Here is a 44,078-nt window from a genome sequence, read left to right as displayed (position 1 = left end):
GCAGCATACGAACACCGTCCGTTCTATACAATAGTTACCTATATTATACAACATTAACGCGGTGTCGTCTTAAACAAAATCAACATAAAAAAGCTGTCGAGACTTTCTCGACAGCCTGACGGAGCAGCGAAAGTTCGCTGCTCCGTTTTAATTAGCTCTACATTTAGTTACCCTGATTATGACCTGAGTGATTAATATTCGTTGTCATCATCATCTTCGTCTGTATCCACGATTGCGCCAGATGATGCATGGATTTCAAGCTCAACGGTTCCTTCGTTGGTGAGTACCTTTACCTCGTAGATGAACTGTCCATCTTCCTTATCCAATTTAGAAGACAAAAGGGTACTCCCGGGCACGTGCTTAAGCGCAATTTGTCCAGCCTGCTTTTCAGTCAGGGTGATGTGATTTGGCTTGTTAAGGGAGGACTCGTCATTCGAGTCATGATCAAGCTCAGAATGGGAACGGATGGTTTTCCCAGTATAAGCATCTATATCTATATCCCAATCTTTATCCCCTTGCTGGAGATCCACTTCATAGTAGACTTTTCCGTTCTTGCGCTCCAGTTCGACGTCTTCAACTTGCGCATTATTCCCCACAGCCTTCTTGGCAATACTGGCAGCGGCTGTCGCTCCAATAAGCTCCGTAGGTTTAGCGGCCCACACGGCATTCGCTGAGACACCCGTAACTGTAACTCCAAGCAGAACCGTAGCTGCCATAATTCCTAATGTATAGTTTTTTTTCATTACATCATTCCTCCTTGTGCTATAAGCTTGAATACAGCTTATCTCTTGAACATGAGAGGAACATAATAGAATCATGAGAAAACAATGAGAAAACTTGAGCTGTGATGATCATCAAGTCGTCATTATTCGTCTTGCCCCTGTTTTTCTTTTTCCCAAGTTATAGAATCGATAGAGCCTGATACCGCATTGACCTGCACCACTGCTTCACGCCCATCTTTTACCTCAACCTCAACAAGATAATAGAGGCCTTTGTCGTTGCGGTGAAGCTCAATATCATCAGATGTTCCGTTCACTGCTTTTGCAGCAAGCTTAGCTGCTTCTTTCTCTGTAATGACGAGAGAAACGGGATCAGGTTTATCAGCTGGATTCGATTTGTCTCTGGTTGGTGAGGAACCTGGCTTGTGATCTTGGGGTTCCTGCTTCGAATCTGTATAAGCCTCTGTCCGCTTAATGGAGTCGATGACACCGTCATAGGCATTGGCTTTTATTTCGTACTTCCCTTTGGCACGTTCCAGCCTGATCAGATAAAAATTACCCAAGCGTTGGGATTCGAGCACCTCGCCGGGATACTGATGCAATACGGATTGGATGACGGCTTTTTCTTCCAATGGCGAAGCTGCCAACGACCGCGCCCAGGGCCACTGTAAAAGGCAAATTGTGATCAATATAGCTGCCACCGTACCCCCAATCATCCACACATAGATGGCTTTCATCGTTATTCCCTCCTTTGTCTTATTATTTTGGAACGGTAGGGAGGATGATCGTTGCAGTTGTTCCGCTTCCCTCTACGCTTTCTAGCCCAATTTGTGCGTGAATAGCTTGAGCAATCCCTTTAGCCAATGATAAGCCTAGCCCGGCTCCACCTTCCTCACGGCTTCTGGCTTCATCCACACGATAGAAGCGGTCGAATACTTTAGATAACTTTTCTTCCGGGATTCCAATTCCTTGATCTGTGATTCTTATGCAGGGTTGAGCTGTACCGCCCACGGTATCAATCATCAGGTGTATCGGCTCGTCACTGTATTTGCGGGCATTATCCAGAAAGATAAATAGGAGTTGTTTCAGCTTATTTTCATCGGTATAGCCAATGCAGTCTGCCTGTACATCCAGTTGAATTTGTCGGGCGAAAGCATTTTCAAATGTAGCTTTCAGTTCTGTTGCTACTTTGGTCAGGCGTACGCGCTCTAACACGACATTCCATTGTTCCTCGTTTCTGGCCAACTGAAGAAGCTGCTCTGCCATGTCCTTCATTCGGATCGCCTCAGACTGGATGGCTTCTACGGATTCAGCGAAAATGTTGGGATGCTGTAGACCCCGCCGTTTGAGCAGGCTGGCATAACTTTCAATAATGGTGAGCGGTGTCTTCAATTCATGGGACGCATTAGAGACGAATTGTTCTTGCCGGACGAAATTCCGCTCCAGCAGTTCAATCATGTCATTAAATGTTTCTCCCATTTCGACCAGTTCGTCGCGTGATGATGAATTGAGCGGAAGACGTTTAAATTTCCCGCTACGCTGAATCTCTTTCATCGTGCTAATCATAGATGTAATTGGACGTGTGATCAGTCTGCCGAGCAGCCTTCCCGATACCACGACAGGAATAAGCGCAATCCCGGTGACAGCAACAAGTACGATTCTGAGTACCTGTAGCGTCTGCATCGTCGGTTGCAGACTTTCGGTCACCTGAAGATTGACAACCTCACCATTGGTCCAAATCATGGGGACCGACACAAGAATGTAATGGTTGCTCTCATAGGTAATCATGCGAACCTGCCGTGTTTCATCAAAAACGCCCTTCATCAAGCTGAGAGACTGCTCGGAAGAAGAGGTGATAGGGGGAAGAAAATCGCCTTCCGGCCTCATCAGCCGAAGCATGCCATCCAGTGGCACATAGGCACGGAGAAGATCCTCTGCGACTACCGATACTGGAGCGCGTTGAATGCCGCGAATCATGTTCTCTGCGGCGGCCTCTACCTGTTCTTTTCGACTGTCTATCGTAAGTTGGCTAAATAGGAAATAGACCGAAAAATTAATGGCCACAAGTAAGACCGCGAATAATAACGAGGTATACGTATGGATTTTGTTTTGTAACTTCATAAGGATTCCTTCAGTACATAACCAATTCCGCGTACAGTATGGATCAGCTCAGGGAGCTGGCGCGTGGGATCAATTTTATTGCGTACGTAGCGAATATACACATCGACCACATTGGTATCGCCAATATAATCCATGCCCCATACATTCTCCAGTAATTGTTCACGGCTAAGTACCTGCCGCTGATGTCGGAGTAAATGAACGAGCAAGTCAAACTCTCGCGGTGTAAGCTCAATGTTGTGGTTTCCTCGAAGAACTTCACGGGTACCTTCATGGAGACGTAAATCCCCGGCACTAAGCCATTTATCTGCCCCTTGTGGAGCCATGTCTTTCGTTGTCCCCGCCCTGAGCGCGGCCCTTACACGTGCAAGCAGCTCTTCGATCACAAACGGTTTGGTAACATAGTCATTGGCTCCCAAATCGAGTCCCTCGACCTTATCTGCAATGGAACTTTTAGCTGTCAGTAAAATGACAGGAACGTTCGCATCATGCTTACGAATCCTCCGAAGTAGCTCGAGGCCATTGAGACCAGGAACCATAATATCCAGCAATACGAGATCCCAATTGCCTTTGCAATACGTCTCCAGCCCGTCAATTCCGTTTTTTTCTTTACATACTTGATAGCCTTCAAATTCAAGTTCGATCTCTAGAAGCCGGGCAATCTTCTCTTCGTCTTCTACGATCAAAATGGATTGTTTCATTGTCATGCCCTCCTGTAGGCGAATAGCCGATACGGAAGTATTTTAGCATATACGGACAGGTAAGACACTTCAAAGCAGCAGGGCCGTGAGGAAAAGGGATTTTCATTATATGTTATATTTCTTAACATTATAAAGGAATAAAATGTAATAATAGCGCTTTATATATGCTTTTTTATCTTTGATGCACAATAAACAAGTCATTGTTTTGGTCAGTAGGAACATTGTTTATGGAAGGAAAGTTGCAGTAACATAAGTTAAAACTATTCATAAGAAACGAAATACATCATTTCAAGTCACAGGAGGGTCATATGGAAAACGAACAAGAGAAGCGTCATCCGAAAACATTTGAGCCTTTTGCATTTATTCTGATTGTGGCTACAAGCATTCTGGGAGCGATTATCGGGATGCAGATCGTAACCAGCCTGGGGGTGACCCCGAATACGGCCATTATTGGAGCGTTAGTCGCGATGCTGATTGCACGTATTCCAATCAACTGGTTTTTACGCTATAAATCCGTTCATCGTCAAAATCTGGTACAAACTGCAATATCCTCTGCTACTTTCGGAGCGGCCAACAGTCTGCTGATTCCAATTGGAATCCCTTATCTCATGGGAACGCCTGATTTGGTTGTACCGATGCTGCTGGGAGCGGCGTTAGCTATGTTCGCAGATGCAACGATACTTTATAAAATTTTTGATTCCAAGCTGTTTCCTGCCTCGGGTACCTGGGCTCCGGGCGTTGCAACGGCAGAATCCATTAAAGCTGGAGATAAAGGCGGTAAACGTGCCGGTTTGCTAGGTATCGGTGCACTTATCGGGGTAGTAGGCTCCTATCTGAGCATTCCGATGTCTGCGTTTGGGGTTGCGTTTATCGGCAATATCTGGGCGCTCGGTATGTTTGGGGTCGGTTTATTGATTCGCCAGTATTCCATGCCACTGTTTCAGATTGACGTTAATGCGCTCTACATTGCTCATGGCGTGATGATCGGGGCAGGCATTGTGGCGTTAGTTCAGGCTGCTATACTCGTGTTCGGAGTTTCCGGTAAGAAAAAGGGCGGCACCGCTACACGTTCGGAAAAAGCTTCGGATGCAGAATACACCCGCCCGATTGCAGAGGCACGTCGTACGCTTGGACTTGGGTTTATCGCTTATCTGGTCATTTCGCTGCTGATTGCCATCATCGGTGGATTGGTTACGCACATGTCGGTAGGTATGTTGATCGGCTTTATTGTATTTGCGGCCTTTGCCGCGTTTGTGCATGAAATTATCGTCGGCATTGCGGCTATGCATTCCGGTTGGTTTCCTGCCTTTGCGGTCGCTTTTATCACTCTGCTTGGCGGAATGATGATCGGTTTTCCACCTGTGGCACTGGCATTGCTGGCCGGGTTTAGCGCAGCTACGGGTCCTGCCTTTGCTGACATGGGCTTTGATTTGAAAACAGGCTATATCTTGCGCGGCAATGGCAAGGATAAAGAGCTGGAAAGGGAAGGAAGAAAGCAGCAGTATATAACGGCTCTGATCGCTTTTGCGGTTGCACTGGTGACTGTGGCTCTGGCTTACCCGAGTTATTTTGCGCAAAATCTGGTGCCGCCGATTGATAAGGTATATGTGTCCACAATTCAGGCGGGGGCTACACCGGGTGTTGCAAATCAGCTTTTGCTATGGGCGATTCCAGGGGCGATTCTTCAGCTCATTGGTGGCTCTAAACGCCAATTGGGGGTCATGTTCGCAACGGGGCTGCTGATTGCGACAGCAAACGCTTGCTGGGCCGTGCTGGTCGGCATAGCGATCCGTTTTCTCGTAACTCGTTTTGCGAAACAGGAGGCCGTGGCTTCCATGACCATTCTGGCTGCTGGTTTTATCGCAGGGGATGCACTCTACAACTTCTTTAACTCGGTATTTAAATTAAAAAAGTGAGATGATGCGGATGGACGCTTTGAAGCTGGATGGAAGAATTGTTGAATATGCTGTTTATGGTGGTGCTGTCTTGGGTGGTGGAGGCGGAGGCTGGGTTGAGGAAGGGCTGCGGATCGGAAAGCTGGCCCTGGAAGCAGGACGGCCGCTGCTGGTGCCCATCGACAACTTTGCAGACGACGATCTCTTTGTCACTGTGGCTGTCGTTGGTGCTCCAGCTGCGCCAGATAAATATGTAAAGCCGGTTCATTATGTAAAAGCCCTGGAAATGGTGTCTTCCATGACAGCAAAGGGTGTTCGGGCTTTGCACACGAATGAAAATGGCGGTGAAACAACCATTAATGGCTGGTTCCAGTCGGCCTTGACCGGTATCCCGGTTGTGGATTTTGCATGTAACGGGCGGGCGCACCCCACAGGAACGATGGGCTCAATGAACTTGACCGAGCTACCGGATTACGTCAGCTATCAGGCTGCGGTAGGCGGGCGCGGAGAGCACTATATGGAGGTAGGCATTACAGGCTCTTTAGATCATGCCGCTTCGTTGGTTCGTAAAGCCTCGGTGGAAACTGGAGGATTGGTAGCGGTCGCGCGGAATCCGGTGACAGCTGCTTATGCCAAAGCCAATGGCGCCCCGGGAGCCATTTCCCGGGCAATCGCTGTCGGAGAAGCGATGCTGGCACATCAGGGCGAAGCTGCGATTGCTGCTGTGACCGCCGAACTGGGCGGCAAGGTTATTGCTGCAGGTGAAGTAACGGAGTGTCGGCTCGAAACATCAGGAGGATTTGACGCCGGGGTGGTTCACATAACGGATAGCGGTCGAACCTACGAAATGACTTTTTGGAATGAGTACATGTCCCTGGAGCTTGACGGTGAACGGTTAGCGACATTTCCAGACCTGATCATGACGTTGGATATGGACACAGGCAGACCTGTTATCACTGCTGCCGTAGCCAAAGGACAACATCTGGCAGTCATTGCAGTACCGAAGGAACAGCTCCTGTTGAGTACGACTATGTTTAACAGCAAATTGTTGCAGCCGATTGAGGAAATTATCCATAAACCCATACTGTCCTATTTATGAAATTAACGGGAGGAACACAACCATGGCACTTCAACAAACATTGACTGTATTCGAAGCGCTGGATAGCGCCTATGTGAACGGAGAGCGAGTAAAACAGCTTTTTGCTGGATACGAGAATATTGAAGTAACGGTTAAAAGAGTGACCGGAGTGAAGGGAAGCACTGATTTTATACAAGTGCTTATTCCCGGTACAGAAGGTAAAAGCTCGGGAGGTACGGCACCGACATTCGGTATTGTAGGACGCCTGGGCGGGATCGGTGCACGTCCGACCCGGATTGGGCTCGTATCTGATGCGGATGGAGCTATTGCGGCGGTGGCGTCTGCGCTGAAGCTGGCAGATATGCAGAATAAAGGTGACAAGTTGAAGGGAGATGTGATTGTGACCACGCATATTTGCCCGGATGCACCTACGCGTCCGCACGAGCCAGTTGATTTTATGGACTCACCTGTGGACATTCTGGATATGAATCGTCATGAGATTGTTCCCGAGATGGAAGCGATTTTGTCTATCGACACAACCAAAGGCAACCGTGTCATTAATCATAAAGGTATTGCAATCTCACCTACGGTGAAGGAAGGCTATATTTTACGGGTGAGTGAGGATTTGCTGCGCCTAATGGAACAGACTACGGCACAATTGCCTGTTACTTTTCCGATTACCACGCAGGACATCACGCCATACGGTAATGATTTGTATCATATTAATTCGATTTTGCAGCCTGCTATTGCAACGGATGCACCTGTAGTCGGTGTGGCTATTACGGCGCAGGCAGCTGTACCGGGTTGCGGTACCGGAGCGAGTCATGAGATTGATATTGCCACTGCCGTGAGATTTTCGATTGAGACTGCCAAGGAATTTACGAATGGGACGTGTAGTTTTTATGATTCGCAGGAATTTGCCAAAATCACTGAATTATACGGCTCCATGAAAATACTTCAAACAGCAGGCAGTGCTCAAAGCCACGGCTGATGCACAAAGGGCAGGCCGCGGGCTTGCCCTTTGTCGTCAGGAGCGTAAAATAAAATGAAGCGAAAGCAGGGATTCAAGATGCATAAGCTTGGGATGATTACGATTGGGCAAGCCCCCCGGTCAGATGTGGCCCCTATCGTAGAAAGGGCATTGGAAGGGCGGGCAGAGCTGGTGCAGGCAGGTGCGCTGGATGGGCTCTCATTGGAATATATACAAGAGCATCTATCTCCGTCACCGGGAGAATATGTATTAACCTCGCGCTTGACGACCGGGGAGTCGGTGGTCATTTCACGCGAAAAAATCCAGCCGCTGCTCCAGGACAAAATCACACGTTTGGAGGAGCAGGGCATACGTACTATTTTGCTACTCTGTACCGGTGTGTTTCCTGGATTGCACACCCGAAGCGCTTTTTTAATTGAGCCGGATCATGTGCTTCCCCCTGTACTAAAAGCCATGTCCAGTGGAAGAAGACTGGGTCTGATTGGACCGCTCGAAGAACAGAAGGACAACCTCAAGCTTAAATTCAGTCCTTATGGATTGAATCCCGAGTTTGCGGCAGCCTCGCCTTACAGTGGCAGTGAGGAGGAATTTTGCCGAGCTGCCGGACAGTTCAAGAATCAAGCCGATCTGATCGTGCTGGATTGTATGGGCTATACGGATGCGCATAGAGAGCTGGCGGCGCGTTACGCAGGGGTGCCCGTTATATTGTCCAATGCCTTGATCGGCAAGCTGGTATCGGAAATGGTGTAAGGAGCCAACAATTGGAGGTAAAAAATATGAGTCAACAACGTATTGAAATCAGTAAAAATGTATTGCAAAAATGTTTGGGACTTACCGCCGGGGAGACACTTCTGGTTGTAACCGACGATGATAAAAAGGAATTGGGTGAGTCCATATACGAAGCTGGCAAGGCACTTGGGGCAGAAGCGGCTATTTTGACGATGAAGGTACGCTCCAAATCGGGTGAGGAGCCTCCGGCCCCTGTTGCTGAAGCCATGCTTCGCTCCAACGTTGTTGTATGTGTCACCCGGTATTCGCTGACACATACAAGTGCCCGCAAGCAAGCCGCAGCGGCTGGAGCACGTCTGGCGACTATGCCTGGCATGACAGACGATATGTTCATGAACGGAGCAATTGCTGCTGATTATCCGAAGGTCAAGGCGCTGACCGAAGAGGTGACCGCATTGCTGACGGCTGCCAAGCAGGTACGGATTGAAAAGGATGGATACAGCCTGAACTTTACCATAGAAGGTCGCAACGGCGTTCCCAGCACCGGGATGTATTTGAACCCCGGCGAGTCCGGCAACCTGCCTTCCGGTGAAGCGTATATTGCTCCGCTGGAAGGAACGGCACAAGGCCAGATCGTGGTGGACGGTTCTGTGGCAGGAATCGGTGCCTTAAAAGAGCCTCTGCTGCTGACGGTGCAAAATGGCAGATTGATCGCCGCAGAAGGGGGAGCCGGACAGTCCCTGCTGGATATGCTCGGCGAAGGTGACGGCAGAATGCTGGCCGAATTCGGTATTGGAACAAATGATAAAGCCCGCATTACGGGCGTTGTGTTAGAGGACGAGAAAGTATACGGCACGATCCATGTCGCTTTTGGCAGCAATAATACCTTCGGGGGAACTATCGTTGCGGGTGTACATATTGACGGAGTCGTACAAAAACCGAATGTATATCTGGATGATCGTCTGATTATGAAGGCTGGCCAGTTGCTAGAGAGATAAAGGGAGGAAATCATCATGCTCGGAATTATCAGAGTGCTTACCATGCAGGACAAAGAAGCTATCGGCCTTCACGGCCGGGTCATTGAGCAACGCTACGGGCTGCCTGTCACCAGTGTATGTATCCCTGATCAGCCGAAAGGAATCTACGATGATATCACAGACCGGGAAGCAGTGCCTAAAATTGTGCTCGCGGCTCAACAACTCGTTGAACAAGGCTGTACGTCTATCGGTATTAGCTGCGCGGCTGATCCGGCGTTAGAGGAAACTCGCCGGGCTGTATCTGTACCCGTATACGGGGCGGGGTCCTGTGCGGCACTCTTGGCTCTGACATCGGCCAGCCGTGTCGGTGTGTTGACCATTTTGGAGAAGGCTCCTCCGCTGATTCGCCACATTTTGGGTGATTCCTATATCGGTACAGAGCGTCCCAAGGGTGTACAGACGACACTGGACTTGAACACTCCACAAGGTAAAGAGGCGGCTATGGCAGCGGCGCTGCAGCTTCAGGAGAAGGGTGCTGAGGTGATCGTACTTGCCTGCACAGGTTTTGTAACGATGAACTTTGCGCCGGAGCTGGAACGTACACTGGGTATTCGTGCCATTGATCCGATTGTGGCGCTTGGTGCAGCCGCTTCGGTAGGCTGGCAGCCGCATCATGATGAGGCGCAGACAGGATAGTTCTTAAACTTCATCATAAATAGTTCATTATCGAAATAAACCGTCTTTTCTAGAAAAAGGCGGTTTATTTGTGTTCCATTGAGCTTCTAAAAATAGGAATGAGCTGGTGTGGATAGATTTGACCAAGCGGTAAAAGGTTTTGTTTTGTACACTTTTTTGGTACACTATCCTGAAAATTAGATGAAGTAAGGATTTTGCAAAATAAATAGCAGGGTGGTCTGTCTTTATGAAAATACCGGGTGTAACAGTTCAAGAGCTCATGGCAATACCCGTGTTGAAGGCGGCAAAGGTATTAAGCGGAGAACAAGGACTAAGCCGGATTGTCCGGTTTATTGACATTATGGAAGTCCCTGATCTGAAAGGCTGGGTCCGGGAAGGTGTATTGTTGATGACAACAGCTTATTCTATCCGTCATGAGCCTGAGGTACTGTGTCAAATTATTCAATTACTGCATCAGGGCGGGGCTGCGGCGCTTGTGATCAAGCCGACCCGCTTTCTCACGGAAATTCCCCGCAGTGCGCTTGAAGAAAGCAATGCCTGTGGCCTTCCTGTGATTGAGATTCCAGCCGATATTCCCTATACGGATATTACGCAACGTGTCATGGATATGGTGTTGAACCGACAGGCAGAACTGCTGAGACGCTCGGAAGAAATCTATCGAACGTTAACGACGATGGTACTGGAGAACAGTGGCATACAGGCTGTAAGCGATAATATAGCAGAGCTTTTTAAAGCTCCGGTTGCTTTGATTGACAATGGAGGTCAAGCCATTGTTACTTCACCACAAGAATGGGATTGGGCGAAGGCACAAGATGCTCGTCATTTTCCTATTAATGTGGATAAACGTACAGTCGCCAAGCTAGTCATTGCCCGCAATGAGCTGGATGATATGGAGCAGGTTGGTATTGAGCAGGCACGTCTGGTGATGGCGTTGGAATTAATGCGTGAAAAGGCGGTAGAAGATACGGAAAGCCGACTACGGGGGAACTTCATAGATGAGCTAATGACACCACCGTTGCCGTTGCGGCATGAGGTTGAGCGGAGAGGGCGTCAATTGGGATTCAACCCGGAATATGATTGGGAGGTCGCTGTACTGGAAAGTGCTGCGGCTCCGCAAGAAGAGATTCTTTCCGGGTTACTGAGTATGGAATCGACCCGACGGCGTGTGGTGTCTCATATTGAGTTCCGTTCGAATCGGGCGATATTATTTCTGCCGACTCTTCAGCCGAGTGATCATCAGAACGGACCTGGCTCTGATCAGGAAATGTCCTGGAGTGATACGCTGAAAAACTGGTCAACTGAAAAAGCCTGGGGTACCGCCGATTATTATTTAGGCATCGGAAGTGCCAAAAAGTTATGGGAGCTGCTGCAAAGCTACAATGAAGCGCGTCGTGCCATTACTGTAGCTCAGCGGCTGTATCCTGATAAACGTGTATGCAAATACAGCGATATAGAGATGCACTATATGCTTGGAGAAGCGATGGACAAAGAGGAATTTTCAAATTTGTTCGAACGTAAGCTGGGGAGACTTCAGCAATATGATCGGTCACATGGCAGTGACTTACTCAAAACGTTATTTTATTATTTGGAAAACAGAGGCAGTCTGGTAGATACAGCCAATTATCTTTTTATACATCGTAATTCAGTAAAATACAGACTGGAACGGATACGCGACATGACGGATTTTGATCTTAACAATCCACGTGAGCAGTTTATATGTCATACATGTCTGATTCATTATTATTTGCGGGAACATAGGTAGCTGGAACGGTTTTTTATGCAGGGAGGGCAGGACATGGATAAAAAAATACTGATAGCGGACGATGAGGCGAGCATTCGGAATGCGCTGGCTTATGCGTTAAAGCGAGAGGGTTTTTTGGTGGAAACCGCTGTTGATGGGGAGGACGCATTGGAAAAAGTACGTTTGTTCCACCCGGATGTGCTCATACTGGATGTGATGATGCCCAAACTGGGCGGATATGAGGTGTGCCGCCGTTTGGAAAGTCGGAAGGGCATCGGTATTTTACTGCTGACGGCCAAAAACGATATCGTTGATAAGGTACTCGGGCTGGAGCTGGGTGCGGACGATTTTATGAGCAAACCGTTTGACCTGAGGGAGCTGCTCGCTCGTATTAAAGCATTGGTACGGAGACTGGAGCGAGAAGGAGCGCCTGCGCCAGAAGGAACAGAAGTGGTACTCGGCCCATTACGGGTACGTCCGTCCAGCCGAACGGCTGAACTTGGAGCCATAGCGCTGGATCTGACTCCCAAGGAGTTTGATGTGCTGGCGCTGTTGGTGTCTCATGCCGGAAGGGTGTATACACGGGACGAGCTGCTGGAGCAAGTATGGAGCTTCGATTATGTGGGCGGAACACGCACGGTGGATATTCATATCCAGCGCTTGCGCAAGAAGCTTGAGCCGCATCAGGCGATATTGCAGACCGTGTATGGTATCGGCTATAAGGCAGAGAAAATGACGTGAACGAACATCATTCACTCCATCAGCAAGGAAGCTTGCGGTCCACCGACCAACAGAAGCGCAAACGCAAACGTACAGGCTTGAGCCTGCGTTGGAAATTTCCGCTGGTACTGGCGGCATTGCTGCTGTTTACTGTCAGTGTGCTGAGCTGGCTCGTGCTTACTGGCATTCGTGCTAACCAGACAGACCAAATGGAACTCAGCTTAAAGCGTCAGGCCGAAATTGTAGAAATGCGCGTAATACAGTCTTACCTGTTGGGAGTGCGCCAATCACCGGAAGACTTTATGAGGAAGCAGGCACCTCAACTCGCAGTGGAACTGGGCATATCCAGTAATATGCGCGTTATTTTATATGATGGTCAGGGGCATGAGGTTGGCAATTCTCTACCGCTGGCTTTTAGAACAGATGTCAGCCAGGCGCTCTCCTATGCGATCCAAGGCAAAATTGCGTATATTACGGAAGGAAGCGCAATCACTTATTTGGCTCCGCTTCAAGGCCCGAACGGCTTGCTGGGAGTGGTACAGCTTCACAGCTCAACAGCAGCGCAGCAGCAGTTCTACCGGGCCATTGCCCACTTGTTTCTATGGACGGGGGGTGCGGTGCTGGTATTGAGCTTTATTTTGGGCTTAGGCTATGTCAGCCGCCAGACGAGGGACATCGGACGACTGACTCGCGCTTCCGAACAGATATCGGCAGGGTATTATCCGGAAGCCAGACTGCTGCGGCGGCAGGATGAACTGGGAAGATTGGATGAAGGAATGCTCCAGATGAGTCATGTGATCCGGGAGAGCATTACCGCGCTGGAAAACGAAAAGCTCCGGCTGGAAGAAGCGGTTCAGCGTTTGAGAGAGCTAGAGCAGCAGCAAAAATCTTTTATTGGAAATATCAGCCATGAACTAAAGACCCCGTTAACCTCTATTCAAGCTTATGCTGATTTACTGGATATGTATGGGGATGATCCTGAACTGGTGCGTGAAGCGAGAGAAAGCATCAGTAAGGAAACAAAACGGTTGTACGAGCTTGTCGAGGACTCGCTGCGGCTATCTGTGCTGGATAAATATGATTTTGAATTGCATACGGAGGCTGTGGAACTACATTCGTTACTGGAAGATGCAGGAAGCCGTATTCGAGGAAAAGCGGCAGCGCGTAGACTGAATTTTTCGATAGATACCGTTCCTGCCAAGGTGTGGGGAGACCCTAAGCATCTGATGCATATTGTACTGAATTTGCTCGATAATGCAGTGAAGTACAATCGGGACGGTGGATGGATTACATTATCGAATCGGGTGGAACGGGACACCGTGATTGTGTATATACGCAATTCCGGTCCATGGATTCCTAGGGAGAAATGGGACATGATTTTTGAGCCGTTTGCTACCTTAAGTCGTGATCGATCTCGTCAGGACAGCGGTAAGGGACTCGGTCTTCCTCTGGCGCGCAGACTGGCGGAGCGCATGGGGGGAGAGTTGCAGCTTACAGCTTCAGATCATAGTGGGTTGGAAAATGGCAACGGCCATACGAATGTAAGTGGTAATGAATTTTCGCTTAGACTCCCCCTCTTGGTTCACGATGGCTCCCTGTAAACGGACGATTGTTAGCACAGGGCTAGAATGGTGTCTTGTTTACAACTTGGAAACAATTCGATGTATTCATGAGATGTTCGGGCATTAAACTGGGGGTATCGTTAACAAGGAGGCCGTTGTACATGATAAAGAAAAACATAGACAGCTATGGGCAAAAGAACGGCTCCCCTCGTCGCGAAGATTCCCGCACAAGAGTTTTTAGACAGAAAGCCACGGGGGTGCTCATGACCGGCTTGATGACCGGGGGATTGCTCAGCGGTTGCGGCATGAAGAGCGCAGCAGAGACAAATCCGGCATTCGGTATGAAACCGGGCCAACAGCTTACTGTGATTGACACGGATGCAGCCCAGAAGCAAGTAACGGACGAGCTGGTGGTATCGTCTATCGACAGGCTGGGGGATGTCTACGCGAGGTCTTGGCTGAGCGACGAAGAGCTGATTGTGGAGCGTAAAACCCAGCTATGGATTCATAATGTAAAGACAGACAAGGAGCGGATTTTAACACCAGGTCGTAAGGCTCCACAGTTACTTGCTGCGGTATCACCGGATCAGCGCCATGTCTTTTTTACTGAGGGCAGCACCAGCAGCAAATATGATATTCAGGGCTATATTCTGGAACTAAGCAGTGGTAAGGTTACATCGGTTGGCAAGCTGGATATGACTAACGAAGTGAGCTGGAGCGATGAGAATCATCTCATTACAGGCACACCGGACGGTAAAATCCAGCTGATTGGTCTGGACGGCAAAGCTGAAGAATTGAGTTTTCAAGATCCGAATCGCTCTGAATTGATGTCTCATGTCGAAAAATTGGGTAACGCCATATTTTATACAGGCAGTGATAAACAAGGGTATCCGGTGCTGAAGCGGTTCACCCTCAATCATCCTGAGGCTGTTACCATTGCAGAGGGTGCCATGTCCTTTGCCGTGTCGCCTGACGGTAAGTCTATTGCCATTGAAAAGCGGAAATGGAATACATCCGAACCAGCCCGTATGATCATTTTGGATGAACGGGGCAAAGAGAAAGGAATCGTCGGTCAAGGTACTTTAATGAGTCGTGGAAGCTGGTCCAGTGACGGGTCCAAGCTTGCTTTTTCCATTTATGATGAGGATCAGCAAGGCATGAGAGGACTGTATGTGTTTGACCAGTCCACGGGTAAAACCACTCCGGTTACGACTGATATCCAATCCTATGACAGCCCAACGGTATGGAGCCCATCAGCCCGGTTTTTATCCATGTACCAGAACATCTCGGAAGGTGGAAAACAGCTGAATCAAAGCTACATCGTCGAATTTAAGAGAAAGTAAGTTCTTGTGTGCCTCCATACGCAGCGCTTCTGGGATTGGACGCGGATGCTGGCTTTGCACCACGGCCCGATCCTCTTCCAGCACCCTGCCATTGTATCTGGAAAAAAATGTGGCTCATGCCCGATACAAACCGTTCTGCTTTTCATGTATGACCCGTGGGTCATTTATTATATTAGTATAATACATCCCTGATCCAAACTGAAACAGGCGTCCTGAAATTGGCAAGAAACGAAGGTCGCTTAAGGTTCTAATTAAGTAGCAAAAAAAGGCGCATATCCTTTTTTCGGAATGCACCTTTTTCAAATTTAGGCGAGCTATTTGATTTTATATTACTATACAAACTTGCGATGATGTTTCTTACCGTCATAAGAGAATAAGGCGAGCTTACCCTCAATCATTGTTTCCAAATGAACGGTGCGCCCCCAAAGCTGATATACATACGGAAGCGTGCGCTCCATATATTTTAAATCCAGCTCGATGCCTTCATACTGGTGCTTGAGCTTCAACTCGCCTGTATGCAGATAATCTCCATCCTCGACGACGATATAAGGGGAGCCTCCATTCACACGTGAAAACACAAGCTGATCCCTTATGTTTTCCCAGGATTTATCGGTAATTTTCCAATCCGGTCCCCGTTTCTCAAACACGTACAGATCCAAATCCTCTGTTAGTTGCTTGGTCATGTAATTGCGTATAAAAGAGGTATCTGAGTCAAACTCTCGTACCTCAAACATTTTAGCTCGACCCTCGCCTGGTTTGCGTCCTTGTCGCTCTTGCTCCTCACGGGTTGGGTTATCCCATCGCTTTTCAATATCTTCAAAAATTTTCAGCCCCAAATAGTACGGGTTCAAGCTTTGCTTGGAAGGCTGTACGACAGAAGCGTTCAGCATCGCAAATTCAACGGTTTCATCCCCGGTTAAATCCAGTTCCCTTACAATCCGCTGGTGCCAATAGGAGGCCCAGCCTTCATTCATGATTTTGGTCTCCATTTGGGGCCAGAAATACAGCATTTCGTCCCGCAGCATCGTCATAATATCCCGCTGCCAGTCCTCCAGCACCTCCGAGAATTCCTGAATAAACCAGACGATATCTTTTTCTGGTTCCGGTGGGAACTGGCGTACCTTGATGTCCTCCGTCTCGCCCGGATCATGCTGCTTCACTGTGTCCAGTGACCACAGATCATCGTAAGGTCCGGCGGGGCGCTGGCGTTTTCCAGGTTCTTTCTGCTCCCGAATTTTGAGCTCCATGTAGCGTTGTTTATCCAGATGCCTTGGTTTGATGATCTGTGGATCCACATGCTCTTGTATCGCCAGTACAGAGTCAATGAAGGATTCCACAGCCTTTGAGCCGTATTCCATTTCATAGCTGCTGATTCGATCTGCTGTGGCCGACATACTCTCCACCATATTGCGATTGGAAGCTGAGAAGCGGGCGTTGTGTTTGAAAAAATCACAGTGTGCCAGTACATGGGCGACAATCAGTTTATTTTGCACCAAAGAATTTCCTTCCAGCAGGAAGGCATAGCAGGGATTGGAGTTAATGACCAGCTCATAGATTTTGCTCAATCCAAAATCGTACTGCATTTTCATCTTGTGAAACGTTTTTCCAAAACTCCAGTGGCTGAAGCGCGTGGGCATACCATAGGCTCCGAACGTGTATACAATATCCGCCGGACAAATCTCATACCGCATCGGGTAGTAGTCGAGCCCGAATCCATCTGCAATCTCCATAATTTCTGATATCGCATATTCTAGCTCCTTCTGGTCGGTGCTCATCCCACCGTTCCCCCTTCCCGTTTGCGAAAAAAGGTACGTAAGGCTTGGTATACCTCACCTTTCTCCTTGATGACGTAGTACATAAACTGATCCTTTTTAATATTCTTATAGGCTGACATCAGCGTACTGCTGCGATTATATTGATTCACTTCTCCATAGCCGAACATATTGCTACGCTTCATAAGTTCCTCAATTAGTTTCACACACCGCTCGTTGTCTGAGGTTAGGTTATCGCCATCGGAGAAATGGAAGGGATAAATATTGTAATTGGAAGGAGGATATCGTTTGTCGATAATTTCCAGTGCTTTCAAATAGGCGGAAGAGCAGATCGTACCGCCACTTTCTCCGCGAGTAAAAAATTCTTCCTCCGTCACCTCTTTGGCTTCGGTATGGTGCGCAAGAAAGACAATTTCAACCTTTTCATATTGGCGGCGCAAAAAGCGGGTCATCCAGAAAAAGAAGCTGCGGGCGCAATATTTTTCAAAAGATCCCATGCTGCCTGAGGTGTCCATCATAGCTATGATTACCGCATTGGATTGGGGAATGGTCTTCTCTTCCCATGTTTTGTAGCGAAGATCGTCCGGACTAATATGATGAATGCCCGGATTACCCTCGCGGGCGTTGCGGCGCAGATTTTCGAGAATGGTTCGCTTCTTGTCAATGTTCGCTTGCATGCCTTTTTTGCGTATATCATTGAACACGATAGATTCAACTTCAATTTGTTCCTTATCTTTTTGCTGCAAATGCGGCAATTCCATTTCCTCGAACAGCATATCTTCCAGTTCTTCTATGCTGACTTCCGTTTCCATAATATCGTGTCCCGGCTGGTCGCCGGCTTTCTCACCTTTACCTGGCTTCTGGGAAGCAGGATCACGTCCGATGACATCTCCCACCTGACTATCGCCATCCCCTTGGCCTACATGTTTTTGCTTTTGATAGTTATAAATGAAGCGATATTCATCCAGACTGCGAATTGGCACTTTTATAATCTGTTGACCGTCCGACATAATAATATTTTCTTCCGTAATCAGATCGGGTAGATTTTGCTTAATGACATCTTTGACCTTCTGCTGATGACGTTGCTGGTCCTGGTACCCTTTGCGATGCAGCGACCAATCTTCGCGGGATACGACGAATGAATATGGCTGGCGTGGTTCCGGCATTATTAGGCACCCCCCAAGTGGATACACGGCACAGTTTGGCCTTGTTGGTTATTAAGTATATTCACGGGGATGTACGATATGTGATGGAACTCGATTTAAATTCTTCTCTGTTACTTTTATAATGAAAGTAAAAAATGTAAAAAAAGAATGGAGAACCTTGAGTTAATATTGATGTGATTGTGCTTGATGTTATGCTCCCTGATAGTGATGGGTTTGAGGTGTGTCGTCACATGCGTCAATATACGGATGCTCCGATTTTTCGAGAAAGTGACTTTGAGGAAGAAAAGTTGTCCCCCTCGTTAGTAAGGGCGACAGGTGGATCATAAGAAAGGCTAGACACCCTCCTATATTTTAGGAGGGTGATTTATTTCTATCCCAACCATAAAAGTCGAACTACAGCCATACTCACAATACCGACAACGACGGTAGCCAGTAGGTTTTTGCTCCACAAGGCGGTGACCAACGTAGGAAGGACAGCTATAAGCACTTGCCCATTAAGAGTGACCGAGGTTTCGGTACGGACGAGCAGATTTTCCATCACGAGTGCCGTGAATATGCAAATGGGGATATAGGAAAGCCATTGTAGCACTGGCTTGGGCAGCGCTAGCTTTTGCAGCACGACGAAGGGAATGATTCTTGGGATCGCCGTGACAATCATGCCACCGATAATCATATACAGGACATTGGGATTAATGTTCATTTGTCAGTTAACACTCCGATCGTTGCGGTGATCATGGTCGCTACAATGACGGCGATATGTGATGGCACCCACCAGGACAAAAGATACATCAGGACAGCCATACATAGCACAAGCAGCAGACGATGCTTGAGTTTGGAGGTCTGTACACTTTGCAGCTGGGAAATGAGTAGGGCAAGAAACATTGCTGGCAAGGCAAAGTCTAAACCAAAAGCCTCCGGCCTGGAAATCCAGTTCCCGAGAATCCCTCCCGTCACGCAGGAAGCAATCCAGACGAGATACGCCGTTATATTAAGCCCGTTCATCCAGCGGTCACTGACCTGCCCGCCTTTAGCCAATTTATCCGACGCTACCCCAAAGGATTCGTCTGTCAAAAGAACGCCGATGCCTATGTTTTTCCACAGTGAATATTTAGAAAAGTAAGGAGCCAGCGAAGCACTCAACAGCAGATGACGGGCATTCACAATGAATGTCGTTAAAATAATGACAGATGGAGGACTGGCTGCAGCCAGCATCGAGCACATAATAAACTGGGAGGCTCCTGCGTATACAAGCGCCGACATCAGGGCAATTTCCATTGTGCTAACCCCTGATGAAGCTCCCACAATACCTGCCGCAAACCCGATGCATACATAACCAAGCAATGTAGGAATACAATCTTTAACCCCTTGTAAAAAGCTGAGCGAAACGGGCTCTGTTCCGCTCAACTCCGATGCTATGGACATTTCAACCTTACCCCCAGTGTAATAATTTTATAATAGTATATAACGGAATCTTCGAAGTATCAATATATTATACGTTTGTATGTTATGTTGAATAATCTCTATAGCGAACACGAAGTCTTTAGTTTTTTATAGCCAAAGAACTGCTGAACAATAACCACTCCAGGATATTTGTTTCCGGTATGAATCTGACACTGTCTGATGACGAAAAATATTATTTTTGCGAAATGCTGAGCGAAGTGTATAATTTTGTTTCAAAGTAAGGATGAAACAGTATAAAGCGCTTTCGCATGAGTATGAAAGCAGAGAGAATGATAAATAGTGATCTGTTCAGACTGGCAAAAACCTCCGGTCGCTCGGGGGTTTTTGCTGTTTATAAGAATATTTCGGATGTATACAGATGTTTGGCACAGAACTTGCAATATTAATATAAATGAGAGAGACGAAGGGGGGAGACAGATAAATCAGTGTAATGTTATTTTCTTTCTGCTCTTTAACATTATCTGCATGGAAAATATTTTTGCGTTATTTGCTGTAGGCATTATTGGATACGCGCTCGGTGTTTTGGATGCCGGTCAGGGAGTCAGCCTTGGTCAGAATTTTGTGGGATATACAGCTTGAATCCATGGTATTGAGTTGCAGAGGAAATTGTAAACGCTTTATTTTTGGTATCGTAGTACATGCAAAATTTCAAAAAAGGATGTGAAAGAATGTGAAGAGGAAGTTAAGTGTGCTACTTATTTGTTTTATGGTAATGGGTCTACCTTTAACTCCTGCCTTTGCTGCGGATCCTGGTTATTATGATGAAACATACCGTAATCAAATTCATTTTTCTCCCGAGGCTAACTGGATGAATGACCCGAATGGAATGGTTTATTATAAGGGTGAATATCATTTGTTCTACCAGTACCATCCGTACGGAACGGCATGGGGACCGATGCATTGGGGGCATGCGGTGAGCAAAGATCTTATCCATTGGAAACATTTACCGATTGCGTTATATCCGGATGAAAACGGTCAGATTTTCTCGGGAAGTGCAGTGATCGATTGGAACAATACAGCAGGGTTCGGAAAAGAAGCGATGGTTGCGATCTTTACTCATTCAGGGGATAACGGCCAGGTTCAAAGTGTTGCGTACAGCTTAGATAGAGGCAGAACCTGGACTAAGTATGAAGGAAATCCAGTAATGCCAGATCCCCCGATATCGGATTGGCGAGACCCTAAAGTATTCTGGCATGAAGACTCCAAACAATGGGTGATGTCTTTGGCCGCAGCGAATAAAGTAATGTTTTATACTTCGCCCAATTTAAAAAAGTGGACCTATGCAAGTGAATTTGGTGAAGATAACGGAATACAGGCCAACAGTCTGGATACCACTTCGTACGCTATGTCCTCACAGAAAGGCGGTTCATTCTCCTATGAGGGAGATATTACCCTTAATAAAAAGAATGGCCGGGAAGGCTCAGGAGGTCTGGTTTTTCGTGCTGACAAGAATGCGAAAAACGGTTATGTCGTCAGCCTGGACGCCAAAAATGATGTCGTTACTTTAAATAAGAATGTCGATGGATCGAATACAGAAATTGCAAGCAAGTCTTTAACCCTGGGAACCTCATCAACTTACAACGTGCAGGTGGACGTATACGGTCATGACATTCAGGTATTTGTAGATGATCAGTCTGTAATTAAAGAAACTGATACTGAATTTGATTATGGTTATTACGGTCTGACCGCCTGGAATTCAACAGCTTCCTTCCGAAATGTAAATTTCAAGAACACCTCTAACTTTGCAACCAACCTATCTAATTGGACGGCTGTAACCGGCCGGTGGGAAGATACCATGGAGGGGAAAAGCGGTAGCGGTACATCTCCAGATGATGCTTTTATCATAAGTGGTAAGACCGGGGATAACTTTATATATAATGCGATTATTGATTTGTCAGAGGGAGGAGATGAAACAGGATCACTTATTTTCCGAGCGGATGCTGATGCGGAAAATGGATATATGGCGAGTATCGATGCTTTAAACGATAAAGTGAAAATTGTGAAAATGGAAGACGGGAATAGAACGGTTCTGGCTGAAACCACAGTAACGCTGGATACTTATCAAAGCCATGATTTAAAAGTGAGCACATTTGGAACAAATATAAAGATGTATCTGGACGGAAATCTCATTCATGATATCGATGATGCAACCTTCCTGTCCGGCCATTTTGGATTACATCTTTTGCACTCTTCTGCGATATTTCAGGATGTTCAACTGGGTAGAAATATCATGACCGATGAGAAAGAAATCACCAATCATGATTTTGAAACAGGCGATTTAACCGGATGGACTGTGACCCAGGGTGATACTTTTTCGGATGATCATGTATCCAGTGAAGCGACTTATTGGGGTGGATCCTTCGGACATGAGGGGAATTATCATTTGTGGGGATATTCCAAGCTTCACGAGGGAGATGAAGCAACGGGTGAACTGCATTCCTCCTATTTTAAATTAAGCGGATCCGGTGAAATCAATCTGTTACTAGGAGCAGGCGATGATGGCGACAATACCTATGTATCATTGGTCAGAGCAGCCGACGATCAAGAATTGATCCGCCAGGCCAATATAAAATTTAATGAAGAAAAATATTCAAAATACGTATGGGACGCGTCCAAATATATTGGTGAAGTGTTATATATCAAGGTAGTAGACCATGCCAAAGATGGTTACGGTCATATAAATGTTGATGATGTTAATGTTTATAATGAAGGGACCATATCGGATAAAGTTGACCAGGTTGCAAAAGAGCCGGAGAAAACAGATATGAAACAAAGCGGTCTCCTCACAGATTGGTCCGCTGTTTCTGGACAGTGGATTCCTTCCACAAACGGCAGCATCGGAGGAATATGGGAATGTCCTACGTTAGTCGAATTGCCGGTTGATGGCGACCCTTCAAAAAGAAAGTGGGTCTTACAGGTAAGTATAAATGATGGTGCTCCGGCAGGCGGGTCAGGCATGCAGTATTTTGTAGGCAACTTTGACGGAAAAACGTTTAAAAATGAAAATACTTCCGATAAAGTATTATGGACTGACTATGGAGCTGATTTTTATGCTGCTGTGGATTGGAGTGGAGTAGAAGGGAAGAATGGTGAGAAATATTGGCTCGGCTGGATGAGTAATTGGCAGTATGCCAACGATACACCAACCTCAACGTGGAGAAGTTCAACAACACTGCCGCGGAAGATGGAACTCACTCAAACCGCAAAGGGTCTACGTTTAAAACAAACCCCTATTTCCCTAAAAAGCATTCGCGACAGAGGGGATCGTATTTCGTATACCAATAAAATCATATCGGGTAACAGTCGTCTTCTTTCTAATTTATCAGAAGATACATTTGAAATGATCGCTTTGTTTGATGTATCGGATACTAAGGCAACAGAATTGGGCTTCAAAATCCGTAAAGGGAGTGAGGAATATACTACTGTCGGTTATGATGTCTACAACGAGCAATTATTCGTTGACCGGACTCATTCAGGAGGTTTCGATTACGGAAGTAATGTAGTTGGCAAGCATGAGGGACCATTACATGCTAAAAACGGCACGGTTAAATTGCAAGTTATTGTTGACAGATCAGCTGTAGAGGTGTTCGGTAATGATGGTACGACAGTGATTACCGATCAGATATTCGCGGATTCTGCAAGCAAAGGACTTGAGATCTATAGTAAGGGCGGAAATGTTAAGCTGAAATCTTTGGACCTATATCCTCTAAAGAGTGTATGGAAAGAAAAAAGTTCTTCTTTTAAATCAAACTTATCAGGTTGGACCACCGTTAACGGGAAGTGGGCAGACACCATTCATGGCAAACAGGGACAGAGTAAGGGAGATGCTTTTATAGTATCAAAAGTGACCGGCAGGAATTTTGTGTATGAAGCCAATATAAACGTGCCGGATACAGATTCGCACCCCGGTGATTCCGAAAAAGATTCGATAGACAATTCCATTGGAGCGGGTTCGTTGGTTTTTCGTTCTGACTTAACAGCAAAGAATTCGTATGCAGCAAATGTTGATATAAAAAATAATGTTGTAAAATTCATTAAATTTGTTGATGGGACCGGATATGAAATTGCGACATATAACAATGATGGAAAACTGGATTTACAGCCCAATACAGATTATCATCTCAAAGTAGAAGCGCAAGGCAATATCACTAAGGTTTATTTGAACAATAAATTAGTTATCGACACAAAAGATCAAACTTATAAAGAAGGATACTTTGGTCTCAATGTATGGGATACAACGGCTTTTTTTAATGAAGTTAAAGTGAAACTAAAACATAAAGATGAATGATTAAGGTTGGTTAAATAATGACATTTGTATCTCTATGGATTTAGTTTGTGTCGCCGCACAGCGACACAAACTTTTTTAAAATCACGCACTGCTGTTAAAGGCTGACTGTTTACGCTTCAATCCTTGATTCACTCTGCTCTACGAAACGCTTAACTTCTTCCAACGACGGTAAGGCTGCAATCGCTCCAACTTTGGTGCACACGATGGCGCCGACTTGATTGGCAAGTGTTACAAATTCCTGCTGCTGCTTGGCGTTGGAGGTAAATGCCTTAGGCTGACTCAGCTGGCTGATTTGATACAGCATTGCTCCGACGAAGGCATCTCCGGCACCAGTAGAGTCGATCGATTTGACAGCAATACTGCCGATTAACGAACGGGAGGCACCGCTTGAGATGAGGGTTCCTTCTTTCCCCAAGGTAACTGCCACCGTCTTGGCTCCCAACTTATGCAAAAGATCCAATGAAGCATTGCGGTCAGCCAGCCCTGTAATGATGTTTAATTCCTCTTCGCTTACTTTTACCAAATCCGCATTGTGTATTCCTCTTCTGGACAGTGTGATAAATTCCTCCTGCCTGTCTTTCCAGAGGTCCCCCCGGTAATTGGGATCAAAGGAGGTGAATTGCCCATTGGCCTTCGCTTCGTCCAATAAAGACAAATACGCTTCCCGAAAAGGATCGGCGAGCAAGGCCGTTGCCGAGCCAAAATGCAGAATGGCAGCCTGCCGGGTCCATTCTCTATCAATGTCCTGCAGAGACAGCTGACGGTCAGCTCCGCGGTTGAACACAAAATCCCGTTCGCCGTTAGCGGCAAGGGAAACAAAGGCCAGTGTAGTCGGCGTTGCCGGATCGAAAAGGAGCATGGACGTATCCACATGCTGCTCATCCAGAGTTTGCTTCAGGTACATACCAAAGGGATCGGCTCCGACTTTCCCCAAGAATGACGCTTTTCCTCCGAGTTTGGCTACGGCTGCGCTTACATTTGCCGGAGCACCGCCGGCCTGCTTGGAGAAATGCTGACCCTTGGCAAGATTGACATCAATATCCGTGCAGAAAAAATCAATAAGCAGCTCGCCCACACAAAGAACGGTTCCGTCATTTTTCACATTGATTCACCTCTTGGTAGATTTAGTTTAGAACAGGCGTCGAGTCCCGGTATACGATATCCGTTGCAACATGGGTCACTCGGTACGGCATGGTATTGTCTTTGATTCTGGACAATAACATTTCGGCTGAAATAATACCCATCTGACTACTGTAAATATGCACGGTTGTAAGATGGGGCTCGACAATCCGGGATTCCGAAGCATCATCGAACCCGCAGACAGCAACATCCTCCGGGATTTTAATTCCCTTGTTCTTCAAAGATTTTATTACGCTGATGGCAATGAAATCATTGGCGCAAATAAAGACGGAGGGGCACTCCCTCAGGGCATCCAATTGCTGCTCCATCTCTATAAAGAAGTTGCGGTCCGGCGCTACAATGCTATGGGCAGGATTCAGGGGGATTCCGGCTTCTGCTAGGGCCTTATTGAATCCGGTCCAGCGTTCATTGAAGCTTTTGCAGTGATTGTAATCGCCTACAAAACCGAAGTTTTCATAGCCATGATCTATTAATTTCCGAGTAACACAGTATGTGCTGTGCTCATTTTCCATTAATATCAGATCCGCCTTCAATTCCGGATACATCATATCCGCAGCGCAATCAATAAAAATGGTTGGGATGCCAAGATCCGTGATCAGCTTGCTGTATTCCTTGTTGAACATTTCGATGCAAAAGATGCCAGCCACATTCGAAGGCTCGAAATTACCGGGTAGGGTCATCGTATTGATATCGTTCTCACGGACAAAAAAAATGGATAAAGTGTAGCCCTTATTGCTGATTTCCTTCTCCAGCCCGCTGATCAGCAGCGATCCAAAGTGTGAGCTATTGGGAAGATTACAGGTCAAAAGTGCGATATTACCTTGTTTTTCAGAGGCTGTTTCCATATAAGAAAATTGTTTATATTTAAGCTCCACCGCTTTTTTGATCACCTTGTCCCTGGTAACGGCAGGAATATTCTCCACTCCATTAAGCGCCTTGGATGCAGTGTTTCTGGAAATCCCTAAGGCATTAGCGATGTCTTGAATAGTAACCTTTGACTTTCTCGTCATATTGTTCCACCTTATTCTTCCGAATTAAGATTCTTCATGTTTCTAAATATATAGTATTTTCATACCTTTAACAATGAATTTATTCAAATGAACAAAAAAAGTTTACATTTATTTATTTGTATAGTGCATTTTTAAGGGATTAGTGTTGTAAATATTACATTTCTTTTGGTTCATGCATTTTAAATGAATTTAGTTGCCCAAGATATATTGACTTATTAAATGCCTATCTGTTAAATTGTAATAGTAAAAATGTTCAAATGTAAAAATGTAAGCCCATTCATTTTGGGGAATTGTAAATTGCTAGTTCTGTTGGAGGTGGGGATATTACCAGCGAGGCATTTGCAAAACATCTTGCAGAATTATGTCGGAGAGATGACATAACATGGCTTATAACTGTCTTTAATAACAAGCCGTGAACAGTAGGGGGGAAAAGAGTGGCAAACTCGATCGTTCAAAAAAGGGGAGTTAAGGCTTCAGAAGCAAAAAAAAGAAACCATTGGTTAAGTTATATAGTTCGAAATTATATATTGTATTTGTTTCTGGTTCCGTCCATAATTCTTACCGTCATTTTCAAGTATGTTCCCATGTACGGCTCAATCATTGCGTTTAAAGATTTCAGTCCAAGAAAAGGCATCATGGGCAGCGAATGGGTTGGATTTGAACACTTTCAGCGGTTCCTTTCATCACCAAATTTTTATGACATTTTAATGAATACGCTTAAGTTAAGCGCTTACGGTCTTATTCTCGGTTTCCCAGTGCCAATCATTCTGGCCTTAATGCTAAATCTGATCAGAGGTGCGAAACTCAAGAAGAATATACAGCTTATTGTATACGCACCTAACTTCATCTCGGTTGTTGTTGTTGCTGGTATGCTGTTTGTTTTTCTATCACCGACTGGAATAGTGAATGCTCTGATAACAACCTTCACCGGCAAGCCGATTTCTTTTATGACTGATCCCGCCTATTTCCGAACGGTATATATTTTGTCCGGTATATGGCAAACAGCGGGCTGGTCCTCTATCATTTATGTGGCCACCTTAGCCAATGTGGACCCGCAGCTGCATGACGCTGCAACAATTGATGGCGCTTCTTTGATGAAAAGAATCTTCCACATTGATCTGCCCGCTCTCAAACCCGTCATGGCCGTCCTGTTCATTCTCGCTGCAGGAGGCATCATGTCGATCGGTTATGAAAAGGCTTACCTGATGCAAACAGCTCTGAACACGCCAACCTCGGAAATCATCGCGACTTATGTGTACAAGGTGGGGTTGCAATCCGGCGATTATGCTTATTCTACGGCAATCGGGTTATTCAATTCCGTAATTAATGTGGTCCTGTTGATTTTCGTAAATGCCGTCGTCAAGAAGCTGAACGAAGGAGAAGGGCTGTATTAAAGAAGGAGGTATTCATGAATATTCTTTACACCGGGAAGGACCGGATCCTGTTCATTATCAATTATATTCTGCTTGGTTTGTTTGTTCTCGCTATTCTGTTACCGCTGGTTTATGTGGTGCTTGCGTCCTTTTTGACTCCAAATACCCTGATTACCAAAGGGCTGGCCATTACACCATCCGACTGGACAGTCACGGGATATGCCAAAATCCTAAACAACAGTGCCATGATCCGCGGTTTTTTTAATGCCATTTTTTATTCAGCAGCCTTTGCGTTCGCAACCGTATTTTTTTCCGTCTTCGCGGCTTACCCGCTTGCGATTGAAGGACTGGTTGGGAAACGGCCCATTATGATCTTTTTCCTGATTACGATGTTTTTCGGTGGCGGTCTGATTCCGACCTATCTGGTGATTAAGGATTTAGGCATGTTGAATACGGTGTGGGCCATTATTCTACCTGGCTCGATTAGTGTGTTCAATATTATTTTGGCAAAGACTTATTTCCAGGGACTTCCCAAAGAGCTGTTCCAGGCGGCGAGCATAGACGGAGCTTCCGAGCTCAGTATTTTCTTTAAAATCGTCCTGCCGCTTTCCAAGCCTATTATTTTTGTTCTAGCTTTATACGCTTTTGTCGGACAGTGGAATTCTTATTTCGACGCCATGATTTATCTGGATGATCCGAAGCTGTTTCCGCTTCAACTGGTACTGCGCTCCATTTTGATACAGAATCAGGTTCAGCCCGGCATGATTGCCGATGCAATGGCACAAGCAGAGCTTAAGAAATTGTCTGAAATGATTAAGTACTCTGCCATTGTCATATCAAGTTTGCCTTTGATTGTCATGTATCCATTCTTCCAGAAATATTTCGAAAAGGGTGTCATGGTAGGTTCGATCAAATAACAAACCGGGGGTATAGAGATGAAAAAAACATTACTAACTTTGTCTGTGTTGGTACTTTCTACTTCACTGCTTGCCGGATGTGGCGGTTCAGGCAATAATTCTGCGGCATCCGAAGATTACAAGCTGGAAAATGTTACTCTGCCGCTTAAAGAGAAAGTTACTTTGCATTTTATGACTCAAAGCTCGCCGCTGGCACCTTCTGATCCAAATGAAAAGTTGATTTATAAAAGACTGGAAGAAAAAACAGGGGTGCATATCGATTTTACCAACTTCACCTCCGATTCCTTCATTGAAAAAAGAAACTTGGCTGTTGCCAGTGGAGATCTTCCAGATGCCATACTGGATGCCGGCTATTCCGACTATGATTTGTTGAACCTCGGACAGGATGGAACCATTATCCCTCTGGAGGATTTGATTCAAAAATATATGCCGAATCTGCAGAAGGTATTGAAGGAAGCACCTGAGTACAGATCCATGATAACTGCACAGGACGGGCATATTTATGCTTTTCCTTGGATTGAAGAGCTGGGTTCTGAGAAGGAGAGCATTCATTCTGTAAACGACATGCCATGGATCAATGTGGAGTGGCTGAAAAAGCTGGGACTTAAAATGCCAAAAACCACCGAGGATTTAAAAAAAGTTCTGCTCGCATTTAAAAATGGCGACCCTAACGGAAATGGCCAAGCGGATGAAATCCCGCTGTCCTTTATACTCAATAACGGCAATGAGGACCTGAATTTTCTGTTCGGATCATTCGGACTTGGGGACAACGGCGATCATACGGTAGTGACCAATGAGGGGAAAGTGGTCTTCACTGCCGATCAGGATGGTTATAAAGAGGGGATTAAATATCTTAATGAGCTGTATAAGCTGAACCTGATCGACGAAGAGTCATTCGAGCAGGATTACAATACGTATCTGGCCAAAGGCCAGAATGAAAGATATGGCCTCTACTTCCAATGGGATAAGGCGAATATTTCAGGGGACAACGATAAATATGATTTGATGAATCCGCTCGCGGGACCAAGCGGTAAAGTCAATGTGACCCGGACAAACAATCTCGGCTTTGACCGGGGGAGAATGGTGATTACCAGCGCCAACAAAAATCTCGAGCTTACGGCAAAATGGATTGACCAGCTGTATGATCCCATCCAGTCCGTACAGGACAACTGGGGCACCTACGGCGACGAAACTCAGCAGAACATTTTTGAATACGATGAAGCGAGTCATATGCTGAAGCATCTTCCGCTTAAGGGAACTGCCCCTGTCGAGCTGCGGCAAAAAACGAATATCGGTGGTCCATTGGCAATTCTTGACGAGTATTACGGAACCGTGACGACCAAGCCCGACGATGCAGTGGGACGGCTTAAGCTCATGAAGGAGAGACTCGTTCCTTATATGAAGGCTGACCATAATTTCCCGAAAGTCTTCTTCTCGCTGGAGGATCAGAAGCAGATCTCCACATTGGAAACCGATTTGTTTGCTTACGTTAACCGCAAGCGGGCGGAATGGATCAAGACGGGTAAAGTGGAAGAAGAATGGGCCGAATATAAAGCCGAGCTGTCCAGACTGGGGCTAGATAAATGGCTGGAAATCAAACAAAAAGGTTATGACAGATATCTTAAAGATCAAGGCTGAAACATTTAACAAGAGGAGAGTGGAAACCATTAAAGGAATGAACCTAACGGACGACAGTAGCAGCAGAAAAGGATCACGAAACAGTTATTATAGGGAGACATACAGGCCTCAATTCCATTATTCACCTGAGAAAAATTGGATGAACGATCCCAACGGCTTGGTTTACTATGAAGGAGAGTACCACCTGTTCTACCAGCATACGCCCCATGATACGCAGCCTGACTTTGGCAACATGCATTGGGGGCATGCGGTAAGCAAGGATCTAGTACATTGGACTGAGCTTCCACCGGCAATTCCACCTGGGGAGGACGGAGCGATTTTCTCGGGGAGTGCGGTGGTGGATAAGAACAATACCAGCGGATTTTTCGACGAGGAAGGATCAGGATTGGTTGCCATTTATACCAATGAGGGCAATAAGGCTCAGCCTGGAAAGCCGCAGGTGCAAAGTATTGCTTACAGCAAGGATAAGGGTCGAACCTGGACAAAATATGAAGGTAACCCGGTTTTATTTCCAACGGACACGCTAGACTTTCGTGATCCTAAGGTGATTTGGCATGATGAATCATCAATGTGGATCATGGTTCTTGCCGTAAGGAACCGTGTAGAATTTTACACATCTCCAAACCTTACAGAATGGTCTTTTGCAAGTGAATTCGGTTCCGACATCCCGCATATCCACCGAGGGATATTTGAATGTCCTGATATATTTCGAATCCAAGTGGATGAGGATCCTAGTATCACGAAGTGGATTCTGATGCTAAGCGTCGGGGATAGAAATGGTGTGAATCCAGACGATCCAGAACCACCGGCAGGCGGTTCGGGCATGATGTATTTCATAGGCAACTTTGACGGTAAGGCATTTACTCTGGATGAAACGTTGGAATCTTTCGATGCTATCAAATGGGTAGACTACGGATCAGACTTTTACGCGGCCGTGACCTGGAATGACATTCCGAACGAGGACGGACGAAAGATTTGGGTCGGCTGGATGAACAATTGGCGTTATGGTACCACGCTACCTTCAGAGGAATGGCGTGGCAAGACATCAATCCCCCGGGAGCTACGGCTTAGGACTTATCCGGAGGGACTTCGCTTAATCCAAGCACCCATAAGGGAATTAAGTCAGCTAAGAAAACCGATTTTGTCTCTGCAAGACTTGTCGATTAAGCCAGGTATGAACGTATTGTCTGATATTTCTGCTGCAAAGGCAGAAATTATTGCAGAATTTGAAATCAGCAGTGCCGTGGAATTCGGGTTTAAAGTACGAAAGTCCGCCAATCAAGAGACGATCATCGGATATAATATCTCGAATGAGGAGTTGTTTGTTGATCGGACGAAGTCGAGCGCCACTGATTTTCATTCCGACTTCACAGCAATACACAAGGCCCCTATGAAGCCAGAGCATGAACGGATACAGTTGAGCATTTATGTGGATTGGTCAAGTGTCGAGGTCTTCGGCAATAATGGAAAAACAATCATTTCAGATATGATTTTCCCGGACTTGGAAAGTAGGGGGCTAGAACTCTATGCCATTGACGGAGAACTAAGGGTCGTATCGCTTCAAATCAATGATCTGGTAAGCATTTGGGGAAAAGAGACTGTTTAGACTTTAGTTACCGTTATCATCAAATTGAAATTATCTCACGACAGAACTCGTTGAGTAGCGGCATTATGAAAATTTCTTTCATTCCCGATATTCTAATACTTTATTTACCTAAGACACAATGAAGATGTTTTGAGATTTCCGATTATCCTTGAAAAAGTGTCAAATTGATTTTTCAATTTGACACTTTTTTATATTGGATAAGATAATAAGTTTGTGTAATCTAGATAGCAAAAGGTCTGTTAAGACTTATGTGTAGATTCATTTTCGAATGGATCTCTCCGAGTCCCTTAAGTCGCAAAATTAATAAATGACATTTTACATTACAGTCTATATAAGAAGTGACAAATGATAATACAGAAAGTGTCCTTTTCATGGCACAGAAAGTGGTGCTTATGGGCTGTATGAATGACAAAACTAATTACAGCGGACATTTTTGTGTATTCTTCTTATATAGACTTTTGGATACGAGGAGGCACAGTCAGTGGATTCAATGCAGTATATTATTGGCTCTAATTTGGCTCAAATCAGGAAGACTAGAGGACTTAGTCTAGATAAGGTGGCTGAACTGACGGGGGTCAGCAAAGGGATGCTGGCTCAAATTGAGAAGGGGAAATCCAATCCTACGGTAACAACACTTTGGAAAATTGCGAACGGTTTGCACGTATCCTTCTCCACTTTTCTTAAAGAAGACCCGCCGCAAATCACGAAGATTCGGAGGGAGGACCTACATCCAGTTATTGATGAGGACGGTAACTATTTTGTTTACCCTGTATTCCCGTATCACTCGGAAAAGAAGTTCGAGGTGTTCACGGTAAGCCTGAAGCCAGGTTTTACACACCAGGCAGAGAAGCATCTGGGAGAGGAAACTATTCTCATGATCCGTGGGGAAATGTACTTTGAAATGCAGGGGCAACAGCTCAAGCTGAGTGCAGGGGATGCCGTGCAATTTCAAGTGTCTGACATACATACCTACCGCAATGATTCGGATGAGGATGCAGATTTTTATGTATTGATTTATTATGCGGATTAGTGGGATGATTAGCATAGTCTAAAACAGGCTTTCACATAAGGATTTTGCATAATCCTGAGATATAAAAAGAGAGCAACGAGGAAAAGAGAGGAAAGAACCCATGGAAAGCAAGTACATCCGAGAAACCTACTGCTTCAAGACGTCCCGAGTATTTCCCAACGATATCAACAATCATAACACGCTCTTCGGCGGCAGGCTGATGTCGTATATCGACGATATCGCATCTATAGCAGCCGCCAAGCTGTGTCGTACGAACACAGTTACGGCCTCTACAGATTCGGTGGATTTTTTGTTACCTATCCATCCGAGCGATTCTGTCACGCTGGAAGCGTTCGTAACCTGGACAGGCCGCAGCTCAATGGAGGTGTTCGTGAAGGTGATCCGTGAAGGACTGATGACTGGCGACCGGAAAATCGCAGCCACCGCCTTTCTGACCTTTGTGGCGCTAGACGAGAACAACCGTAAAGTAACCGTCCCGCAGGTGATTCCAGAAACAGAGGAGCAGTTACAATTGCACCAGACGGCTCCATCGCGGGCAGCCATACGACGTCAGCGGAGGGAAGAAAGCAAGCAACTGGCGAGTTTCCTGACGACAGATTATCCGTGGGAACTGTAACGTACTAGAGATCATCAATTTCATCGTTTTACGTAAAAAGAGCCGTTTTTTCCGTTAGCAATCACCCATGATCTGCTCGGAATACGGCTCCTTTTGAAAATAACCTAAGCTATTCTACTTTGACTACACGGAAATGCTGATTCGTCCCGCCGTTATCGCTCCATTGAATGGCTTTCGCTCCATCGGCGGTGGCGCCTTCAGAAATATCGATCAGCTTGCCAGTCGCCCGATTTTTCAGCTTGTAATAACCTCCGGTTACGGATACTAATTGCCAATGCTGACTGGACCAGCCTCCGTCACTCCATTGCTCAATAACTGCACCATCTGTTGTGGTACCGCTTTCAACACCAATTAGCTTTCCGCTGTTGCGGTTTACAATTTTATAATATCCGCTGCCCGCATCCTTGAGCTGCCATTGCTGGCTTGCTGCTCCGGAATCTGCACGTTGCTCCAGGTCTGCGCCGTCCGACGTCGCATTACCAACGATGCTCAGCGGCTTATTGCTCTTGCGATTCACTAGCTGATAAAAGGCATCCGGGTCAATAGCAATTGGCGTTGTGATCCCCTCCACCACACCACTGGCGGTATCAATGTTAATGCTGTCGAACCAGTCCATGGCTAATGAAGTCGCGGTTGGAAAACGTAGTGGCAGCCATACATATTGTGAATCCTGCACAGGGCCGCTCCACGCACCTGCCCAACGGTCGCCCAAATACAGGTATGAGGTCGTCTGGGCACCTTCAACAGGAATCACGTAGGCCGACTGTGAACCATAAGTCGTACCGTCCCCGAAGTTCATCGTATTGCTCCAGGTTCCTTCAATGCTGGATGCGGTAGCATACTTGGCCTGATTGGGATTCCAGCCCGTTGCCCCGGATGTAATCAGGAAGTAGACATCTCCTTTTTTGAACATCGCCGGAGCTTCACGATATTGTCCTGGCCAGAGAGTAGTTACCAGCGATTCAACTTGCAGAAAATCCGGTGTCAGACGGTAAATGTTCAGATCGGCATTCACGCGGGTGGCCGAAATCAGGTAAGCTGTTCCGTTGTCATTGTATACCGTCATATCCCGGGAATCGTAATCCAGAGGACGGAAGCTGCCCTGATACGTGTAATCGCCGTCCACGGTATCGGAAGAGGCAACTGCGACTCGGGCCTCGTTGTAATTAATCCCGTTTTCCTTGTGCATCCACAGTACGTATTTACGTGTTTTTTCATTGTAAATCACTTTCGGACGTTCAATATTCGAAATATTCAGCTCTGCGGCCGAGCTGCTGGTCAGCACGTTTTTACGAAACTCCCAGTTTTTTAAATCAGAGGAACGATAGGCGGATACCGCCTTGAACGTGCCGTTGGGATTACGATTTTCACCAAACCAATAATAATAACCGTCCACCTTAATCATACCGCCCCCATGGGCATGAACCACGTTTCCATCCGTATCCTTAAACTGAATGCCATTCACAACATTCGCTGAAGCCGCTGAAGCGATCTTAGGTGAAAACATCTGAAAAATGCTCAACGATAGCAAAACAGAGAGCATAATACACAGCAAGCGGGCAAAATCATATTTCATTGTTTCGTCCTCCTTTGTTGTTTTATTTAAAGCGCTTTCATTAGCGGATTCTATGAAGTAGCTTTGATAGAGCTGCTTATCCCAATTGTATCCATATTGAATTGAAAGTGCTAGAGTAGTATATTGACCATGTACACGGCACACGTCATCCATATCTATCAGACTTCAATCGAACGGTGAGTGTTACAAACTGGCTGATATTCATTAGGGTATACGGGAGGCAACCATGGAAATATACGCGATTGATACGAGCAAGCCGGAGGCTGAGGCTCATTACGAATTACTGGTAAATCGGGTTTCGCTGGAAAAGCGGCACAAGTTAGAGCGTTTTTTACATCGGGAAGATGCTTTGAGGGGCCTATATGCCGATGTGCTGCTAAGATGGTTAGCCTGCCGGCAATTGAAGGTATCTAATGCCAGTCTTCAATTTACATATAATGCTTTCGGTAAGCCTTCCTTGATGAATGCACCCGCATTCCATTTTAATGTTTCTCACTCGGGAAAATGGGTGGTATGCGCCATCGATGATCACCCGCTTGGAATCGATATTGAACAGCTCCGTCCTATTGATTTTGAGGTAGGTAGAGTGTGCTTTTCGGACACAGAGTATGATGCGTTAATGCGTCAGGACGCAGAGAGCCGATTGTCCTATTTTTACGATCTATGGACGCTTAAGGAAAGTTTTGTAAAGGCCGAGGGGCAAGGACTAACATTACCGTTGAAGTCTTTTTCATTCGAATTGAAAGCACAACCGTTCATAGGCTTCACGACAGAGGGCTTTACTACCGAGTATTGTCATTTTAAACAGTATGAGCTGGATCAAGATTATAAAATGGCTGTCTGTGCAGCTCATGACCAATTTGCCAAGCACGTGCAGCAGGTAGATATAACTACACTACAATTGGAAGTAGCGACTCAGGTATAACATGAATGGGATAGCGTTACAACTGAAAAAAGGAGATGAGTGGCGTTGACATTCGTTTTGTTCAAGCACGGCAGGTTGTATGGGGATTGGGCTTCCAAAGGAGACTCCATCGTTGTACAGCATGGCCGCATACAGGCCATCGGATATGCTCGGGAGCTTGAATTGCAATTGTCCGGTAAGGAGTATAAAACCGTGGATTGGGAGGACGCCTATGTGCTGCCGGGCTTAACCGATTCACATATGCATTTGTCCATGCATGGCATGAAGCTGGCTATGCTGGATCTAACATCAGCTACCTCCAAGGAAGAGATGCTGGCTATGCTGCGCAAGCGGGTCGCTGTAACACCGCCGGGAGAGTGGATTTTAGGACTCAACTGGAACGAAAATGCGTTTATTCCTGTTGAAATTCCGAATATAGCCGAGCTGGATGCCATTACAGATCAGCACCCGGTATATCTGACCCGTACGTGCTTTCATACGTTTTTGGCCAATTCAGAGGCATTTCGGCGTGCAGGCATAAGCGAGAACACCCCTGATCCGGCTTCGGGAGCCTATGGACGAGACGCAGATGGACGGTTGAACGGATTGATTTATGAGGAAGCATCCTTTGCCTTTACAAGCGTGCAGCCAGAACCGGATTATGCGGTAAAAAAGGAAACGATTCGACGAGCATGCCTGGATGCGTTACGTCTCGGTCTGACTGCTGCGCATACGGAGGATTTACGTTTTTTGGGCAGCGTGGAGACGATGCAGCGGATTTACAGGGAGCTGAGGGAAGAAGGTCTTGCTTTTCGTACACACCAGCTCATCTATCATCCATTTATGGAAGAAGCGAAGGTGCAGGGGCTGCGTGCAGGTGCCGGAAATGAGTGGTATAAAATCGGTGCGATAAAAATGTTTGCTGATGGCGCCATTGGTGGAAGAACTGCGTTATTGTCTGAGCCATACAGTGATGCTCCACATACCTGTGGAATGGCGATTCAACCGCAGCCAGAGCTGAATCATATGGTGGCAGCTGCCAGAGTCGCAGGCTTTCCGGTGGCTGTACATGCCATAGGGGATGAGGCGGCGCAAATGATTTTGACAGCAATGGAGGCCCATGCGTTAACGGAGGAAAGCGGTTTGCCGGATCGCCTGATCCATGGACAGGTGCTTAGGGGTGATTTGGTCAAAAGAATGGCGAAGCTGCCGCTGATTGCGGACATCCAGCCTCGTTTTGTCGCAAGTGACTTTCCTTGGGTACTGGATCGGGTTGGGCAAGAACGGACCGAATATTTATATGCCTGGAAAAAGCTACTGGAAGCAGGCATTCCATGTGCTGGAGGTAGTGACGCGCCAATTGAGCCGCTAAACCCTTTTCTCGGTATGCATGCGGCTGTAACTCGTGCCAAGCCGGGAGAAATGCATGAGGGTTATCTTCCCGCTGAAAAGCTGGATGTTCATGAAGCCATTCGTCTGTTTACCACGGGAAGTGCAGTAGCAGCCGGGGAGGCTGATGAAAGAGGGACGATAGCTGAAGGCAAAGCCGCTGACTTTACAGTCATTGACCGCGATTTATCGGAAAGCCCACAAGCTTTTCTTGATGTTAAGGTACGAATGACGGTTGTGAACGGGAAAGTTGCATATCGGTCATAGGCTCGCGATGAGACTATATGGGAGGCCCCTTTGCTTTGGAGAAGGATATTCGTCGGCACTTCAGATGGCCGCTCCGCGAACGGACCGTTGTTCCAATCGCTGTTGTGCCCGGATTTTTTTCTATTTCCCTTAGCGGTGAAAATCCGGGCACAAAGGCGACCGCTTCCGCTTTTCCACAATCGTTCGTCCTCTTCGCTGCTTTTTGGGCTTTTTATACTTTTGAAAATGAGATGGCTCTCTCCATTCGTAGAAAAATCCACTTTTAGACACCACTTTTTACAAGCCGCGCTGATGGAAACGGTCCGCATTTTTCATACTGGACCACAGATCAGAGCTGGCGCCACCCGGATACCAGTAGGCGAAGCCTGCAAATCCTTTATCCTGTCCCAAGCGATACTTAAGGGTCAGGGATCGTCCCTCCTCCAGCCATAGCTTATGCAGCTGCGTGTCCTTGTAAGACACAGTATACTGCTGAATATCCTCATCCCAAATCGGTTTAAGAGATAAACGGGACACTAGCTGGTTTTGCAGATCTAGTGAAATATCAGAGGAAGCGATTGACTGTCCGCTAGCGTTAAGCGTCCAGTTCCGTGTAAATAATGGCAACGCCAAGATCGCTTTCTCCGGATCAGTGGTCTGTACAAAGCGCCGCACACTTTCACGTAGCCATGGCAGTGAGGACACGGAGCCGGGGGTCGAGCTACCTCCCCAATGCTCGTCATATCCCATCAGGATCAGATAGTCTGCGGCAGCGCCAAGTTGCTTATAATCAAAGGCGGCTGTCCAGTCCGTGCCGTAATCAGGAGATACGCAAATTGCCAGTACAGCATTCAGGCTTTTCAACCTGGCCTTTAATTGCTGGATGAATAATGTGAGATTGGAACGATCCTGACCATCCACATTTTCAAAATCAATGACAAGCCCGTTCAAACCGTGTACAGATACGGCATTGGCAAGCTGGTTTATGGTTCTATTCCGTAAAACCTCACTGGACAGAATTTGGTGCGTCAACGCCAGGTTGGAACGGTTGCCTACCATAGCCCAGATTTTTTTATGATGCTGTTTGGACCAGGTGAGCAGCGACGAATTGGTATAATCGCTGATACTACCTGTTTCATTCAGAAAAAACCAACGTGGTGACAAGGTGTTGATGTTGGATCGAAGCACCGTGTTTTCAAACTGCTGAACGGTTTGATCATATTGCCAGCCTAATCGGATGGAAGAAACGGTTTGGCGAGCATGCTGTGTTGAATACGTCAGCAGACGCTCCAGCAATGCCGCTGTTTCTTCACGGGTTAGAGAGGATGTAGGACGAAAATAGTTATTTTCACCTTTCATAAAACCGTAACGATTCACAGTGGTTACCGCTTCAAGAGCCCAATCTGCAATTTCGTCACTATCAGCGAAAGAGGAAGTGGCATCTCCTGATCCGCCCGAAGAGCGGATAAGACGTGCGATCATTAAGGCCGCTTCTTCCCGGGTTATAGGGCTATTGGGCTGGAATGTGGCGGACGTTCCTCCCTGAACGACATCGAGCTGGGAAGCCGCTTCAATCCATCCGTAGTACCACGCCTGTTTGGCAACATCCCGATAGGAGGAAACGGCCGCTTGTACAGGCTCCAGACCGAGTGTACGGTCCAGTGCGGTAACCCACTCGGCTCTGGTAACGGCCTTTTTAGGAGAAAAGTAACCAGGGTGTATACCTGTCAAAATTCCTTTAGCCTGCAGGGAAATAATAGACTGATAGGCGTAGCTGTGTGAGATATCCTTGAACGCTACGCCGGATGCTGCTGCCGGAGCAGCTAAGTATGAAGTGAATGTCGTGAATATGGTGATGGCTGTAGTTGCTGATAGAGTAAGCCTGGTTAACCAACGTGATCGTTTGGAACTCATACTAAATAACCTTCTTTTTTATGATAGATTGTAGATGCATATATCGTCACTCGACGAACAATACTATCAAAAAGAGGAAAGTTATTCATTGCTAAATTGCTGGAAAAACACCAAAAAACCCGCTACCTAGGCGGTAACGGGTATGATATTGGATAAACTATGCTTTTTTGGCATACATAATACCGATAGTCTGTGGACCACAATGACTGGAAATGACACACCCTGCTGTAGTTAGCAGAACCTCTTGTGCGTTCGTTTCTTCTTTCAAGCGAGCTTGCAGCATCAGCGCATCTTCCTCGGCCAAAGCATGCACGACAATGATCATATCGTTATCCATCTGATCCCGTTGATTCAGGGCATTTTGCAGCATCTGATCCAGTGCTTTTTCACGTTTGCCGCGGACTTTGTAGGCAGGTGTCATTTTTCCGTCAATCACTTTGATCACCGGACGAATTTTGAGCAGACTGCCGATCAGGTTTTGCATGCCTGAGCATCTTCCGCCTTTATATAGATATTCGAGTGTATCAATGACAAATTCCGTGTCTATTAACGGTCTGGTTTTCGTCAACATGTCTACAATTTGCTCTATCGTACTGCCGTTTGCTGCCGCACGAGCAGCTTTCATCACAAGCAGGCCAAAGCCGCATGACAAATTTAGGGAATCAAAAACTGTAATGCGACCTTCTGGAAATTCGGAGGCAGCGAGTAGCGCATTCTGGTACGTCGATGATAGCTCGGAAGACAGACTGATATATAAAATGTCGTCCCCTTGTTCTATGTAGGGCGCAAAGGCTTGGATAAAATCCGCCGGAGAAGGTGCGGCGGTACGCGGTAAATGTCCCTCGCGGCTTACACGTTGAAATAATTGTTCCGGGTGAATGTTCACCCCATCCTGCAATGCTTCATCACCAAATACGGCATACAATGGTACAATGCTAATCTCGTACTGTTGACGCCAATGGGCAGGAATGTCACTGGTACTGTCGGCAAAAATTTTAATTTTGTTCATACATTGAATCCTCTCTGTGTGATGCAGAAAAATTATAAAGATTGCACGGAGGAAGGATAGATATCCGCTGTGCTATTCGGAACGGAAAGACCGATGGCAAGAAGTGCAATAAAGCCCACAATAATAAGTGCATTAATGATTAAGCCTGTAATAGCAAAGGTTTTCTTACGGTTTTTTAACGCAATTCCAATGATACCGACCACAAGTCCGCTACAATTCAGCAACAGGCTGCCTAAAAAAATAAAAGGAAGCAGTACCGTTCCGGTTTGTTGCAGAGCGAGTTCCGGGTTCATCGTTTGGTATTGGCTGAAATGAGCCAGCAGATTAATAAGCATAATAGCCAGAATAATATATCCGATCAGACTGACGAGCGACATAATAAAAGAAGCAATTCCGGGACCGGAATGCTTGAGCTTGACCGGCGGCTGGAACACAGGAGCTTCTGAAAAAACAGGATGCTCCTCAGACGCAGCAGGTTTTTGCAAATTAGGATCTTGGTAACTCATTTTTTCAACTCCTTGAACATAGTCCGAACAGGTACTAATTTTCCACAAAATAAACAAAAAAGCAAGCCACCTTACACATTACCCTCCAAAAGACAGGGTTTAATCATCAAATTCTGTATGTGGTCTGTTCACACAGGCTGGCTGGTAAACTTCATATGGTTTCGATAAAATAAGAAGAACATTCGGGTAAAAGGATGAGATGAAAAGGAGTACACAAACATGCAACGAAGATGGATAATTGTAGGATCTATAATGATGATGTTGGCGGTAGCCATTGGAGCGTTCGGGGCACATATTGTGAAAGCGCGGATCGACGCGGAGGCTTTGGCCGTATATGAAACAGGTGTAAAATATCATATGATTCACGCTGTCGGTCTGCTGATCATTGCGTTGGCAGCCGGACAGTGGGGCCCTTCGACCCGTTTAAGATGGGCAGCGCGTTTGTTATTGACGGGTATCATATTGTTTTCTGGCAGCTTGTATGTGCTAAGTTTGACCGGAATCCGTGTGTTAGGTGCTATCACCCCATTAGGAGGCGTGTGTTTTATTGCAGGATGGATATTCTTGGCATGGGCCGCCACGGGTCTAAAGAAAGAGAATTAGAAATCTTTTTGGACAATGCTAAAAAAAGAGAATCGGCAGGAAAAACGTAATGTTTTTCCACCGATTCTTTTTTTAATACTTAGTTTTTTTCTGTGAGATATTTACATTTACGATGTGATTTCATCAATCTCATTCATTTTAAAGGAGTAAACTTGCTTCTCATCCACATGATACACACTCAGCAGGCTATTATCATGATCCAGGTTAAGTATGCGGCAAGGAATGCTACGCTGTCCGCCATAGCGGTTCACGATTAACCGTACAAGCGTATTATCTTGTATATAGCGTTTGATCCATTCATACGTACTAATTTCTGGTTGTGTTGCAGGCTTTGGCTGTACGTGGGATTGTTTGATCTCTTGAACGACTGGCGGCTTATTCGTAACCGCGGCTGATTTCTTTTTGGAGAACTTTTCCGCAAGCTTAGCAGCGGCGTCCGATGGGCCGTTAGCGGCAGACTGTTTTTTTAGATACAAAGCAGCTTCGATTAAATTACCAAGTTCGATACCAGATTGAATCCGGCTATCCGCAATTTTTTCGTTTTGGTTCAAGAGATTAAGCAGGAACTGAAGGGCCTCTACGTTCGAACGACCTTTAACTAATACATCTACATTAAATAAATAACTGGTTTCGTCTTGATTTGATTCCTTTTTCATACATCCTCCAGCCCAAGCCCTGGGTAATTAGTCTTTTATAGTACCTATCAATATATCATTAAAATGTAATCTGTCATAGTGCCTAGGGCCCTGTTATTGGATATTAACAAAAATAAGCTCTGTATAAAGCCCTATGCTTAAAATTTTCTCGGAGTACACCGAATTGTGCATTCTTGCATGTGTACACAAATCAGGGCTGTATGTGAGCACCAGATATAGATAAGCAGAGCCAGAGTACACATATACAGAGAATAAATGAGGTGGGGGGTGAAATCAAGTAGTTTAAATTTAAAATATTTTACAGTAGAAAAATAGGTAATCAGAAGCGATTTGTGCTTGTTTGTTTAAAAGGATCTCATCCGTCCAGAAGAAAAGTAAAATCCCCCTTAACGAAAGGGGGATTTGGCATATCCAAAATATGATATATTATAGTAAGCGCAATTAAAGCGGGTTTTATTTTCGATCAAAAAGGGATTCGTTTTGAACGAATAAGGTAGTCATGTTCGACTGCCCAACTCACAAGACCACTCCAGAAATCTTCACAGGCTGAAATGATCTTCGTTGGTTCTGCTAAATCTCCGGACATAACCAACCTAACTACATGATCAAATCCTTCTGGACGACTCGGCAGCTCCAGTGCCTCCGGTAGAACCATTGAACCCGTTGAGAAAAGCTTTTGATTGTGCAACCCAACTAACATAGCCCCATATTGGGCAAACTGCATTACCAAGTACGGCAAGTAGGTATAAGGGCCATTTACACTGACATTTCTAAGCTTTCCTATAAACTCGTACATTTCACCTACAAGCACTTCGTTGATTGCATGTCTGAAATCTTCCTTTGTTGGGGATTCGGCAGCTTCTTTTAATATAGAAAAAAAGCCTTTAGGATCATACAGACGAAGTGGAGAAAAGAAGGGCCCATGTGTCAACGGCCATTTGCCCTCAACAGTAGAGGCAATTTTAAGAAGAATGTCTGAACTACAGACGTTTACCTCAGCTTTCCAAGGCCCCGCCGACCATTCATGGCTAAATTCTACAGGATCGTTTGATTCACTTAGTACACAAAACATTTCAATGTCCGAGAAAGGGCCGTCTGTACCTCTGGCAACAGATCCATAGACCCCTATAGCCAGAATTTTGTCTCTGTATACTTCATGTAACCTCGCAACTATTTCGTGGCAAATCTGAAGTCTCTTACTTCGAGAAATGTTTACAGGTCCATTCATGTTCATTAGTGATCTCCCTCTGTTTTATTGGGGTCAGTTGATACTAACACATGGATGGAGGAGCTCGGGCTTAACGAGGGACATTTTTTCGATTCATTCGAATTCCTCCCAGGCGATTTTGTTATGGGAATTGTACCCAAACGGGTTTATTTTAGCAAGCATGTTGCCTTTTCCATCTTGCTTACGGCTATGATAGGGCGGTTATAGGGTGAATCCATGGCTGAAGATTGTTGCTGGAGAGCTGTATGGAAATAGCGGCAAGTTTAATGCATATATTTTATGAGTAAAGCGATGATCTGATGAAGTTAATTTTTAAGGGAACTAAAAAAATTATGGTCAATAATTTTCTTTTCTATTGTGTGATTAATGAAATACCTAGCAGGGTTTTGTAAGTCTTAGAATATACACTTCAAAAACTTCATTTTTTGAAGTGTACTTCTCATGGGAGGGTAATTGGCGTATCAATCTTCATAAGCCCAATACTTGTGCCCGGATCATTAAGTATGCTATAGCACTTGGATGGGACTACAGCCAAGAAAATAAACAGATGAAAATGGAACAGGCTGAACTTCTCATAGCTGAACTAGGCATAGAGGAATGAGTCATGAATTCAGGACCTAGAGGGCAACAAAACCTCAAGGTCTTTTTTATATGGATCAAGTGAGAGAAAAAATGCAGATTAGGAGTCTTAGAAGCGAGACAAACAAAAGCCAGACCTAAAAGGAGGGGAACGCGTGGAGCTGACAGACGATCATTCCAT

Annotated in this window: 38 protein-coding genes and 1 pseudogene (1 of these 39 only partly in view); 23 read left to right on the top strand and 16 right to left on the bottom strand. The window is 46.0% G+C overall.

Going from position 1 to position 44,078, the window contains the following annotated elements; all coding sequences use genetic code 11:
- Positions 1-191 precede the first annotated feature (191 nt).
- The 4 genes from AC6EJC_RS21710 to AC6EJC_RS21695 all read right to left on the bottom strand — a co-directional run bounded on the left by AC6EJC_RS21710 (position 192) and on the right by AC6EJC_RS21695 (position 3,538).
- Positions 192-743 (bottom strand): PepSY domain-containing protein, encoded by a 552-nt coding sequence (locus AC6EJC_RS21710; RefSeq protein ID WP_444955746.1) that lies wholly within the window; start codon positions 741-743, stop codon positions 192-194.
- A gap of 122 nt (positions 744-865) precedes the next feature.
- Complete coding sequence (locus tag AC6EJC_RS21705) at positions 866-1,456, bottom strand: PepSY domain-containing protein (RefSeq protein ID WP_444955745.1); 591 nt, start codon at positions 1,454-1,456, stop codon at positions 866-868.
- A 22-nt stretch (positions 1,457-1,478) separates the two neighbouring features.
- A complete protein-coding gene (locus tag AC6EJC_RS21700) occupies positions 1,479-2,840 on the bottom strand; it encodes a sensor histidine kinase (protein ID WP_444955744.1) in 1,362 nt (453 codons plus the stop codon).
- Positions 2,837-3,538, bottom strand: coding sequence for a response regulator transcription factor (locus AC6EJC_RS21695; RefSeq protein ID WP_444955743.1), 702 nt, complete (start codon positions 3,536-3,538; stop codon positions 2,837-2,839). The genes AC6EJC_RS21700 and AC6EJC_RS21695 overlap by 4 nt, the downstream gene beginning before the upstream one ends.
- 308 nt (positions 3,539-3,846) lie before the next feature.
- Here AC6EJC_RS21695 and AC6EJC_RS21690 point away from each other — a divergent pair, with 308 nt between their 5' ends.
- The 10 genes from AC6EJC_RS21690 to AC6EJC_RS21645 all read left to right on the top strand — a co-directional run bounded on the left by AC6EJC_RS21690 (position 3,847) and on the right by AC6EJC_RS21645 (position 15,270).
- Positions 3,847-5,454, top strand: coding sequence for an OPT/YSL family transporter (locus AC6EJC_RS21690; RefSeq protein ID WP_444955742.1), 1,608 nt, complete (start codon positions 3,847-3,849; stop codon positions 5,452-5,454).
- Positions 5,455-5,464: 10 nt separating this feature from the next.
- Complete coding sequence (locus tag AC6EJC_RS21685) at positions 5,465-6,532, top strand: S-methyl thiohydantoin desulfurase family protein (RefSeq protein ID WP_444955741.1); 1,068 nt, start codon at positions 5,465-5,467, stop codon at positions 6,530-6,532.
- A 22-nt stretch (positions 6,533-6,554) separates the two neighbouring features.
- Positions 6,555-7,502 (top strand): DUF1177 domain-containing protein, encoded by a 948-nt coding sequence (locus AC6EJC_RS21680; protein ID WP_444955740.1) that lies wholly within the window; start codon positions 6,555-6,557, stop codon positions 7,500-7,502.
- A gap of 54 nt (positions 7,503-7,556) precedes the next feature.
- Positions 7,557-8,252 (top strand): AroM family protein, encoded by a 696-nt coding sequence (locus tag AC6EJC_RS21675; RefSeq protein WP_444955739.1) that lies wholly within the window; start codon positions 7,557-7,559, stop codon positions 8,250-8,252.
- A 26-nt stretch (positions 8,253-8,278) separates the two neighbouring features.
- Positions 8,279-9,229 (top strand): aminopeptidase, encoded by a 951-nt coding sequence (locus AC6EJC_RS21670; protein ID WP_444955738.1) that lies wholly within the window; start codon positions 8,279-8,281, stop codon positions 9,227-9,229.
- Positions 9,230-9,244: 15 nt separating this feature from the next.
- The gene (locus AC6EJC_RS21665; RefSeq protein WP_444955737.1) at positions 9,245-9,904 is read left to right on the top strand and encodes an aspartate/glutamate racemase family protein; all 660 of its coding nucleotides are present in this window, start codon (positions 9,245-9,247) and stop codon (positions 9,902-9,904) included.
- 226 nt (positions 9,905-10,130) lie between these two features.
- Positions 10,131-11,666 carry a PucR family transcriptional regulator gene (locus AC6EJC_RS21660; protein ID WP_444955736.1) on the top strand — a complete coding sequence of 512 codons (1,536 nt, stop codon included), beginning with the start codon at positions 10,131-10,133 and terminating at the stop codon, positions 11,664-11,666.
- Positions 11,667-11,699: 33 nt separating this feature from the next.
- The gene (locus AC6EJC_RS21655) at positions 11,700-12,386 is read left to right on the top strand and encodes a response regulator transcription factor (protein WP_013309454.1); all 687 of its coding nucleotides are present in this window, start codon (positions 11,700-11,702) and stop codon (positions 12,384-12,386) included.
- On the top strand, positions 12,383-13,966 hold the full coding sequence (locus tag AC6EJC_RS21650) for a sensor histidine kinase (protein WP_444955735.1): 1,584 nt from the start codon (positions 12,383-12,385) through the stop codon (positions 13,964-13,966). The genes AC6EJC_RS21655 and AC6EJC_RS21650 overlap by 4 nt, the downstream gene beginning before the upstream one ends.
- A 122-nt stretch (positions 13,967-14,088) precedes the next feature.
- On the top strand, positions 14,089-15,270 hold the full coding sequence (locus AC6EJC_RS21645) for a TolB-like translocation protein (RefSeq protein ID WP_444955734.1): 1,182 nt from the start codon (positions 14,089-14,091) through the stop codon (positions 15,268-15,270).
- 332 nt (positions 15,271-15,602) lie between these two features.
- On the opposite strand, the gene AC6EJC_RS21640 is transcribed toward AC6EJC_RS21645, so the two are convergent.
- Positions 15,603-17,045: a SpoVR family protein gene (locus AC6EJC_RS21640; RefSeq protein WP_444955733.1), complete on the bottom strand. Its 1,443-nt coding sequence runs from the start codon at positions 17,043-17,045 to the stop codon at positions 15,603-15,605.
- Positions 17,042-18,208, bottom strand: coding sequence for a sporulation protein YhbH (yhbH, locus tag AC6EJC_RS21635; RefSeq protein WP_444955732.1), 1,167 nt, complete (start codon positions 18,206-18,208; stop codon positions 17,042-17,044). The genes AC6EJC_RS21640 and yhbH overlap by 4 nt, the downstream gene beginning before the upstream one ends.
- 167 nt (positions 18,209-18,375) lie before the next feature.
- Between yhbH and AC6EJC_RS21630 the strand changes: the two are divergent.
- Positions 18,376-18,489: pseudogene (locus AC6EJC_RS21630) on the top strand (DNA-binding response regulator); the annotation flags it as partial.
- A gap of 89 nt (positions 18,490-18,578) precedes the next feature.
- Here AC6EJC_RS21630 and AC6EJC_RS21625 read toward each other — a convergent pair.
- Both AC6EJC_RS21625 and AC6EJC_RS21620 read right to left on the bottom strand, forming a co-directional pair.
- Positions 18,579-18,908 (bottom strand): AzlD domain-containing protein, encoded by a 330-nt coding sequence (locus tag AC6EJC_RS21625; RefSeq protein ID WP_444955731.1) that lies wholly within the window; start codon positions 18,906-18,908, stop codon positions 18,579-18,581.
- On the bottom strand, positions 18,905-19,630 hold the full coding sequence (locus tag AC6EJC_RS21620) for an AzlC family ABC transporter permease (RefSeq protein WP_444955730.1): 726 nt from the start codon (positions 19,628-19,630) through the stop codon (positions 18,905-18,907). Before AC6EJC_RS21620 ends, AC6EJC_RS21625 begins: the two co-directional genes overlap by 4 nt.
- A gap of 745 nt (positions 19,631-20,375) precedes the next feature.
- Here AC6EJC_RS21620 and AC6EJC_RS21615 point away from each other — a divergent pair.
- On the top strand, positions 20,376-23,957 hold the full coding sequence (locus tag AC6EJC_RS21615) for a GH32 C-terminal domain-containing protein (RefSeq protein ID WP_444955752.1): 3,582 nt from the start codon (positions 20,376-20,378) through the stop codon (positions 23,955-23,957).
- 109 nt (positions 23,958-24,066) lie between these two features.
- On the opposite strand, the gene AC6EJC_RS21610 is transcribed toward AC6EJC_RS21615, so the two are convergent.
- On the bottom strand, positions 24,067-25,059 hold the full coding sequence (locus tag AC6EJC_RS21610; RefSeq protein ID WP_444955729.1) for a carbohydrate kinase family protein: 993 nt from the start codon (positions 25,057-25,059) through the stop codon (positions 24,067-24,069).
- A gap of 22 nt (positions 25,060-25,081) precedes the next feature.
- Positions 25,082-26,107 carry a LacI family DNA-binding transcriptional regulator gene (locus AC6EJC_RS21605; RefSeq protein WP_444955728.1) on the bottom strand — a complete coding sequence of 342 codons (1,026 nt, stop codon included), beginning with the start codon at positions 26,105-26,107 and terminating at the stop codon, positions 25,082-25,084.
- Between the two features lie 446 nt (positions 26,108-26,553).
- On the opposite strand from AC6EJC_RS21605, the gene AC6EJC_RS21600 reads away from it, so the two are divergent.
- The 6 genes from AC6EJC_RS21600 (at position 26,554) to AC6EJC_RS21575 (ending at position 33,287) form a co-directional block, all read left to right on the top strand.
- A complete protein-coding gene (locus AC6EJC_RS21600; protein WP_444955751.1) occupies positions 26,554-27,501 on the top strand; it encodes an ABC transporter permease in 948 nt (315 codons plus the stop codon).
- A 14-nt stretch (positions 27,502-27,515) separates the two neighbouring features.
- Positions 27,516-28,397, top strand: a complete 882-nt coding sequence (locus AC6EJC_RS21595; protein WP_444955727.1) for a carbohydrate ABC transporter permease — start codon at positions 27,516-27,518, stop codon at positions 28,395-28,397.
- 18 nt (positions 28,398-28,415) lie between these two features.
- Positions 28,416-30,035, top strand: coding sequence for an ABC transporter substrate-binding protein (locus tag AC6EJC_RS21590; RefSeq protein ID WP_444955726.1), 1,620 nt, complete (start codon positions 28,416-28,418; stop codon positions 30,033-30,035).
- On the top strand, positions 30,007-31,641 hold the full coding sequence (locus AC6EJC_RS21585) for a glycoside hydrolase family 32 protein (RefSeq protein ID WP_444955725.1): 1,635 nt from the start codon (positions 30,007-30,009) through the stop codon (positions 31,639-31,641). The genes AC6EJC_RS21590 and AC6EJC_RS21585 overlap by 29 nt, the downstream gene beginning before the upstream one ends.
- Before the next feature lie 481 nt (positions 31,642-32,122).
- Positions 32,123-32,671, top strand: coding sequence for a helix-turn-helix domain-containing protein (locus AC6EJC_RS21580; protein WP_444955724.1), 549 nt, complete (start codon positions 32,123-32,125; stop codon positions 32,669-32,671).
- Positions 32,672-32,771: 100 nt separating this feature from the next.
- Entirely contained in the window at positions 32,772-33,287 is a 516-nt protein-coding gene (locus AC6EJC_RS21575; protein WP_013309488.1) for an acyl-CoA thioesterase, read from the top strand.
- 109 nt (positions 33,288-33,396) lie between these two features.
- On the opposite strand, the gene AC6EJC_RS21570 is transcribed toward AC6EJC_RS21575, so the two are convergent.
- A complete protein-coding gene (locus tag AC6EJC_RS21570; protein WP_444955723.1) occupies positions 33,397-34,863 on the bottom strand; it encodes an RICIN domain-containing protein in 1,467 nt (488 codons plus the stop codon).
- Between the two features lie 226 nt (positions 34,864-35,089).
- Here AC6EJC_RS21570 and AC6EJC_RS21565 point away from each other — a divergent pair, with 226 nt between their 5' ends.
- From AC6EJC_RS21565 to AC6EJC_RS21555, 3 genes are read left to right on the top strand one after another with little or no spacing between them, the layout of a single operon-like run.
- The gene (locus AC6EJC_RS21565; RefSeq protein ID WP_444955722.1) at positions 35,090-35,788 is read left to right on the top strand and encodes a 4'-phosphopantetheinyl transferase family protein; all 699 of its coding nucleotides are present in this window, start codon (positions 35,090-35,092) and stop codon (positions 35,786-35,788) included.
- A 45-nt stretch (positions 35,789-35,833) separates the two neighbouring features.
- A complete protein-coding gene (locus AC6EJC_RS21560; protein ID WP_444955721.1) occupies positions 35,834-37,423 on the top strand; it encodes an amidohydrolase in 1,590 nt (529 codons plus the stop codon).
- A 35-nt stretch (positions 37,424-37,458) separates the two neighbouring features.
- The gene (locus AC6EJC_RS21555; protein ID WP_444955720.1) at positions 37,459-37,689 is read left to right on the top strand and encodes a hypothetical protein; all 231 of its coding nucleotides are present in this window, start codon (positions 37,459-37,461) and stop codon (positions 37,687-37,689) included.
- A 10-nt stretch (positions 37,690-37,699) separates the two neighbouring features.
- Here AC6EJC_RS21555 and AC6EJC_RS21550 read toward each other — a convergent pair whose 3' ends face one another.
- The 3 genes from AC6EJC_RS21550 to AC6EJC_RS21540 all read right to left on the bottom strand — a co-directional run bounded on the left by AC6EJC_RS21550 (position 37,700) and on the right by AC6EJC_RS21540 (position 40,831).
- Entirely contained in the window at positions 37,700-39,316 is a 1,617-nt protein-coding gene (locus AC6EJC_RS21550; protein WP_444955719.1) for an S-layer homology domain-containing protein, read from the bottom strand.
- A gap of 157 nt (positions 39,317-39,473) precedes the next feature.
- Positions 39,474-40,325 carry a DegV family protein gene (locus AC6EJC_RS21545; RefSeq protein WP_444955718.1) on the bottom strand — a complete coding sequence of 284 codons (852 nt, stop codon included), beginning with the start codon at positions 40,323-40,325 and terminating at the stop codon, positions 39,474-39,476.
- A 32-nt stretch (positions 40,326-40,357) separates the two neighbouring features.
- Positions 40,358-40,831 (bottom strand): hypothetical protein, encoded by a 474-nt coding sequence (locus AC6EJC_RS21540; RefSeq protein ID WP_444955717.1) that lies wholly within the window; start codon positions 40,829-40,831, stop codon positions 40,358-40,360.
- A gap of 219 nt (positions 40,832-41,050) precedes the next feature.
- Here AC6EJC_RS21540 and AC6EJC_RS21535 point away from each other — a divergent pair, with 219 nt between their 5' ends.
- Positions 41,051-41,434 (top strand): DUF423 domain-containing protein, encoded by a 384-nt coding sequence (locus AC6EJC_RS21535; RefSeq protein WP_444955716.1) that lies wholly within the window; start codon positions 41,051-41,053, stop codon positions 41,432-41,434.
- Between the two features lie 107 nt (positions 41,435-41,541).
- Here AC6EJC_RS21535 and AC6EJC_RS21530 read toward each other — a convergent pair whose 3' ends face one another.
- Both AC6EJC_RS21530 and AC6EJC_RS21525 read right to left on the bottom strand, forming a co-directional pair.
- A complete protein-coding gene (locus tag AC6EJC_RS21530) occupies positions 41,542-42,090 on the bottom strand; it encodes a hypothetical protein (RefSeq protein ID WP_444955715.1) in 549 nt (182 codons plus the stop codon).
- A gap of 463 nt (positions 42,091-42,553) precedes the next feature.
- Positions 42,554-43,324 carry an ANT(4')-I family aminoglycoside nucleotidyltransferase gene (locus AC6EJC_RS21525; protein ID WP_444955714.1) on the bottom strand — a complete coding sequence of 257 codons (771 nt, stop codon included), beginning with the start codon at positions 43,322-43,324 and terminating at the stop codon, positions 42,554-42,556.
- 728 nt (positions 43,325-44,052) lie between these two features.
- Between AC6EJC_RS21525 and AC6EJC_RS21520 the strand changes: the two genes are divergently transcribed.
- A protein-coding gene (locus AC6EJC_RS21520; RefSeq protein WP_444955713.1) for an RNA polymerase sigma factor crosses the window boundary here: on the top strand, positions 44,053-44,078 show its start. 556 nt of this gene lie beyond the right edge of the window; the window shows 26 of its 582 coding nt (coding positions 1-26); it begins with the start codon at positions 44,053-44,055; its stop codon lies beyond the right edge, outside the window.

It is taken from the genome of Paenibacillus sp. TY11 (assembly GCF_059772165.1).
This window is presented reverse-complemented; position numbering and strand designations above follow the sequence as displayed.

What these genes read in the sequence shown, in the direction of transcription:
- AC6EJC_RS21665 (WP_444955737.1), top strand. Translation starts at nt 9,245, where the DNA reads ATGCTCGGAATTATCAGAGTGCTTACCATGCAGGACAAAGAAGCTATC.
- AC6EJC_RS21595 (WP_444955727.1), top strand. Translation starts at nt 27,516, where the DNA reads ATGAATATTCTTTACACCGGGAAGGACCGGATCCTGTTCATTATCAAT.
- AC6EJC_RS21645 (WP_444955734.1), top strand. Translation starts at nt 14,089, where the DNA reads ATGATAAAGAAAAACATAGACAGCTATGGGCAAAAGAACGGCTCCCCT.
- AC6EJC_RS21585 (WP_444955725.1), top strand. Translation starts at nt 30,007, where the DNA reads ATGACAGATATCTTAAAGATCAAGGCTGAAACATTTAACAAGAGGAGA.
- AC6EJC_RS21700 (WP_444955744.1), bottom strand. Translation starts at nt 2,840, where the DNA reads ATGAAGTTACAAAACAAAATCCATACGTATACCTCGTTATTATTCGCG.
- AC6EJC_RS21540 (WP_444955717.1), bottom strand. Translation starts at nt 40,831, where the DNA reads ATGAGTTACCAAGATCCTAATTTGCAAAAACCTGCTGCGTCTGAGGAG.
- AC6EJC_RS21535 (WP_444955716.1), top strand. Translation starts at nt 41,051, where the DNA reads ATGCAACGAAGATGGATAATTGTAGGATCTATAATGATGATGTTGGCG.
- AC6EJC_RS21695 (WP_444955743.1), bottom strand. Translation starts at nt 3,538, where the DNA reads ATGAAACAATCCATTTTGATCGTAGAAGACGAAGAGAAGATTGCCCGG.
- AC6EJC_RS21615 (WP_444955752.1), top strand. Translation starts at nt 20,376, where the DNA reads ATGGTAATGGGTCTACCTTTAACTCCTGCCTTTGCTGCGGATCCTGGT.
- AC6EJC_RS21545 (WP_444955718.1), bottom strand. Translation starts at nt 40,325, where the DNA reads ATGAACAAAATTAAAATTTTTGCCGACAGTACCAGTGACATTCCTGCC.
- AC6EJC_RS21620 (WP_444955730.1), bottom strand. Translation starts at nt 19,630, where the DNA reads ATGTCCATAGCATCGGAGTTGAGCGGAACAGAGCCCGTTTCGCTCAGC.
- AC6EJC_RS21550 (WP_444955719.1), bottom strand. Translation starts at nt 39,316, where the DNA reads ATGAGTTCCAAACGATCACGTTGGTTAACCAGGCTTACTCTATCAGCA.
- AC6EJC_RS21675 (WP_444955739.1), top strand. Translation starts at nt 7,557, where the DNA reads ATGAAGCGAAAGCAGGGATTCAAGATGCATAAGCTTGGGATGATTACG.
- yhbH (WP_444955732.1), bottom strand. Translation starts at nt 18,208, where the DNA reads ATGCCGGAACCACGCCAGCCATATTCATTCGTCGTATCCCGCGAAGAT.
- AC6EJC_RS21590 (WP_444955726.1), top strand. Translation starts at nt 28,416, where the DNA reads ATGAAAAAAACATTACTAACTTTGTCTGTGTTGGTACTTTCTACTTCA.
- AC6EJC_RS21690 (WP_444955742.1), top strand. Translation starts at nt 3,847, where the DNA reads ATGGAAAACGAACAAGAGAAGCGTCATCCGAAAACATTTGAGCCTTTT.
- AC6EJC_RS21660 (WP_444955736.1), top strand. Translation starts at nt 10,131, where the DNA reads ATGAAAATACCGGGTGTAACAGTTCAAGAGCTCATGGCAATACCCGTG.
- AC6EJC_RS21685 (WP_444955741.1), top strand. Translation starts at nt 5,465, where the DNA reads ATGGACGCTTTGAAGCTGGATGGAAGAATTGTTGAATATGCTGTTTAT.
- AC6EJC_RS21575 (WP_013309488.1), top strand. Translation starts at nt 32,772, where the DNA reads ATGGAAAGCAAGTACATCCGAGAAACCTACTGCTTCAAGACGTCCCGA.
- AC6EJC_RS21525 (WP_444955714.1), bottom strand. Translation starts at nt 43,324, where the DNA reads ATGAACATGAATGGACCTGTAAACATTTCTCGAAGTAAGAGACTTCAG.
- AC6EJC_RS21710 (WP_444955746.1), bottom strand. Translation starts at nt 743, where the DNA reads ATGAAAAAAAACTATACATTAGGAATTATGGCAGCTACGGTTCTGCTT.
- AC6EJC_RS21705 (WP_444955745.1), bottom strand. Translation starts at nt 1,456, where the DNA reads ATGAAAGCCATCTATGTGTGGATGATTGGGGGTACGGTGGCAGCTATA.
- AC6EJC_RS21625 (WP_444955731.1), bottom strand. Translation starts at nt 18,908, where the DNA reads ATGAACATTAATCCCAATGTCCTGTATATGATTATCGGTGGCATGATT.
- AC6EJC_RS21680 (WP_444955740.1), top strand. Translation starts at nt 6,555, where the DNA reads ATGGCACTTCAACAAACATTGACTGTATTCGAAGCGCTGGATAGCGCC.
- AC6EJC_RS21565 (WP_444955722.1), top strand. Translation starts at nt 35,090, where the DNA reads ATGGAAATATACGCGATTGATACGAGCAAGCCGGAGGCTGAGGCTCAT.
- AC6EJC_RS21605 (WP_444955728.1), bottom strand. Translation starts at nt 26,107, where the DNA reads ATGACGAGAAAGTCAAAGGTTACTATTCAAGACATCGCTAATGCCTTA.
- AC6EJC_RS21655 (WP_013309454.1), top strand. Translation starts at nt 11,700, where the DNA reads ATGGATAAAAAAATACTGATAGCGGACGATGAGGCGAGCATTCGGAAT.
- AC6EJC_RS21570 (WP_444955723.1), bottom strand. Translation starts at nt 34,863, where the DNA reads ATGAAATATGATTTTGCCCGCTTGCTGTGTATTATGCTCTCTGTTTTG.
- AC6EJC_RS21640 (WP_444955733.1), bottom strand. Translation starts at nt 17,045, where the DNA reads ATGAGCACCGACCAGAAGGAGCTAGAATATGCGATATCAGAAATTATG.
- AC6EJC_RS21530 (WP_444955715.1), bottom strand. Translation starts at nt 42,090, where the DNA reads ATGAAAAAGGAATCAAATCAAGACGAAACCAGTTATTTATTTAATGTA.
- AC6EJC_RS21670 (WP_444955738.1), top strand. Translation starts at nt 8,279, where the DNA reads ATGAGTCAACAACGTATTGAAATCAGTAAAAATGTATTGCAAAAATGT.